The following is a 57,142-nucleotide window of genomic DNA, read 5'->3' as shown; positions in this document are numbered from 1 at the left end:
GGCGAGTCGGAGCGCGTGGCGCCCCGCCGTTTCCCGTCCGCCGGCATCGGGCATCTCAAGCCCGACGCGCGAGACATGCGTGCGAGGCAGGCGTGTGAGTGCACTAAGGAGGCCGGGGGTGGCAATGGTCGTGGCCCGTGGGGTGCCCGATTCCGCGGCGGTGTTGGTACCGCACGCTCCGGTCGGTGTGTCCGCGGCTCGGCACCGCCTGGCCACCGATCTCGACAAACGCGGCATCGCCGGGGACGTCGTGGACGACGCGGTGCTGATCCTGTCCGAACTGTTGAGCAACGCGCTACGCCACGCCCGCGCCCTGCCGTCCGGGAACGTCCGCGCCGCCTGGTGGGTGCGTCCCGACGGTCTGCTGGCGATCGAGGTCACCGACGGCGGCAGTTCCACCCGTCCCCGACAGGCCAGCCCGTCACTGAGCGCGCACGGCGGTCGTGGCCTGTCCATCATCGGCACGCTCGCGGCCGACTGGGGCGTGCGCGGCACACCGGACGAGGTCACCGTGTGGGCGCTGGTCCCGATCCGGGCCCGCACCGCCGACCGCCTGTGGGACGAATTCGATGTGGACGCAGTGGAGCCGCTCGACTGAACCCGGGCTCTGACCCAGGCCCTGGCTCCGGGCCTTGACTCCGGGACCTGACCCCAAGCTCCGACCCCCGGGCCCTGATCCCGAACTCTGACCCCGGCCCTCGTCCGCACACCGCACACCGGCGACACCCCCACCCTGGGCAACGCCCGACAGAACCGAACCCGCACCGCATTCCCGCCCACCCGCGGCCCGACCCGTCGCGCACGCATTGCCGACCCGCCCACCCGGCCGACCACCGCGTCGCACCCCCGGCACACCCCGCCACGCCCCGACGCATCCCCTCACACCCCGCCGCACCCCCATCGCGCACGCGTTCGAGCGTCAACCCATGCCCGCGGAACTCAGTACCCTCGGACCTGGTGAGTCGTCGACCACCATCCCCCCGACACCGAGGCGGAGAGACCGCAGCATGGGCAAGAAGGCCGCGCTGAAGGGCCACACCGGCAACAAGACCCAGACCGCAGCCGCCACGGGATCCGTCCCGGTCGTCGGCGGTCGTGAACCGTGCCCGTGCAATTCGGGCCGCCGGTACAAGGCATGTCACGGGCGCGAGGCGGCCTCCGCCGCCGAGACGCTCGTCCTGCGTCCCTTCCAGGGGCTGCCGAACGAGTGCGACTGGATCGCGCTGCGCGAACTGGTCCCGGCCGCGACCGCGCGGTTGACCCTGACCGGCGAGCACGCCGACCAGGTGGTCACCCTCGCGACCGTGTTGCCGATGGCCTGGCCCGCACTGCGGCGCGCCGACGGTGCGATCCTGGTGGGCCTGCAGACCCACACCAGCTCGGGCGACGTCAGCCGGGACCTCGCGCACGCCCTGGAGCGCGCGCTCGCCCAGGAGGACGGCACGTCGGTCGCCCCCGGCCCGCTGCCCGAGTCCGGTGACCGGCTGCAGGACCTGCTCGACCTGTCCAAGCCGCTGGAGATCACCGTGCACCCGGGCTTCGACTTCTGGGTGGACGATCCGGCCGCGATGAACGCCGAGGTGAGCGCGTCGCTGGAGCGGGCGAACGCGGCGGCCATGCCGACCGTCCGGCTGTCCTCGGTGGATGCCGCGTACTGGTGCGGCACCACCGAGAAGAACCACCTGCGCTGGGTCATGCCGCACGCGGAGGAGGAGCTGCTCGACGCCATCGCGCGGCTGCACGCGGCCGGCGAGTCGAGCCTGGGTGAGGGCACCCGCTTCGTCGGCTCGTTCCGCGCGCACGGGCTGCTCGTCCCGGTGTGGGATCTGCCGACCACGATGACCGCCGAGGACGTGGAGAAGCCGGCCCGCGAATTCGGTGAGCGCCTCGCCACCGCGATGGCGGACACCAGCCCGCTGACGCCGCGTCAGCGCAGCGCCCGCAACGGTCTGCTGAACCGTCAGATCACGCTGAACTGACCGTCGGTCACCCTGAACCGACCGTCGGGTCACGTTGAACCGACCGTCGGATCACACCGAACCGACCGTCGGTCCCCCCGAACCGACCGTCGGATCACGCTGACCTGACGGTCGGGATCACCCCGAACCAGGGCCCGACCCCGTCCGGTGGACCATGGCCGGTCCGCCGGACGGGACCCGGTGGGATTCCGCGGCCGGCGACACGAGTGCCGACGGCCGTGGCCCGGAAGCCCGGCTCTTCGCTCCGTCCGCCGCACCGTCCTGCCGACGCGCGTCGGCATCCTCGGCCCCGGCCGGCAACGCCGCGCCGTCGTGCCGAGGCGCGTCGGCATCCTCAGCTGCGGCCGGCAGTTCGACGATGACGGTCAGGCCCGCCCCCGGTGCGGTCTCGACCCGCACGGTGCCCCGGTTCGCGGCCACTCCCGCCCACACGATGGCCATGCCAAGCCCGCTCCCCGAGTCGGCGCCCGCCGTACCGTTCCCGCCGCGTTCGCGCGCGGCCCGGAAGAAGCGGTCGAAGATGCGCTCGGCATCCTGCGGTCGCATGCCCGGGCCCTCGTCGCGCACGCGCAGCACGACCCGCCGCTCCCCGTCGTCGCCCGCAGCCTCGGACACCGACACGTGCACATCCGCGGACACCGGCGTGTGCGCCCGCACATTGGTCAGCAGATTGCCGACGATCTGACTCAGCGTCGCCCCGTCGGCCAGCGCCACGCAGGTATCCGGCACGTCCGTATGCACCCGCCGAGCCGGCTGCTGGGCACGCAGGTCGGCAACCGCCCCGCGCACCACGCACACCAGGTCGATGGGGCGCGGCCGCAACTGCGGACGCTGGTCCAGCCGCGCCAGCGCCAACAACTCGTCGACCAGCCGGTCCATCCGCTCGGCCTCGACCCCCATCCGGTCCAGCGCTCGGATGCGCTCGTCCTCCGACGCCAGCATTCCCTTCTCGTACAACTGCAGATAGCCGCGAATCGCCGCCAATGGCGTCCGCAACTCGTGCGACGCGTCGGCCACGAACCGCTTGAGGTGGGTCGCCGCGTGTTCGCGGATCTCGAACGCCGACTCGACCTGCTGCAACATCGCGTTCAACGCGGTCCGCAACTGCTCGACCTCGCTGAACGATCGCTTGCGCGGCGCCACCCGCGCGGACAGATCGGGCCGGTCCGGACCGCCCTCGGCGATGCCCGACGCCGTCTCGACCATGTCCTCCAAGGGCCGCAACCGCCACCATGCGACGAAGTAGATGGACCCGCCCAGCAGCACCAGCAGGGCCCCGCCGACCAACAGTTCGAAGTGCACGACCCGGTCGACCACACCGGCGATGTCCTCGGTCGAGCGGGCGAGCAGGATGTAGTGGCCGTCGCCGAGGCGCACCGCCACCGCCCGGTAGTCCTCTCCCGCGAGGGAGATGCCACGCGGCTCGGCGTGCGGCGCCATGCCGCGTGGGTCCCGGAACTGCGCCGCCAGAGCGCGCTGCAGGGCGTCGGGTGCCCGGTCGGCGATCGGCAGGGCGGTGCCGTACTCGTCGACCAGCACGAAGACCTTGCCGTGCAGCCCGGCCGACATCAGCACGTCGCGCAGGCCCGCGGTCGGGCCGGGTTCGGACAACTGCGCCCGGGTGATGCCGGTCCGCTCGATGCCCGACCGGCCCGTGGCCAGGTCCTCGTCGACGCCCGACTCCAGATAGTGCCGAACCCCCATCATGCTGAACCAGATCAGCAGTGCCAGCCCGATCGCGAGCACCGCGATGCTGCTCAGTGCCAGCGTCGCCCGCATGGCGACGATGTGCGGACGCTTCCGCACCCGCCGCAGCACCATCCCCGGGCGGCCCCGCCCCGCCCGCGCGCTCTCGCCGCCGCCCCCGGACCGGCCCGCCTTCCCGCCCCGGCGCAGGCGCAGGCGCAGTGGCCCACCCGGTCGTCCGCCCGGTCGCCCGTCCACCCCGTCATCCATGTCACCGCGCTCCTCGAACTCGCCGGTCATGCGCCGAAGTCCGCCGGTCGCAGTCCGTAACCCACGCCGCGCCGTGTGGTGATCAGCGGCGGCCCGTCCGGCGCCAGCGGATCGAGCTTGCGGCGCAGGTAGCTGATGTACGTCTCGACCACCGTCGACTCCACGACGTGCTCGTACTTCCACACCTCGCGCAGCAGTTGCTCCTTCGGCACGATCCGGTCGCCGTGTCGGATCAGGTGGCGCAGGAGCGCGAACTCGGTCGGGGTCAGTTCCACGCCGCGCCCGCCCCGGCGCGCGGTGTACGTCGCCTCGTCCAACTCCAGGTCGCCGTGCCGCAGTACGGGCGGGCGCGGGACCGGCTGCGCGCTCTCGTCCGGCGTCGGCCGGGTGCGCCGCAACACCGCGCGGGTACGCGCGACCAACTCGTCCACATTGAACGGCTTGGTGATGTAGTCGTCGCCGCCGAGGGTGAGTCCCTTGACGACGTCCGCGGGGGCATCGCGGGCGGTGAGGAACACGACCGCGATGTCCGGCCGTTCGGCGCGCAGCACCCGGCACACCTGGCGTCCGTCACCGTCCGGGAGCGTGATGTCCAGGAGCACCACGTCCGGCCGCTCCCTGCGCGCGACGGCGAGCGCCGCATGCACCCCGTCCGCCGTGACCACCTCGAAGCCGTGGAAGCGCAGGGTGATGGCGAGGACGTCGGTGATGCTCGGCTCGTCCTCGACAACCAGGACCTTGGCGCCCGCGCGCGGCTGACTGCTGCTCATGCCCCCAGTATCCGGCTGAAGTTTGCGGAACTTCGGGGGACTGATTGTGAGCTTCCTGTGAGTCCGCCGCCGGCCGGCCGTGCCGCCCCCGGATCGACCGAATCTGGCCCGAGCAAGCACAACCGGGCCGCGAGGCCCGCACGAGGAAGGAAACGGCTATGGCGGCCTGGGCGCGCTGGTGTCTCGATCATCGGTTGGCGGTGCTCCTGCTCTGGGTGGCCGCGCTGTTCGGAACCGTCGCCGCGAGCGTGACGCTGGGCAGTGCGTACTCCAATGTGTTCAAGATCCCCGGAACCGAGTCGTCGACCGCGTACGAGCGCCTGGAGAAGGCCTTCCCCGACGCGGCCGGCGATGTGGACAACGTCGTGTGGCGGACCGAGCACGGCACCGTGCACGACCCCGCGGTACGCGACCGGATGGCCGCGCTGCTCGCCGACATCGCGCGCATGCCCGACGTCGGCCGCGTGGTCGGCCCGTACGACCCGGACGGCGCCGCGCAGGTCAGCGCGGACGGCCGCATCGCGTTCGCCCAGGTGACCTTCGTCAAGCAGCAGTTCGAGCTGGACACCGAGAATCTCAAGGACCTGATCGAGCGCGCCGAGGAGGCACGTGCGCCCGGGCTGCACGTCGAACTCGGCGGACCCGCGATCGAGGCCGCCCAGGAACCCCCGGCGGGCCTCGCCGAGGGCGTGGGCATCGTCGCGGCGGGCATCATCCTCTTCCTGGCCTTCGGATCGTTGTTCGCGATGCTGCTCCCGCTGGTCAGCGGGGTGTTCGCGGTCGGCACCGGCATCTCGACGGTCATCCTGCTCAGCCACGTCACCGACATCCCCGAGACCGCGACGCTGCTGGGCAGCCTGATCGGACTCGGCGTGGGCATCGACTACGCCCTGTTCATCGTGACGCGGCACCGCAACGGCCTCAGGGCCGGGCTCACCCCCGAAGAGGCCGCCGTACGGGCCCTGAACACCTCCGGCCGGGCCGTCGTGTTCGCGGGCGGCACGGTGTGCGTCGCGCTGCTCGCGCTGTTCACCGTGGACATCGCCCTGTTCGACGGAATCGCGATCAGCACCACACTCGTCGTGGTGCTGAGCGTGTTGGCCTCCGCCACCCTGCTGCCCGCGCTGCTCGGCATGCTCGGCATGCGCGCGCTCAGCCGTCGCGAACGCCGGGCACTGGCCGCGCAGTCCGCCGCGGGCGCCGCCCCGCAGAGCGAGGAGGCCGGGCGCGCCGCCATGCGCTGGGCCCGCCTGGTGCAACGCCGGCCCCGAACCCTCGGCCTGGTCGCGCTGGTCGTGATGGCGGCCCTGTCCGTGCCGACCCTCTCGCTTCGCCTGGGCGCCAACGACCAGGGCAATCAGCCGACTTCGCAGACCGTCCGGCAGGCGTACGACCTGCTCGCCGAGGGCTTCGGCCCAGGCTTCAACGGCCCGTTGCTCATGGTCGCCGAGCTCGACGGTCCGCAGGACCGGCAGGCGCTGGACACCCTGATCACCGAATTGCGCCGCACTCCCGGCGTCGTGCGCGTGGTCGAGGCCCCGGTGCCCGCCGACGCCCGCGGACTCGCCGCCGGCACCCGGGTCGTACAGGTCGTACCCACGACGTCACCGCAGGCCGCGGCCACCGACAGGCTGATCGACACGCTGCGCGACGAGATCGTGCCCGCCGCCGCCAAGGGCAGCACGCTGAAGGTCCACATCGGCGGCGAGACCGCGCTGCAGAAGGACTTCGCGGCCGTGGTCGGCGATCGTATGCCGGGCTTCATCGCCCTCATCGTGGGGCTGGGCGCGCTGCTCATGCTGGTCGCGTTCCGCAGCCTGCTGGTACCGCTGACCGCCGCGCTGATGAACCTGATCGCCGCGTGCGCGTCGTTCGGCATGCTGGTCGCGATCTTCCAGTGGGGCTGGGGCATGGACCTGTTGGGCCTGGGCAAGGAGGGGCCGATCATCTCCTTCCTGCCGGTCATCATGCTGCCGCTGCTGTTCGGGCTCTCGATGGACTACCAGGTCTTCCTGGTCAGCCGCATGCACGAGGAATGGCTGCGCACCGGCGACAACGCCCGTGCGGTACGCGTGGGACAGGCCGGGACCGGGCGGGTGATCAACTCGGCCGCGCTCATCATGATCTTCGTGTTCGCCTCGTTCGTCCTCAGCGGCGACCGCGGCGCGATGATGGCCGGCCTCGGCCTGGCGGGCGCGGTCGCGCTGGACGCGTTCATCCTGCGCATGCTGCTCGTCCCCGCCCTGATGCACGTCCTCGGACGCGCCAACTGGTGGTTGCCCGCATGGCTCGACAGGGTGCTGCCGCACCTGGCGGTGGACCCGCCCGACCGGCCCGCCGACGACCCGGCCGGCCCCGCCGAGGGCAACCCGGAGAAGGTGCTGACGCCCAGCCGATAGGGATACCGGGACACGAGGTCGCACGGACGACGATCGCCCGCACGCCCGGCAACGGGCGTGCGGGAGCGGTCGTGAACGGTCGTGATCGGTCGACAACCGGCCCCGGATTGGAGATCCGCCGGCTTGTTGTTACCTTTGACCCAGCTCGGTCGCTGATGCATCCCCCGTCTTCAGCGGCCGGGCCCTTCACTTTTCCGGGGTCTTTTCCCGAATTTGTCCCGTGCTCTTTCCGGGTCCGCCGACACTGCATTCCTCGACGGGTTCGACGGAAATTCGCCGCATTCGCCGGCCGATGTGTCGACCCGGATTGGTGAGCGCCTCGGGTGGTGCGGGCTCAGCGCTGAGCGGTCGCCGACCCCGACCGGAGCAGCTTGGTCAGACCGTCCTTGGAGGCCAACTCGGCCACCGCGGACCAGCCGTCGAGACCCTTGGGCGCCCGCACCCGCGGGGTGTCGCAGCGGCCCTCGGCCTCCTTGGGCTCGACCGAGCAGCTCACCCGCAGTGTGCCGCCGCCGGGCTGCAGGACGCTCATCACCAGCAACAGCGGCTCGGGCGTGGGGTTTCGGTAGTAGACCCGGCCCCAGACCTCCGAACCGTCGCGCTCGACACAGGTCTGCGCCCGGACCCCCTTGGGGCCGTCGATCGCCTTGCCGCACACGCTCTCCGTGCCCGCGGCCGGCGAAGTGGTGCTCCCCGCCGTGGACTTCGCGGTGGGCTTGCCGCCGATCAGTTCGAGCAGCTTGGCCGAACCGGCCCGATCGCCGTCGCTTACGCCGTTACCGAACTCGGCCGCCTTGGCGGCGCTCGGGCGGGTGGTCGGCCCCGAGTCGGCGGTGTGGCGGCCCTTGTCCGAACCCGCCGAGTCCGCGGAGGCGGCGGCGAGCGGAACGATCAGGCACAGACCCACGACCGCGCCCAGAGCCACCGTGCGGACGTGACCCGTGCGTGGGCGCTGCATGGTGTCTCCTAGCGCGCGAAGCCCCCTTCCACACGCGTCCCGACGAGCGGGATTCGGGTGCGAAACGGGGCCGGAATGATCGGCTCGCCGAGCCTATCGCGCCGCCACTACGTGCAGCGATCACCACATGTTGCGGTTACGCCACAACGATCACCGCATCGCGTGACGGCGCGCCTCGATCAGGCTCTGGGCTCGGCGTGTTGGCAGGTGTCCACGAGCGTGCGGACCAGGTCGGCCACGCCCGGCAACCACGGCCCGCCGGCCGTCGGATCCCCGGAGGGCGCCGGTGGCCTGGCCCAGCGCAACAGGCCACCCTGCACCCGGGACGGCGGCAGCGCGAGATAGCCGCCGTCGCCGTGGAAGCGCAGGGTCGAGGGCACCGTGCCGTACCGATCGAGGCCGTATCGGTCCAGCAACTCACCCAGTTCGCCCAACTCGTATGGCTCAACCAGGAACGCGTAGCGGCCCGGCGCGGCGACGACCGGACCGGTACGCACACCGAGCCGGGCGAGTTGGTCGAGCGAGCGGGCACCGGCTTCCGACGGCACGCTCAACGCCGCCACCCGCCCACCCGTCGCCAGGATCAACGACGCGTCGGGGGTTTGTTGCCACCACCAGCGCGCCATGCGTTCATCACATGTGGCCGCGAGCAGGGGAGGTTCACCCGGATGGGCGCCCGGCACGCGACATTCGGTAGCACCACAACGACACACGCCCGACCAGCGGTCGTATCCGACGCCGGGAACCACCGGCCAGCGCCATCTCGCACACGTCAGCACGGCCGACATCAATGCGGTGCGTTCCCTCCGTCGTCTTCCGAGGATCTCGCGCAGCATGCGCTCGTTCCTTTCCGTGAACGTGGAAGCACTATGCGTGATACTCAGGTACTCCGCAGCCGACCATGACGAGGCCGCTTGGCGGCACATGGCGCGAGGTGGCGCAGGGGTGGCGAATTACGGCGCCCGGTACGGGTGTTGCCCTCGCGAATCGGGCCTCGGGCGGGAGATGGGGGCTCCCGAGCGGACCGTCGTGCCATCCATTGCTGCGGTTTGCGCTGCGGTTGGGTCTGTTGGTCTCTGCCTGGGGCGACACCGCGTCCGATGCGACGCCGCGCCTATTCCAGCACTCCTCACCGAGGACGACGAACGGCCGGCCCTCGGAGGTTCCGCAGATCTCACGAGACCGCGATCACAGGATCCTGGAGCATACCCGCGATGTGGCTCCCTTCCGTTGTACCCCCAACGCCGGTGACCTTCACGCCGCCGCGCCGCGCCGTTGGGCAGGACGGGTGGAACCGGCGGCATTCGAGGCACCTCGATCGGCTCGTAGGATCACGCCATGGCGGAGCACACGACCGGCACACCGACCGGCGACACGGCCGTGGTGATCCCGGCATACGACGAGGCACAACGAATTTCGGCCACGGTCGAGGCGGCGCGATCGATCGCCGGCGTGGACCTCGTGGTGGTGGTGGACGACGGTTCGCGGGACGACACCGCTGCCGCGGCACGGGCGGCGGGTGCGGTGCCGGTGCGCCACGGGCGCAATCGCGGCAAGGCCGGCGCGATGGAGACCGGCGCCGCCGTGGTCGCCGCGATCGACCTGCGCGAGGGCCGGGAACGACCGCGCCACCTGCTGTTCCTGGACGCCGACCTGGAGCACACGGCCGCCGCCGCGGCGCCGCTGATCGACCCGGTGCGGTCCGGGACGGCGGCGATGACCATCGCGGTGTTGCCGCCCCAACTGCGTGCCGGTGGCGGACACGGGTTCGTCGTCCGGGCCGCCCGCGACGGCATCGCCCGGGCCTCCGGCTTCACCGCGACGCAGCCGCTTTCCGGCCAGCGCTGTCTGACCCGGGCCGCGTTCGAGGCGGCACTGCCGCTCGCGGCCGGCTTCGGCGTCGAGACCGGGCTGACCATCGACCTGGTCCGCCAGGGTTTCCCGGTCGAGGAGGTCGAGGTCGCATTGCACCACCGGGTGACCGGCACGGACTTCGCCGCGCAGCGCCATCGGGCCCGGCAGTACGCGCACGTGGCCCGAGCCCTGGCCGAACGAGGCGCGGCTGGGGCGCTGCCCGGGGCGATCCGCGGTCGTGGCTGAACCGGTGGCGGTCCGGCCCGCCGCGGCGCGTCGCCCGTCGATGTTTCACGTGGAACATCCGTTTGGGACGCTCGCGCTCGGCCTGTGCGCGCTGGCGATCGCCCTGGTCGTGCTGACCGGCCTGCTCGGGCCCTCGGCCGCGCAGCCGCCGTTGCCGGGCGGGCCGTCCTGGTTGCCGCCGTACCACTGCACGGCCCACCCCGCCGCGGGGTTGGTGACCGGCCTGCTGCTCGCGGCGGCCCTGGTGGGTGCGATCGGCCTCGCGCTGGCGCTGCGCGAACTGGGCCGAGGCTGGGCCCCGGACCCGGGTCGGCTCACCCTCGGCGGCGCGCTCGCCGCGCTCGCGGTGGTGTGCGTGCCGCCGATGGGCTCGGCCGACCACCTCGTGTACGCCGCCTACGGGCGCCTGGCGGCCACCGGCGGCGACCCCTACCGGGACACCGCCGCGACACTGGTGCGGGACGGGGATCCGGTCGGCATCGCGGTCGAGGCGCCGTGGACCGACGTACCGTCGGTGTACGGGCCGGTGGCCACCGCGGAGCAGTGGCTCGCGGCCCGGATCGGCGGCACCTCGGTGCACCAGATCGTGCTGGTGCTGACCCTGCTCGGAGCGGCCGCGTTCGTGCTCACCGGGCTGCTGCTCCAGCGTGCGGCCGGCCCGGATCGGGTCGCCCGGGCCCGGGTGGCGATCCTGTGGTCGCTCAATCCGCTGCTGCTGTTCGTGGCGGTGGGCGCCGGCCATCTGGACGCGTTCGCGCTGGTGTTCGCGGTGGGCGCACTGGTCGCGGTGCGCCGCTCCCCCGTGCTCGCGGGTGTCCTGATCGGTCTGGCCTGCGCGGCGAAGGTCTCCCTCGGGCTGTACGTCCTGGCCCTGGCATGGGGCCTGCGCGGGCGGCCGCGCGCGCTCGGCGCGATGCTCGGGTCGGCGCTCGTGGTCGGCGTCGCGGCCTATCTGCCGGTCGGCTTCGGTGCGTTCGATCAACTCCGGGAGAACGCCAAGCTGGTCTCGCTCGCGGTGCCGCTGCGACTGGTGCTGGGGCCGCTGGAGTCGGCCGTCGGGCACGACGGGGCACGCTCGCTGATCGGCCTGCTCGGCTGGCTGCTGGCCGCGCTGGTGGTGTGGCTGCTGGCCCGGACCGCCGCCCGGGCCCGGCCCGCGGCGATGGCACACGTACTGCGCGACAGCGCCGCGGCGGCCGCGCTGTTGTCCCTGGCCTGGCTGCTGACCACGCCGTACAGCCTGCCCTGGTACGACGTCGCGGCCTGGGCACCGCTCGTGCTGCTCGCGCCGTCCGCGCTCGACGGGCTGCTGCTGGCCCGCAGCACGCTCCTGGTGTGCGCGTACGTCCCCGGCCGGGTGATCCCGCTGCCGGACGCGGTGGACACCCTCCAGCGCACCCTGCGCGGCACGGTCGGCCCGTGGGCCGGCGCGGCGATCCTGGTCGCGGTGGTGCTGGTCGGTCGGCGCGCGGGCGGGCCGCCCGTGGCGGGTTCTCGAACCCCCGCCGGGTCCGCGACGCCCGGCACCGCACCTCGCCGCACCGGAGAAACAGCCGAATAGAACCACTGGGCGGCTGCTTCTCCGGCACGCCGAGGCACGGCACCGAACGCCGCGGCCTATCCGACGGGGGTTCGAGAACCCGCCACGGCTGCGATCACCGCGATCGCCAGCGGCGCCGCAAGCGTGAGCGCGACCGCCGGGATCTGGATGCCGGAGTCGTTCACCGCGTAGCCGACCACCGCGGTCAGCCAGCACGCGATCAGCGTCGAGCGCAGCCACGGCACCGCCTCGAAGGAGCGGGCCAGGGCCGGCGCCCGCCACTTCGACGGATCGCGCACGGCGAGGATGAGCAGCACGAACACGACCGGGATGATCAGCGTGAACGGCGTGGTGAACGAGTGCAGGTTGCCCATGATCTTGCGGTGCAGCGTGTCGCCCGCGTCGCCGTCGACGATCTCCTGGACGAACCGGCCCAGGTGCGAGCGGCTCGCCGCCGGGCGGCGCCAGTCCAGGACGGCGATGGTGCCGATCACCACGACCGCGCCCAGGCCGACCAGGCCGACCTTGGCCCACGAGATCCGGGTGCCGGTCAGGAGCAGGCCGAGCACCGCCAGGCCCGGGATCAGCGCCAGTACGCCACCGAAGTCGCTGCCGAAGGCCGGCCATCCGTCGGCCACCACCGCGACCGCGCCCACCGCGGAGAGCACCACGATCGCCGCCCGCCGGCGATCGGCGGCGAGCAGCCGGCCCACCGGCCACCCGACGGCGAGCAGCACGGCCATCGCGAAGATCGTCCAGGCGACGTTGCCGAAGCCGTAGAACCGGCCCGCGACCAGCGGGGACAGGCCGAACAGGGTGTTCAGCTGGAGCGGTGAGCCGACCATCACGTCGCCGGCCAGGATCACCGCGGTGGCCGCGGCGACCACGCCCGCCGGGCCGTACGGGTGCCTGCGCCAGGGGCCGAGCAGGGCGAGGGCCGCGAGCACGGCGGCGAACGCGACGGTGAGTCCGAGCAGCGTCCAGGCCGGGTCGCCGGCCTGCTCCCACGGCACCAGGCCGACCAGGAAGGATCCGCCGGGGACCGCGCCGAAGAACACCCCGATCACGGTCGCGGTGCGTATCACCGTGCGCCGGGCCCGGGTCCGGCCGCTGCGCGCGAACCGCACGGCGAGCCACAGCGCGATCGCCGCGCAGACGATCGGCAACAGGGTGAGCCAGGTGAAGAAGTACCAAACCTCGCGCACCGTGCGCGACGCCTGGGCACCCGCGTCGAACAGGCGCAGTTCGTCGATCGCGGCGCCGCCGGACGGGCCCGCCGCCCGGGTGTACACCGCGCCGACCAGCGCGCTCGGCGCGTCGATGCCCAGCGGCGCCAGCAGGCTCGGGGCCAGGTCGGTGAGCTGGACCAGGCCGTCGTTGCGGGTCGAGGTGGCGGTCAGGTAGCCGGAGCCGAAGGTCGTGCCGGACGCGGTGCCGGGGCCGCTCACCAGGAGCGCGCGCAGGTGCGGGGTGCCGGTGTCGTCGGCGAGGCCGGCCACCACGAGCTGGGTGCGCGGCGGCAGCGCGGCCGCGATCCGGGCCACCTGCGCGTCCACCGCCCGCAGCCGGTCGGCGCGGTCGACGCCGGGGCCGGTCAGCCCGCCGAGATCGACCAGGGTCAGGGCGGAGCGCTCGATCAGCGCGGTGTCCACGGCGGCCGGATCCGGCAGGTAGGTGCCGCGCACCCGACCGCTCGGGTCGGCGCTCGCATAGGCCGCGCCGGGGCCGACCGAGGTGACCGCCCCGCCGTGCTCGGCGACCGAGCCGGCCAGTTGCCCGTACCGGGGGTTGTAGCCGAACTCCTCGTTGCGCTCGACGATCGCGCGCATGTTCGGCACCGTCGCCGAGCCGTCCGGGGCCAGGGTCGGCGGCACCGGCTCGGCGCACGGCTCGGCGCTCCTCGCACCGGTCCGGGCATCCGTCGAGCGGGCACCCGCACCCGTGGTGAGCCACCCGTCGACGGGACACGCACGCGGATGCACGGTGCGCACCGACATCGCGGCCGAGGTCGCGCGCCCGGCCAGCGCGGCCAGGCCCGGAGTGCCTCCGGCATCGATGTCGGCCCAGGTCAGGCCCGGGATCCCGAGCAGCACGACATGGTCGGCGGCGGCGGCGCGGGCAGGCGCGGCGCCGGCCGACCCGGGCAGCGCCGCCACCGCGACCACGGCCGTGAGCAGCGCGAGCAGCAACCGGAGGGGACGAGCGATCACGGGTGCCTGCTCCTCGACGTACGCGGCCAACACGGGGACGAATGATCGCCCCAGGCTATGCGGCGCGCCGCGCTGCCATGTTCAGGGCAGCAGTCCGGCCGCGTACGCCGCCGCGGTCGCCGCGCCCATCACCACCTTCACCGGTCGGCCCAGCGACGTGGCCACGGCGGCCACGTCCTCGTACTCCGGCTGGGCGTTGACCACCCTGCCGTCGAACATCGCGGTCTTGACCCGCACCGGCAGGCCCTCCACCCGTACCGTGCCGAACTCGCGGGCCAGCGCGCGTTTGGCCACCGGCACGATCCGCGCCCCTATCGTCGAGGTCTCCACGAACACCGTGTGCAGCGCGGCGTCCACCCGGTCCGCCGGGACCAGCACGCACAGCGTGTGGGCGGGGCGGCCCTTCTTCATCAGGATCGGCACCAACCACGCGTCGCCCGCGCCGATCGCGAGCAGTTTGCCCAGTACCGCCGGCCACAGACGCGGGTCGAGGTCGTCCACGTTGGTCTCGATCAGCACGTCCTCGCCGGTCGGTTGGAACCGCTGCGCCTCGCACCGCTCGCCGAGCACGACCCGCAGGATGTTGGGCACCTCCTCGACCCGACGGCTGCCCGCACCGGTCCCGTCCGCGGTGATCCGCAGGGCCGGCATCGGCCCCCAGGTCCGGCACACCGAGGCGAGCAGGGCCGCACCGGTGGGCGTGCACATCTCGTACGGGGCCGGGCCCGCGTACACCGGGGCGGCGGCCACCCGCATCAGTTCGAGCACGGCCGGCACCGGCACCGGCAACACGCCGTGCGCGGCCCGGACGCTGCCGCTGCCCAGCGCGACCGGCGAGCCGACCGCCTCCTCGATGCCCAGTGCGTGCAGCGCCGTGCAGGTGCCGACCACGTCGGCGATCGCGTCCAGCGCGCCGACCTCGTGGAAGTGCACCTCCTCGGGCAGACATCCGTGCGCGCGGGCCTCGGCGTGCGCGAGTCGGCCGAACACGTCGTGCGCCCGGGCATGCACGGGTTCGGGCAGATCGGCCCGGTCGAGCAGGTCGCGGACGTCGTTCCAGGTGCGATGCACATGGCTGGGTACGGTCTTGACCATGGCACGGGTCGCGGCGATCCCGTGTCGGTCGGTGCGTTCGACGGTGATCAGAATCGGTTCGACGCCCACCGCGTCGACGGCTTGCTGGACGGCCTCCAGCGGGGCGCCGGCGTCGATCAGGGCCCCGAGCAGCATGTCGCCGCTCGCACCGGCCTGGCACTGGAACCATGCGATGGCCAAGCGGACACCTCCCGTCGCGGCCACTGTCGCAGCCGACGGGGGGTCCTGCCGGGAAACCGACGAAGCGACCGAAACCGACCGCATTCTTGCGTTTGGCTGTTCCCGTGCTTCGGCGCTCGGTCGGTTGCGGCGTTACGGAGTCGGGCGTTACGGCATCGGGCGTTACGGCGTCGGCGTCGCGTCGGGCCGGTCCGACCGGGCGCGCCGCGCCACCCGGGCCGCGAACACGCCCGCCCCGAAGCCGTTGTCGATGTTGCACACCGCGACCCCGGGCGCACACGAGTTGAGCATCGCCAGCAGCGCCGCGAGGCCGCCGAAGGACGCGCCGTAGCCCACGCTGGTGGGCACCGCGAGCACGGGCACCGACACCAGGCCCGCCACCACACTGGGCAGTGCGCCCTCCATGCCGGCGACCACGATCAGACAGTCCGCCGCGTCGAGTTCGGCGTGCACCGCGAGCAGCCGATGGATGCCGGCCACGCCCACGTCCTCGATCCGCTCCACCCGGGCGCCGAACAGGCGCGCGGTGAACGCCGCCTCGCCCGCCACCGCCACGTCCGAGGTGCCCGCGGAAACCACCCGGACCAGGCCGCGGGTCGCCGGCGGCGCGCCCACCGCAACGCACGTGCCACCGTCGTCGGTGTAGGCCTCGCCGGGAAACGCCGCGTACACCGCCTCGACCACGGCCGCCGAGGCCCGGGTGGCGAGTGCGGGCCGGCGACTCGTCTCGCGCAATCGGCGAAAGAGCGCAACGGTCTGCTCGGGGGTCTTGCCGGCCGCGAAGACCACCTCGGGATCTCCGGTGCGCAGTTCCCGATGGGTGTCCACCCGGGCGAATCCCAGGTCCGCGAAGCCCGCCGTGGGCCCGCGGACGAGGGCGTCGAGTGCCTCGGCCACGTCCGCCTCGCCGGCGGCCACGCGGTCGAGCAATTCCCGTACCTCGGCCCGGTCCACTGCCCCGATCGTAGCCTTACGCCGGAACGAGCCCGTCCGGCACGGCCGTTCGGGTCGGGTCCGGGCCCGGCCGGCACCCCGGCCGGGACACTCGCACCCCGGCTACGACACCGGGACCAGCGCGTCCTTGCGCCAGCGCAGCGTCTTCTCGAAGCGCAGCACCGCACCGCGCCTGGGGTGGTTGCTGAGCTGCACGTGGTCGGTCATCGCCCGGATCAACATCAATCCTCGGCCGTTCTCCGCACCCGGGCCGACCGCGACCGCCGATCCGCGCAGCCGATCGGGTGGAAAACCCGGGCCGCCGTCGATGATCTCGACCCGACAACAATCACCGGTAATGCCCGCACGAATCTGATATTCCGAATACGGCCCGCCCCGGGCGTGCTCCACCACATTCGCGCAGGCCTCGGACAGCGCGAGGCCGATCTCCATCGCGATCTCTCGATCCACCCCCGCGGTCTCCATGGCGCCGACCAAAAGTCTGCGCGCCATCGGTACGCTCGCCGTATCCCGTGGCAGGTGGACAGTCCACCTCATGTCCATGAGCGGCCTTTCGACTTCTCTGGGAGTCCGGCTCTATCCGGCGATCTCTCCCCATTGGCGGGGAGACACACCTGTTTTTATTGCCGCCGCTCGGTCCCGGTATGCGCACATCACTTGATCGGTCGTCAATAGTCCGTGAAGACGATTCGTTCGGCCGCATCCCGGGGACACCCGCCTGCCCGCCCCGCGGCGTCGGAACGCCGGCGGGCGGCGACGACGGACGGCGGGCGGGCATTGCCGGCCCCGGACACGGGGGGCCGTCGTGCGATGAGACGATGGGGCGTCATGCAGGCCGTGTCCGTACCTTTCCGCGCTGTGCGCGCCGCCGTGTTCGCGGCGGTCTGCGCCGCGCTCGCGGCATGCGGTCACGCGTGGATGTCGAGCGCGCCGCTGCCGCTGTGGGCGCCCGTCGCCGGTTTCGGTGTGGTGTTCGTCTCGGCCTTCGCCGGCGCCGGTCGGCAGCGCTCCCTCGGCTCGATCACCGCGCTGCTCGCGGTGGGCCAACTCGCGCTGCACTCCCTGTTCGCCACGGCCGCGAGCGCCGCCGTGTCCACCGGCGCGACCCGCCCCGCCGGTTCGGGGGCGAGCGCCCTGCTGGACCGGCTGCTGTGCGGCCCGCGCGACTCGGCCGGGCACATCCTGCTGCCTCCGGGCTGGACGTCCGAGCAGATCGTCCGCAGCGCGCGGGTGGACCCCGCGCTGTTCCCGGCTCCGGCGCCGAGCGGGCACCACCACATGTCCGGCTCCGGGCCGATGCTGCTGGACGGCGGCATCGCGATGGTGGGCGCGCACCTGGTGGCGGCCCTGCTCACCGGCTGGTGGCTGCGGCGCGGCGAAGCCGCGCTGTTCGCCCTGATCGCACTGGCCTCGGCACCGCTGCGCGTGGTGCTCGCGGTGTTGTGCGGCGTGGTGGTCCCGGTCACCGAGCCGGCGGGCCGGGCCCGGCGGACCGGCGCGGAGCCGGACCTGACCACCCATCAGACGCTGCTTCGGCATGCGGTGACCCGGCGCGGCCCGCCGGCGGAGTACGCGCTCGCCTGCTGATCCCGGATGATCCCGCTCGATCGGGTGCCGGATCGGCGGTGGCGCGCGTCCGCCCTCCTGCCGTCCCCTCCCGGACCGAGGCCGACCCCGTGTGCCCTCGGCCGGATCACCCATGGAGCAGACACCCCATGACCCTGTCCACCACGCGCCGCCGGCTGTCCGTGGCAGCCGCCTCGGCCGGCGCCGGCATCCTCTTCTTCGCGGGCTCGGCCTCCGCGCACGTGAGCGTGCAGCCGGGCACCGCCGACCAGGGCTCCTACGCCAAGGTCGCCTTCCGGGTCCCCAACGAGCGCGACGACGCGGGGACCACCAAGCTCGAGATCACCCTGCCCGCCGACAAGCCGCTCACGTCGGTGCAGACCCGGGCGATGCCGGGCTGGAAGGCCGAGGTCGAGAAGACCAAGCTGGCCACGCCGATCGACAACCACGGCAAGCCGCTCACCGAGGTGGTCTCCAAGATCACCTGGACCGCGGACGCCGGCACCCGGGTGAACCCGGGCACGTTCGAGGACTTCGAGGTGTCCATGGGCAAGCTGCCCACCGACACCGACAAGCTCGTCTTCAAGGCCGTGCAGACCTACGACAGCGGCGAGGTCGTGCGCTGGATCGACCTGGCCGGTCCGGACGGCAAGGAGCCGCAGTACCCGGCGCCGACCCTCAAGCTCACCGCCAAGGCGGGCGCCGGCACGACGCCGACCACCGCGTCGGCCAAGCCCTCGACCGACGCCAAGGCGTCCGTCGCCGCGGTCGCCGAGGACAAGAGCGACGACTCGACCGCCCGCACGCTCGGCGTGGTCGGCATCGTGGTCGGCGTACTGGGCCTGGGCGTCGGCGTGTTCGCCGTCCTGCGCGCCTCGCGTCGGGGCACCACCTCCGGCTGATCCTCGCGTCCCGCTTCGGGCCGGGGTCCCTCACCCCGGCTCCGGGCGCGAACTTCCCGGCCCGGGTGCGCGCACCGATCCCATCGGTGCCCGCACCCGGGCCACCGGGCCCGCGCCGACGCCGAACGCGTCGGGGACGAGCCCTCGGCAGCAACGACCTGGAGAACGATGAGCAACGCAACGCAGTCCCTCGGCCGGACCCGCCGCACCGGCCTTCGCCTCGCCGCGCTGGTCGCGGCCGGGCTGCTCGTGGCCACGGGGTGCGGTGACTCCGACAAGTCCGACAACGGCTCGCCGGTGAAGGTGCGCGAGGCGAACTCCAAGTACAAGGGCATCGCCGTCGACCCGCCGTGGAGCAAGCCGGAAATGACCCTGACCGACACCTCCGGGCAGCCGTACGACTTCCGGGCCAAGACGGCCGGGCGCACCACGCTGTTGTACTTCGGCTACACCCACTGCCCGGACGCGTGCCCCACGGTCATGGGCGACATCGTCCGGGCGCTCGGCAAGCTGCCCGCGCAGGACCGGGCCACCGTGGACGTGGTCTTCGTGACCACCGACCCCGAGCGCGACACCCAGGCGGCGCTGCGCGAGTGGCTCGACTCACTGGACAAGTCCTTCGTCGGCCTGACCGGCCCGTTCGACCGGATCCAGGCCGCCGCACGCCAGGTCGGGGTCTCCATCGAGCCGCCCACCACCGGCCCGGACGGCAAGGTCGTGAGCACCCACGGCACCCAGGTGATCGCCTTCGCCCCCAACAACGAGGGACCGGTCATGTACAGCGCGAGCAGCGGACTGCTGCCGGACGGCACCCCGAACGGGAACTCCTCCGACGACTTCGCCCATGACCTGCCGCTGCTGATCCACCCCGAGGACGCCAAGAAGTGAAGCTCTTCCCCCTCCCCCGCAAGGCCGTACCGCTCGCCGTCGGCGGCGTGCTGGCGCTCGGGATCGGCGGCGTGCTGGTGGCATGCGCCGACTCCGGCTCCTCCGACGCCGGCGACCGCAAGGCCGCCGCGCCGGCGAACGCGGGCGCCGCCCAGGGTGCCCCGCAACTGCGCATCGTCGACCCGTACATCCCGCAGCCCTCCTCGGCGGACGTCGCGGCGGGCTACCTGATCGTGCAGAACGACGGCGACACCGCCGACCGGCTGCTCTCGGTGACCAGCCCGCTGTCCGGCGAGGTGATGCTGCACCGGACCGCCGGCAACTCGATGCAGCACATCCCGGGTCTGGACGTGCCCGCACACGGCAAGGGCGTGCTGGCCCGCGGCGGCAACCACATCATGTTCATGAACCCGAACAAGGCCGTGAAGAAGGGGGACACCGTGCCGCTGACGCTGACCTTCCAGCACACCGGGCCGGTCACCGTGCAGGTGCCCGTGCTCGGGGTGACCGAACGCCCCGGCGACGCGCCGACCGCGGGCGCGCCCGCGGCGACCGCGCCGGGCGGGGCCGCGCCGGGCACAGCCGCGCCGGCCTCGGAAACCTCGTCGGCCGCCCCCGCCGCGGACCACACGGGCCATGCGGGTCACTGACCCGGCGGCCGCCTCGGCGCCGCCCCCGGCCGCGGCCCGCGCCGCTCGCGGGGCCGGCCGCCGTGCGCTCGCGTGGCTGCTCGCGCTGCCCCTGCTGCTCGCCGCGCTCGTGCTCGGCGGGGCCGGGGCGGCGTCGGCGCATGCCGTCCTGGAGTCGTCCAACCCGGCGTCCGGTTCGACCCTGTCCACCGCGCCCGCGACGGTCACGCTGAGGTTCAGCGAAAGCGTGGAGATCGGCCTCGGCGGGGTGAAGGTCTTCGACCCGGCCGGCACCCGGGTGGACAACAACCAGACCAAGCACGGGCCGGACGGCGACACCAGCGTGGTCACCCCGCTGCGCGGCGGCCTGCCCACCGGCACCTACACGGTCGCCTGGCGGGCGGTCTCGGCCGACTCGCACCCGATCTCGGGCGCGTTCACCTTCAACATCGGCCAGGCCTCCGGCGGTGTGCGGGTCTCCGACCTGACCGACCAGGGTTCCACCGCGACGGACGTGTCGGAGCGCGCCGCCGGCGGGGTCGCCTACCTGTCCTTCGCGGTGCTCGGCGGCGCGGTGCTGTTCCTGCTGATCGCCCGGCCGGCCGCGGTCGGCCGATTCCGGGTCTGGCTGCTGCTGTCCGGTGCGTGGGGCGGGCTACTGCTGGCCTCGCTCGCGGTGCTGATGCTGCACGGTCCGAACGCCTCCGGCCTGGGCCTGTCCTCGGCGTTCGACGCGGAAGTGTTGCGCGCGACGCTGGACACCAAGCTGGGCAAGGCGATCGCGGTGCGGGTGCTGCTGCTCGGCGCGGCCGGCGCACTGCTCGGCTGGCTGATCGCCTCGCTCGCCCACGCGGCCGACCGTACCCGGCACATCCTGGCCGGCGTCTGGGCAGTGCTGTGCACCGCGATCGCCGTCACCTGGCCGATCGCCGACCATGCGTCGGTGGGCCGTCAGGTGGAACTGGCGATGGCCGCGGACACGCTGCACCTGCTCGCGATGTCCACGTGGCTCGGCGGGCTCGCGATCGTGGTCACGCTGATCCTGCGCCCGGGCGACCCGGCGCCGGAGGCGGGCCTGGACGTGCCGACGGTGCGGATCTTCTCCCGGACCGCGTTCGCCTCGGTGTGCGTGCTGGTGGCGACCGGGTCGTACGCGGCCTGGCGGCAGGTGGGTTCCTTCGCCGCGCTGTTCGACACCACGTTCGGCCTGTTGCTGGTCTTCAAGGTCGACCTGGTGCTGCTGATGCTGGCCGGTGCGTGGGTCTCCCGACGCTGGCTGATGCGGCAGTTGGCGGCGGCCGGCAAGGCCCCGCTCGGAAAGGGCGCGGTCGGCAAGAGCACGGCGGGCGGCCCGAGATGGGCCGTGCTGCGCAAGACGGTCGCGATCGAGGCCGCCCTGGCGATCGCGGTGTTGGGGGTCACCACGGTACTCACCGACACCGAACCCGGCCGCACCGCGCACGAGCGCAAGCAGGCCGAGGCGGCGGGCCCGGTCAGTCGCACCGTCCCGTTCGACGCCGGTGGCGCGGCGGGCAGGGGCAGGCTCGACGTCACGGTCGACCCGGCCCGGGTGGGGCCCAACGAACTGCACCTCTACTTCTCCGATCCGATCGGGCAGATCCGTGAGGTGGAAGAGCTGACCGTGTCGATGGCGCTCCCGGGCAAGGGCATCGACGGCGCGGACGTGCAGGTGCGCCGGGGTGGTCCCGGACACTGGCTCGGCGATCTGTCGATGCCGATGGCGGGGCGCTGGGAGTTGTCCTTCGCGATCCGTACCTCCGACGTCGATCGCGTCACCGTGACGGTGCCCGTGGAGGTCAAGTGAGGCACGTACGTCGCCTCGTGGTGCTGTTCGTCGCGGTGCTGGCCTGCCTGACCCCGACGAGCAGCGCGTTCGCGCAGGAGTTGTCCGGTCAGGGGCCGAGCAACTTCCACACCGTGATGACCTCGCCGAGCAGGCTCGACCCGGGCCTGACGGTCAAGGTGATCGAAAACGGCGCGCGGATGGAGCTGCGCAACACCGGCCCGCAGGACGTGATCGTGCTCGGGTACATGAGCGAGCCGTTCCTGCGGATCGGCCGGGGCGGGGTGTTCGAGAACCGTCAGTCGCCCGCCGTGCAACTCAGCAGCGAGCGATGGGGCTCGGTCGACGAGAAGTCGAACCTGCAACCGACCGGCGCCCCGCAGTGGCACCGGATCTCCACCGAACCGGTGGCCCGCTGGTACGACCAGCGGGTGCACTGGATCGTGCAACAGCGGCTGCCACCGCGGGTGATGGCCGATCCCGACCGTGCGCAGCGGATCTCCACCTGGACCGTGCCGATGCGCGTCGGCGACCGTGAACTGGCCGCCACCGGCGAACTGCGCTGGGTGCCCGGGCCCAGCCCGTGGCCGGGCATCGCCGGGTCGATCGCGCTCGCGCTGGTGGTGCTCGCCGCGGTGTGGTTGCCGCCGGTCCGCCGTCGGGCCCTGCGCGGGTACGGCGCACTCGCGGGCGTGGTCGCGGCGGCGAGCGTGCTGCACCTGGCCCTGGTCGCGGCGGCCCGGGCCGGCGGTCTCGGTGCCTGGGCGGGCGCGTTCCTGGCCGGCAATCTGCTGCAACTGTTGTCCGCGGCGGTGGCGTTCGCGGGTGCGGCGCTGCTGGTCCGGGGTCGGGTGGGCGGCGCGTGGTTGGCCGCGCCGGCGCTCGGCGTGCTGGCGCTGCGGGTGGCCGGCTACGACCTGCCGGTGTTGTGGCGCTCGTCGTCGCCGTTCGTGGGTGGGCTGGTGCCGGACCGGGCGCTGACGGTGCTGGTGCTCGGCGCCGGCCTGGGTACGGCGCTCGCGCTGGTCGTGGTGGTGCGCCGGGGGCCGTCGCCGGCGGCGGCGGCCGACGTGGTGGACACGGTCGACGTGGTGAATGTGATGGACGGTGAGCGCGGCGCCGAGGGCACCCGCGAGCCGCTGGAACCTGCGAAGGACGACGTGATGAGCAGCCCGGAATCCTCCGATCGAGCGAGCAGCGGTTCGGCCGTCTCGCGCCGCCGCTTCGTCGGTGTCGCGGGCGCGGCCGGCGCGGGCGGCCTGGTGGTCGGTGCCACCGGCGGCGCGGTCGCGTTCGCGGGCGAGTCCGACGGCGAGGGCGGCCCGGCGCTGACCCGCGTCGGCGCGACCAGCGTGCCGTTTCACGGGAAACATCAGGCCGGCATCACCACGCCGGCCCAGGCCAAGGGTGTCTTCCTGGGCTGGGACCTGGAACCGGGTGCGGACCGGGCCGCGGTCGCCGCGCTGATGAGGCGCTGGTCGGACGCGGCCGCGCAGCTGACCTCGGGCCGACCGGTGGCGGGCGACGACCAGGTCGCGGCGGACGCCGGGCCCTGCTCGTTGACGGTCACCTTCGGCTTCGGCGCCGCCCTGTTCGACAAGGTGGGGCTCGCCGCGAAGCGGCCCGCCGCACTCAAGCCGCTTCCGCCGTTCCCGGACGACGCACTGGACCCGGCCCGCAGCGACGGCGACCTGTTCGTCCAGGTGTGCGCGGACGACGGTCTGGTCGCCTTCGGCGCGGTCCGCGCGCTGCAGAAGCTGGCCAAGGGGGTGGCCCGGATCCGCTGGCAGATGAACGGCTTCGCCCGCTCGCCGGGCGCCACGGCCAAGCCGATGACGCATCGGAACCTGATGGGCCAGATCGACGGCAGCAACAACCCGAAGCCGGCCGACCCCAAGTTCGACGAGAAGATCTTCGTCACCACGGCCGCGGGCCCCGAACAGGGCTGGACGACCGGCGGCACGTACGTGGTCTTCCGCCGGATCCGGATGTTGCTCGACGCCTGGGACGGCCTCGACAAGGGCCACCAGGAGCGGGTGATCGGCCGGAGCAAGGACACCGGCGCCCCGCTGACCGGCGGCGGAGAGCACAGCGCCGCCGACTTCGGCAAGCGCGGTCCCGACGGCCAACTGGTGATCACCGCGAACGCCCACATCCGGGTCGCGGCACCGGAGTTCAACCGGGGGGCGACGATGTTGCGGCGCGGCTACTCCTACCACGACGGGTTCGGCACGGACGGCGCGCCGGACGCCGGGCTGCTGTTCGTCGCGTGGCAGCACGATCCCGACGACGGCTTCGTGCCGATCCAGCGCAAGCTGGCCCGCGGCGATGCGCTCTCCCCGTTCCTGCGGCACGAGGCGAGCGCGCTGTTCGTGATCCCGCCGGGGTGCGCCCCGGGCGGGTATGTCGGTCAATCCCTGCTGGAGGGCTGAGTCCGATGCGGCGTCGATGGTTGGTCGGGGCACTGGCCCTGCCGCTGCTGCTCACCGGCTGCGGGAGTTGGGGGGCGGAGGGCGGCCCCGGTTCGTACATGGCCGAGGCCGAGGCGACCGCCGCGGCGTCCGAGGGCGTCGCGGCACTGGGCACCGACGGGGTGCAGCGGATCGAGTTGCGGGTGGACGACAAGCTGCGCTTCTCGCCGTCGGTGATCCGCGCCCGGACCGGCCCGCTGGTGATCACGCTGGCGGACACCGGGATCACCCCGCACCAGATGATCCTGCCCGGCGGTGCGCCGGTCGCGCCGTCCGAGGGCGGCAAGTCCCAGGACATCAAGCTGAGTTTCGGCCGGCCGGGCTCGTACACGTTCAACTGCATGTACCACGTGGGCACCGGGATGGCGGGCACGATCGAGATCACCGAGTAGGGCGGCGTGGGCTGGGTGCCGTGGGGCGGGGTGGCCTCGGGCGCGGTGCCGTCGGGTGGGCGCGACCGGGCAGGACGCGTGCGGTCGAAGCCCGGCACTCCGGCCGGCTGCGGCGGGAGTGCCGGGCTTCGTTGGACCCGGACCGCACGTTTCGGTGCGTGCGGTGCGGGTGGTGCGTGCGTGCGGTGCCTGCGGACCGGGCTTGGGGCTTCCTCGCCGGGCTCAGGGGATCAGCACGATCTTGCCGGTGGTGCGATTCGCCTCGGCCGTCTCGTGTGCCTTGACCACCTCGGCCAGCGGGAAGGTCTCGCTGACGATCGGGCGCAGCTCGCCGGCGTCCGCCAACTCGCCGATCAGGGCCAGGCGCTCGGGATTGGGGTCCAGGTCGAACGTGAGCCCGCGCCGGCCCGCCGCCTCGGCCTTGGCCGCGGTGGCGTCGGCGGCGGGCGGGTTGGTGATGTTGAGCAGGATGCCGCCGGGGCGGAGCGTGGGCAGCGAGCGATCCTCGTAGTCGCCGCCGATCAGGTCGAGGACGACGTCCACGTCGCGGACCGCCGTGCCGAAGTCGGTGGTCGTGTAGTCCACGACCTCGTCCGCTCCCAGCTCGCGCAGCAGTTCGTGCTTGGCCGCGCTCGCCGTGCCGATCACGTACGCGCCCCGGGACTTGGCGATCTGCACCGCCAGGTGTCCGACGCCGCCCGCCGCCGCGTGGATCAGCACCCGTTGGCCGGGCCCCACCCCGGCGCCCTCGACCAGGGCCTGCCATGCGATGGACGCGGACAGCGGCAGCGCCGCGGCCTGCACGTGGTCGAGCGAGGTCGGCTTCGGCGCGAACGACGACTCCGAGGCCACCACGAACTCCGCGTAGCCACCCGCCAGGTGCGGGAAGTCCGGGATGCCGTACACCTCGTCGCCGACCGCGAAGCGCCGCACCCCCTCGCCGACCCCGGCCACGACGCCGGAGACGTCCCAGCCGAGGGTGAACGGCGGCACCAGCCACATCCCGCCGGCCCGGATCTTGGTGTCGATCGGGTTGACCCCCGCGGCGCGCACTTCGACCAGTACCTCGCCGGGTCCTGGTGTGGGTATCGCGGTCTCGATCAGCCGGAGAACCTCCGGGCCGCCGAGCCTGTCCTGATGCACGGTGATCATGTTCGTGTGCGTGTCCGTCTGCGGGTTCGTCTGCGTGTTCGTCGTCATGCGGGCAAGCTTCGGCGTTCCGGTATGTATTTGTGAAGAAGGCACTTTCCTGGTACCTGGGTACCTCATGCATACCCCTCCCGACCTGCGTCCTTTCGGCGGCGCCGACGTATACCTCAGCGACTGCGCGTCCCGGGCCGTGCTGCACCTGATCGCGAACAAGTGGGTGGCCCTCGTCGTCGGGGCCCTGCACCCGGGCACGCTGCGGTACGCGGAACTGCGCCGCCGACTGGGTGGCATCACCAAGAAGATGCTCACCCAGACCCTGCGCGACCTGGAACGCAACGGCCTGGTCCGGCGCACGGTCCATCCGACCGTGCCGCCACAGGTCGAGTACTCGCTGACCGAACTCGGCGACAGCGTGAGCGGCCTGATGGAGGCGATCCGGGTGTGGTCGGAAAGCCACATCGAGGAGATCGCAGCAGCACAACTGGCCTACGAGGAAGCAGCGGCGACCCGAACGGCCGCGGTCTGACCGCCGCAGGTGCGGGTGGGCCGCGGGGATCTTCGGGAGCGGCGGGGGCACAGGCGGCCCCGGTGCGATGTAGCCGGGGTTGCGGAGCAGCCGGGGTTGCGGGCGAACGCCGAAGACCCCCGCCGCAGGTGCGACAAGGGCCTCGGGGCGGTTGACGGTCAGAGGGCGTGGACCGGCAACTCGGCCGCCGCCTCGGTGTCTTCCTCCGTGTTCTCCGCAATCACGGTCGACTCCCCGTCCCGGTTCGGGGAGCGCAGCACCAGCAGGGTGAGGGCGATCGCGGCGGCGATCAGACCGGCGCCGATGCCGAAGGCGAGGGTGTAGCCGCCGGTCAGCGCGTCGGCAGTGGACCTGCCCTCGGCGAGCAGCCGTTCCGCCTTCGCGCCGGCGAGCGTGTTCAGGACGGCCAGCCCGAGTGCGCCGCCGACCTGCTGGGTGGTGTTGAACAGACCGCCGACCACCCCGGCGTCCTCGGCGGTGGCCCCGGACATGCCCAGTGTGGTGAGCGCCGGGATGGCCAGACCGAAGCCGGCCAGCAGCAACATCGCGGGCAGCACGTCGGTGACGTAGTCGCCGTCGGCCGGCACCCGGGCCAGGAACAGCAGCCCGACCAGGAGCAGGGCCAGGCCCGCGACCACGACGTTGCGCTCGCCGAAGCGGGCGTTGATCCGGGCCGAGAAGCCGAGCGTGACGATGCCGATGACGACCGCCGACGGCAACATCGCAACACCCGTGCGGGCCGCGCCGTAACCGAGCACGTGCTGGAGGTACAGCGCGATCATCAACTGGAAGGCGAACAGCGCACCGACCATCAGCATCTGGATCGCGTTGGCTCCCGACACCCGCGCCGACCGGAACACCCGCAGCGGCAACAACGGCGTTCGCGCCCTGGCCTGGCGGACCACGAAGCCGAGGATCAGCAGCAGCGAGACCGCACCCGTGCCGAGCGTGCGCACCGAGGCCCACCCTTGCGCGTCGGCCTCCACGATCGTGTAGACGAGCACCATCAGACCGGACGTGATCAGCAACGCACCCCACAGATCCGCGCCCGCGGACCGCCCGAGCCCCCGGTCGGCGACCAGCAGGCGGAAGGCGAGCACGGTGGCCGCGACGCCGATCGGCACGTTGACGAAGAAGATCCAGTGCCACGTGAAGGCCTCGGTGAGCAGCCCGCCGAGCACGAGACCGATCGAGGCACCCGCCGCACCCACGAAGCTGAACGCGCCTATCGCCCTGGCCCGCTCGCGCGGGTCCGGGAACAGCGTGACGATCATCCCGATCGCCACCGCCGACGACATGGCGCCGCCGATGCCCTGGAGGAAGCGGGCGGCGATCAGCAGTTCGGGCCCGGTCGCCACACCGCACAGCAGCGACGCGGCGGTGAAGACGACCATGCCGGCGATGAACATCCGGCGCCGCCCGATCAGGTCGCCGAGCCGACCGGCCAGGAGCAGCAGGCCGCCGAAGGCGATCCCGTACGCGTTGACCACCCAGGCCAGGCCCGACTGGGAGAAGCCCAGGTCACTCTGAATGGCGGGCAGCGCCACGGTGACGATCGTGCCGTCGAGGACCACCATCAACACCCCGGCACACAGCACCGCGAGCGCCGACCAGCGCGACCTGTCCGTCGATACAGCCATGCGTGACATATCTGCTCATCTCCCCTGGACGACCGGTCGGCGGACGACCGACTCACAGGAGAGACATTAGCAGATAGTTTTGTTGTAGACGATCTCTTTCAGACTCTTCTTCTACAGACCATTCTTCTATGGTCTCTTCTTCGCCGGAGCCTCCCGTGCCTCGCGGGCACGCCCGGCCCGCGCGCCCGGCCGCCTGATGGGCGATGGGCCTACCGCTTCGGCGTCCTGGCCCGCCGTACCGTCACCTCGGACTCGACCGGCTTCGCGAGCACTCCGCCGACCAGGCGGGTCAGCGCGGACATGAACACCGTGCGCTCGTCCTCGGGCAGCGCCTCCAACACCTCGCGATGCACGCCGTCGACGATCCCGCGTCCGGCTCGGATCAGGTCGCGCCCGGCGTCGGTCACCACGATGATCCGCGCCCGCCGGTCGGTCGGTGCGGGCCGCCGCTCGGCCAGCCCGGCCTGCTCCAACTCGTCCATGGTGACCACCATCGTGGTCTTGTCCAGATCGGCCAGCTCGGCCACCTGGGCCTGGGTCAGGTCCTGATCGACCGCGTGCGCGAGCACGCAGAAGCTGCGCGGCGTGATGTCGATCGCCGCGAGTGCGGCCGCCATCCGGGTGTTCATCACGTGCCCGGCGTGCACGAACATGCCGGTCATGTCCAGGACGGTCGGGGCCAGGCTCTCGGTAGTCATACCGGCAGCGTAACAAGATAGGTAAGCCAATAGATTGTTCCGTAGCGGATATATGGCCCCCGGCCGCCGCCTCGGCATCATCTGTGACCGGTCGAGCACCGATCAGCGGCCGAGTGCCCGGAAGCGCCGCACCGCGAGCGGCAGGAAGATCGCGGTGATCAGCACCGGCCAAACCATCGCCATCACCAACGCGTGCTCCTCGATCCAGCCGTCCCCGTGCGGAGCCGGATTGCCGAACAGGTCGCGGATCGCGTTCGCGGTGGACGAGACCGGATTCCACATCGCCACCGCGCCCAGCCACTGCGGCATCATCGACGGCGGCGTGAAGACGCTGGAGACGATGCCGAACGGGAAGGCCACGGCGAACAGGCTGCCCGCCGCCTCCGCGTCGGGCACCAGCAGACCCAGGTACACGCCGACCCAGGTGAGCGAGAAGCGCAACAGCAGCAACAACCCGAAGGCGGCCAGGGCTTCGGGCAGGGTGCCGTCCGGGCGCCATCCGACGACGAGCGCGATCGCCGCGAGCACGGCGAGGTCGACGCTCGCGCCGAGCACATCGGCGACCCCGCGCCCGGTGACCACCGCCGAGGGCGCCATCGGCATCGAGCGGTAGCGGTCCATCACGCCGAGTCCGCGGGTGAACGCGACGATCGTCGCGGTGTTCATGAACCCCTGCGCCATGGTCATCGCGAACATCCCGGGCAGCGCGTAGTCCCGGTAATCGACCGAGCCGCCCACATCCATCGCACTGCCGAAGACGTACACGAACAGCAGTACGGACACGATCGGGAAGCCCAACTGCCAAGCCAGAGCGCTCGGTTGTCGGGCGATGTGCACCAGTTCGTTGCGCACGACGGTCAGACAGTCCGCGATCGCCCAGTACAACCGGCGTTCGGGCATCTCGGCCGGGGGCACGGTGGTCGCGCTCACGGACGGATCCCCTCCTCGACGGGTGCGGCCGACGGCCGGCTCGACGGGTGCGGGCGGTCGGACCCGGCCCCCGGTCGGTTCGGCTCCCGGGCACTTCGGCCGGTCAGCCGCAGGAAGACCTCGTCCAGGGTCGGCCGGCGCACCCCGATGTCCTCGATCGCGATCCCCTCGTCCTGACAGGTCCGTGCGACGTTGGTCAGCGCCGCGACCCGATCGCCGACCGGTGCGGTCACCCGTCGCTCCTCGCGGTCGAGCACCGGCTCGCCGGCCGAGTGGGCCACCCGGGCCATCACCTCGACCACGCGCGGCAGGTCGGCCACATCGCGTACGACGATCTCGATGCGATCGCCGCCCAGTTCGCGCTTGAGCCGATCCGGAGTGTCGTCGGCGATCTTGCGGCCACGATCGAGCACCGCGACCCGGTCCGCCAACTTGTCCGCCTCGTCCAGGTATTGCGTGGTCAGCAGCACCGCGGTGCCACCCGCGAGCAACGAACGCACCGCCGCCCAGACCTCGTTGCGCCCGCGCGGATCGAGGCCGGTGGTCGGCTCGTCCAGGAAGAGCACGTCCGGAGCGAGGATCATGCTCACGGCCAGGTCGAGCCGCCGGCGCATGCCGCCGCTGTACTGCCGGACCCCCCGGTCCGCGACCTCGACCAGGCCGAATTGCTCCAGCAGTTCGTCGGCCCGGCGTACCGCCTGGCGTCGGTCCAGATGGAACAGGCGTCCGAACAGGATCAGATTGCGCCGACCCGTCACCACTTCGTCGACGGCCGGGTGTTGGCCGACCAGTCCGATGTGTCGGCGCACCCGCCGGGGATCTCCGGTCACGTCGTGGCCGGCGACCAGGGCCCGGCCGCCGTCCGGGCGCAGCAGCGTGGACAGGATCCGGACCGCCGTGGTCTTGCCCGCCCCATTGGGGCCGAGCAGTCCCTGTACGGTGCCGCGAGGCACGGTCAGGTCGAAATCGTCGAGTGCGTGGGTGGTGCCGTAGCGCTTGGTCAGGCCCTGCGCGAGGACCGCGTGGCTCGTGGTTTCCGGTGACGTTTCCATCGGCGCTCGCATCGACGTTCCCATCGGTCTCCTTCTCGACCTCCGCCAGACCGGGTACACCGTACCCGATTGCGCGTACGGCGTACTCGGTTTGTCTCGACGGGTTTGCGTCGGTGCGCCGGGGCCGCGAGGCGTCGCGCACCGTCCTCGGGCGACCGAACCGGGCTCATACGATGGGGACACCATGACGAGCACCGACCACACCGGCAGCGGTGACCTCGCCCGCAGCCTCGAACTGCTGTGGGGCGTGGACCGGAAACCGGCCCGAGGCCCCAAGCCGGCGCTGACCCTGGACGGGATCGTCACGGCCGCGATCGCCGTCGCCGACGCCGAGGGACTGGATGCGGTCTCGATGCGTCGCGTGGCCGCCGAGATCGGCTCCGGCACGATGTCGCTCTATCGCTACGTCCCGGGCAAGGCCGAGTTGATCGACCTGATGGTCGACAGGGTCAATGCGCCCGGCGACGGCGCCGAATTTTCCCCCGGCCTCGGCTGGCGGGGCGCGCTGGAGCAGGTCGCTCGCGGTATCTGGCGGATGTACAACCGCCACCCGTGGTTGCTCGGCGTCGATCAGGCCCGGCCGGTCCTGGGCCCCAACTCGTTGCAGGCCCTGGAGTTCACGCTGGCCGCGATCGGGGACGCGAGGTTGTCGGACCGGGAGAAGCTGACGGTCCTGTCGATCATCGACGGCGGTTACGTCAGCGGGATGGCGCGCACCCACTTCAACAGCGTGCGCGCGGCGCAGCGCACCGGCGTCAGCGACGAGCAGTTCTGGGCCGCCCAAGCCCCGCTGCTGAACGCGGCGATGGCGAGCGGGCGCTACCCGAAACTGGCCGCGCTCGCCGAGGACAGCTTCACCCAGGACGGCGAGGCGGCGTTCGAGTTCGGCCTGCAACGCCTGCTCGACGGCCTGGAGACGTTCATCGACCGCCGAACCTGACGCTCGGTCACGACGGATGTCGGATTCGACGGACGAGGCCCCCGGAAGCGGAACCGGCCGGCATCATCTTCGGTGCTCGGCTACGGGGAACGGGGACCATGTACGGAAAACTGCTGCGGACGCGGACGCGGACGCGGACACGGACGCAGACGCGGGTGCGGACGTCGGCACGGACGCAGACGCGGGTGCGGGTCGCGTTCGCGGCGGGGATCTGGGCGGTGGCGCTCACGCCGGCGCCCATCGCTCTCGCGGCCCCGGCGACCGGGGCCACCGGTCCCTCGGTGACCGTGACGCCCGGAGCGGCAAAGCCCGGGGACGTGGTGGCGATCCGGGGCTCCGGGCTGACCGGCTGCGCGTCGAACAAGGTGGACGTGTACCTGCTGTCGGCCAACGGGGGCAGTTCCGGGGAGTACCAGGATCTGCTCGCGGCCGACCTGCCGGTGGACCCCGCGCACGGCAACTCGATCGCGTTCCGGCACGAGATTCCGGCCCCGGTCTACAGCTCGAACGCGGAGGGCAACATCCCCGGGCCGGTGAACCGGATCGCCGTGCGATGCAACGGTGAGGAGGAACGCGCCCTCGCGCAGGCCCCGATCGAGATCGACTCGTTTCGACCCGAGGAGACCCGGAAGCAGCCGGCCGACCTGTCCGCGAAGCGGCTGATCCTGGAGCCGGCCGCCGGAGCGCCGGGCACCGAGGTCACGCTGTGGACCGACCTGCACTGCGGAGACGCGAATGCGAGCGACGACGCGCGGGTGACCTGGGGTGGGCGGGACCTGACCAAGCTCAGCGTGCAGAGCACCGGGAGCAAGGGCGAGTCCTACCGCTTCACCGTGCCGGACGGACCGAATCGCGGCCCACAGCCGGTCACCGTGAGCTGCTTCGCGCAGGGGGCGGGGATGCCCGACAACGGGGTCACGCTGCGCACCGACTTCCGGGTTGCCCAACCGGAGTTGACGCTGACACCCACCCGGCCGACCGCCGGGCAACCGTTGCGGATCGCGGGCAGCGGATTCGTCGCATGCGGCCGACCGGTCGACGGCGGGGCCGGTTCGCTGACGGTACGTCATGGCACCACTGTGCTGGGGAGCGTGCCGGTGGCCGGCGACGGGCGGTTCGCGGGCGAACTCCGAGTCCCGCGTGGACTTCCGGGCGGGGATGGGACGTTGACGGTCGTGTGCGCGACGGGCGCGGGGTACGACGGCGACTTCGCGGTACGGGTCGCGGTGCTCGGCGCGGCCGCGTCGCCGGCGACGGACCGGTCCGAGGCGGCGGTGAACCTGCCGAGCCCGGACGCGCTGTTCGACGAGCCCCGGCCGGTGCTGCTGGCCGGCGCGACGGCGGTGGTGGCACTGCCCGTACTGGGCTTCTCGGCCGAACTGTTCAACAAGACCTGGGAGCAGAACCACCTGCGGATCCGGCGCCGGCTGCGCCCGGGAGCGGCGCGGCCTCGATCGCAACCCCGGCTACCCGAGTTGCAGGTGCTGACCTTCGTGCTGCTCTCGGCCGCGTTCTGCGTCGCGGTCGAACCGGGTACCGGCTGGAACGCGGGCACGGCCGCACTCGCCCTGGCCCTGGTGGCGGCGGTCCCGCTGGGCGTGCTGGTGTACGAGGGCTCGGCGGAGGCCTACCGACGCCGCGTCTCGCGCATCCGCGCGCTGCCTCGACTGCTTCCTGGGGCCCTCGGCGTCGCCCTGGTCCTGGCCGCGGCCTCGCGCATGCTGCATCTGACGCCCGGCTACGTGTACGGCCTGTTCCTGGCTTTCACCTCGGCCGGGCTGCGGCGGATGTCGCCGGCCGACGAGGGCCGCGCGATCGCCCTCGGCTCGTGGTCCCTGGCGGGCCTCGCGGTGGTCGCGTGGGTGTGGCGCATCCCGGTGACCCACGTCCTGAACGAGTCCGACGGCGCCCCCTTCGGCTGGGTCTTCGCCGAGGACGTGCTCACCCAGTGCTTCGTGGCCGCGGTGGTGGGCCTGGTCTTCGGCCTGCTGCCGATGCGGTTCATGGACGGCCACGCCCTGTGGCAATGGAACCGCTGGGCCTGGGCGGCCATCTACGCCCTGGCCGTGTTCCTGTTCATCCTGGCCCTCCTCGACCCGACGGGCGCCGCCGACGGCATCACCCGAGCCATGTGGCTCCGCTCCACCCTCCTCTTCACCACCGCCGCACTCGCGTCCCTGACCTTCTGGGCCATCTTCCGCCTCCGGCCCCCTAGGACAACCTGACGCAAGGAGAGGAAACCTGCACCGCGACGCGGTTGAGTCCATCGATGCCTTTGGCCCAAACGACATATCCGTCGCGGGGATTGGTAGCGCTGATCGAGGCGGACGGGGTGGCCGGCGGCAAGGTGTAGGTCGAGATCTCCCACCCCTCAGCCAGGAGGTAGCCGTGCAGACGCTCAACGGCCTGGGTCAACTGAGGAGGCTCGACGCCTTCGAGTTGCCAATAGTGGTTCATCCCATAGACATGTGACCCCCAGCAAGCCTTTTCCAATTTTTGATCCTTTTCAATCCGACGACCCCCAAGGGCAATGGCATCAAGAACGCGACTTGAGTAGGCATCGATTTGCGATTGCACGGATTCACGTCGCATCGCTGGAGAGACATTAATTTTCGCATCACCTCCGCACGATGAAAGCGCCGCCAGAACAGTAAATAGAACAGCACAGCAGCGCCAAGAGTTCATGGGGCCACCCCCCACACCAGCGAGACTTCTCGATAACGTCCGGCCACGATTGCTGCCTGATTATCCAGGCTTACCGGATCATCCGTTTCCCAGTACTCACTATGCCCGTGCGCACCATCAGTTCGAATCCTATTTGCCCCAAAAGCTCGCGAATCTGGCGTGACCCTCTGGTGTGACTTCGGGCCCACAGGGGCATGCGCCCCGGAGCCCAGAGCCGGAACAACGTCACCACGAGCAGAAGCTGCCCAGAAATGGTTCGGATTTATGTTGAGGTCCGCCGCCCGCTCGACGCGCATGCCCGGGCTACCTGCAACCACGATGTCCTTAACTGGCAACCCATTTCCAGAACTGGCCGCCTCACCAACGACGACCGACCCGTAGCTATGAGCAATCACTGTCATATGACGATTTGAGTCGATCCCCTGAGCCACACCGACGCCACGAATAAAAGACTTAAGTTTGGGTGCAGCCAGCTCCGCGCCCGAAGAATCCATCGCGTGCAACAATGTATCCGGGGCGTCGTATCCAATCCATGCGATGACAGACACCTCATCTTTGCTCAGGTAGCGCTGAGTTGCTGCCGCAAGGTTCTGCATTCGCACCACATAATCCTGCGTCTCCGCGAGGCTCGCCCCCGTCCCCGGTACATAGACCGCCGTGTGGGCGGCCCTGTCCGGGTTGCCGATGGCGACGATTGCGCGGCCGTCGTCCTTGGCGCTGAAGCCCATCAGGTACAGGTCGTCGCCGGAGCGCAGTGTCGCCTCCAGGCCCTCGATCGCCGCCAGGCGTTCCTTGAGCGCCGTGACGCGGAATCGCCACTTCGCGTCGTCGGTGCGCCCCGCCGCATCCCGCTTGGCCCGCGCGGCGGCCAGCTCCGCAAGCAGCGCGACCTTCGTCTCGGCCAGCGCGACCCGATTGGCGCGGTCCCGGACGTCCGTCGGCAACCCGTCCATCGCCCCCAGCACCGCCGGATACCCGGCCAGATACATCGCCTGCTCCGACGGATTCAGCCCCGCCCACCACTTGGCCGCCGCGACCGGATCGCCCTTCGGGATGGTGGCGAGGTCCAGGCCCGCCAACGCCATCACGCACGCGCCGTCGGCGGCGGTGTCCGCCCAGTCGGCCGCCGCCGTCGGATACAGCCGGGCCAGCGCCTCCGCACAGTGCGTGTCGACCTCGGTCGCCTTCCGGACCGGCACGGCCAACCGCTGCTCCAACTCGTGTCGCCGCGAGACCATCGCCGCGTCGACGCCGCGCGTCGGATCGGCCGGCTCCATCCGCCCGTCCTCGAACACGGTGAACCCCGCGGCCGCGGCCTCCGCCAATCCCGCCAGCAAATCGTGCCGGGCATTGCGGAGTTGGTCGGCCGCCGTATCCAGCACGGTCAGCACGCACCGGGCCTCCTGCGCCGCGACCCTGACCTGCTCACCCCGAGCGGCCAAAGCCCGCTCCGCCGCATCCGCATCCGCGCCGTCCCAGTGCGAGGCCCGCAGCGGCCCGCCCACACCGGTCGTCGCCCGCCCGACCAACCCGTCCAGCGCGCCCGCCAGGTCGGTCCACTCGGCCACCGCCCGATCCAGCCCACCCAACGCGGCGTCGCGCAGCTGCGTCAGCGTCACCATCAGGGCCGAGCCCCGGCGAACGCCCCCGCCGCCGCCTGATCGGTGCGGTCGTGCGCGTCGGCGTTCGTCCACAGCACATCGCCTGCCGCGTCGTACCCGTCCCCGAGCGCCCGCAGTTGATCCGCCCACGCCGCCGCCACCGCGCCGGCCGCCGCCGCAACCGCGAACCCCGGACACCCGATGACCGCGGCACTCGGCTTCCCCGCCGCCTGCCGCAGCGCCCCCGCCACCTCACGGGCCGCCGCCGCCCCCTGCCGCAACGCCCCCGTCTCGACCCGAACCCCCGCCGAGCCACCCCCACCGGCACCGCCACCACCAGCCAAGATCCCTCCCAGTGGCCGTTTGTTCACGCAATGGAGTCAAACGATACCCACCGAAAACCAGCCCATGGCCGCCCGACCCCGCGAATCCCCCAAGGGCGAACAGACCCACCAACCGGGGCGTAACCCGGCCGCCCCACGCTCGTTCACACGTATGGGCGAACGCGATAAGCCGTTCGGGGGACACGCGGGCCCCTCGAAGCAGTGGCACCGCAGCGACTGGCAGCGCATCGCCGGGGTCACCAATCGTCCGCAAAACCGCAGGTCAGGCGAATACCGTGTCAATTCGACACGGAATTATTCGGGCAATTCGGATGATGCGATCAAGATGCACAAGGGGTGGGGATGAGCACCGACGACTCCGTTGAGATTTTCACGTTCGCCGGCAGCAGCCAGGTGCGCGTCGTGATGGTCGCCGGCGATCCATGGTTCTGCGCGATCGACGTGTGTGAGGTCTTGGAGCACAGCAACTCGCGCGCAGCGGTCAGCGTGCTCGACCCGGACGAGAAGATGACGGTTGTTGTCAGCAAAACCGCAGGTCAGGCGAATAGCGTAAGAAAACCTTACGGAATTAATCGGGGCAATCCGAACATGACCTTCGTCAGTGAGTCAGGCCTCTACACACTGATCCTGCGCAGCAACAAGCCTGAGGCCAAACCCTTCCGCCGCTGGGTCACCCACGACGTCCTCCCCACCATCCGCCGCACCGGCCGCTACACCCCCGCCACCAGCGAAAACATGGATGCGCTGCTGTCGCGTGCGATCGGGTCGATCACCGATCTCGCCGCCCGCACCGGCGACCTCACCAAGGCCGTCGAGATCAACACCATGGCCGTCGCCCGTCTCACCGGCCGGTTCGAGTCGGCGGGCGGCGCGTTGTCCACAGATACTCCTCACACAACCCCTCCCACCTCGGAAACCCACAGCCCCGACCAAGTTCTCCACAGCGATTTCCACAGGGTTATCCACAGGCCGGTGGATCAACCCACAGCCGGTGATCGACGTCGGCTCACCCCCGAGGTCGTGGCCGCGTGTCGGCGTCGGGCCCGGGACGGGGTGTCCGTGTACCGGCTCGCCCGCGAGCACGGCGTGAGCGACTCGACCATGCGCTCGGCGGTGCGCGGCCAGACCTACCGCTACGTGCCCGAGCCGCCCGTGCGCCCCTGACCCGGCTCCGTCCGCACCAGCCGCCCCCGCGCCGCCAACTCGATGGTCAGGGCGACCGCAACCGCCTGGACCTGAAGCAGCGCGATCAGCACGAACAGCTGCACCGCCCCCGCCTGCAGCGGTGTCGCCCCGCCGAGCAGCATGCCCACGAAGGCCCCCGGCAGGGTCACCAACCCCACCGTCCTGGTCTGGTCCAGGGCCGGGATCATCGCCCCGGACGCGACCGGCCGGCAGATCTCCATCGCCGCGTCGCGATCGGTGAAACCCAAGGTCAGAGCGGCTTCGACCTCACCGCGGCGCTGTGCCAACTCCTCCAGCGCCCGCCGTCCCGCCAGCACCGTCGCGGTCATCGCGCCGCCGATCAGGATGCCCGCGATCGGGATCAGCACGATGCCCCTGGCCGGCAGCAGACCCGTCGCCCACAGCAGCACCAGGGTCGGCCCAGTGGCCGTCACGATCGGAACCGCGGGCCAGAACAACCGTCGGTTCGCGGTCACCCGCCCGGCCGCCGTCAGGGCCGCGACGGTGTACATCATCACCACGAACAGGGCCGCGAAGCCGAGCCGATCCACCACGTGTGTGATGACGAACGACACGGCGAGCAACTGCCCCGCCGCCCGGAGCCCGGACACCACGACCGCCCGGCCGTGGCCCAGTCTCGCCGCGCCCGCGACCGCCGTCGCGGCAAGCAGGAGCAGCACGGCGACAATCCCCAGGGTGGGGGTCACCGGCAGCAGCGTCGCGGCGTTTTCCACAGGCCCAGCCTCACCCTCCCGGCGGTACCGCGCACCGCGACCGTCCACAGCACGGAACACGACCGAAGCACGCCGGCCGGCTCAGTACAGTGACGACATGTCCGACGCCCGCACGCCCGCCGCCGCGCCCCGCTGGACCTACCTCGGCCCCGCGGGCACCTTTACCGAGGCCGCCCTGCGCATGCTGCCGGGCGCGGAGCACGCCGAGGTCACCCCGATGGAGTCGGTGCCCGTCGCCTTGGACGCGGTCCGCCGCGGCGACGCCGACGGCGCGGTGGTCGCGCTGGAGAACTCGGTCGAAGGTGCCGTGTCCATCACGCTGGACGAACTGGCCACGGGTGCCCCGCTCGTGATCACCGCCGAGGTCCTGCTGCCGATCGCGTTCGCGCTGCTGGTGCGTCCCGGGGTGACCCTGGCGGACATCAAGACCATCTCCAGTCACTCGCACGCGCAGCCGCAGGTGCGCAATTGGCTCTCGACCAACCTGCCCGACGCGCACTGGTTCTCGTCCGCGTCCAACGCCGACGCCGCCCGCCTGGTCCAGGAGGGCCGCTACGACGCGGCCCTGGCCGGCGAGTTCGCGGCCGGGCCGTACGGCCTGGTGCCGCTGGTCACCGACATCCACGACGTCGAGGGCGCGGTCACCCGCTTCGTCCTGGTCGAGCGCCCGGACCGCCCCACCGCACCCACCGGCGCCGACCGCACCACCGTGGTGGCGTACATCGTGGACGACCACCCGGGCGCGCTTCTGGAGATCCTCCAGGAGTTCGCGGTTCGCGGCGTCAACCTGACCCGGATCGAGTCGCGGCCGACCGGGGACGGGCTCGGGCACTACTTCTTCTCGATCGACGCCGAGGGCCATGTCGCCGACGCCCGGGTCGGCGAGGCGCTGATGGGGCTGCGGCGGGTGTGCGCGGCGGTGCGCTTCCTGGGGTCCTATCCGCGCGCCGACCGGGTCCGCCCGCAACTGCGCCGCGGCACCTCGGACGCCGAATTCGCCAACGCGAGCGAATGGCTGGCCCGCGCGCGCGGCGGCGGCATCTGAGTCGGTACGGCGCCGACAACTCCCGAGGGCACCCGCACCACGAGCCTTCGGCACCCACCCGCCGGCAGCCCCCGGCCCAACCCACCGTGAGCCCCCGGGGCACGCCCCCCGCGGGCCTTCAGGGCACACGCACCGTGAGCGAGCCCGGCCGGATCCGCACCGCGAGCCGCGTGCCGGGCCCGATCGGATCGCCGTCCAACTCGCGCGGCTCCGGCCGATCGGTCTCGATCAGCACCCGTCGGCCGGTGAAGTGCTCGATCGGGCGCAGCCGTTGCTGCTTGACCGGCACCACGGCCGGCTCCTGATCGCGGCGCCGGCCTATCACCCGGACCGTGGCGTGCGCCCAACCGGTCATCCCGTACGGCGCGAACACCACCACGTCCAGCAGCCCGTCGTCCGGCACCGCTCCCGGCAACAACTGCATGCCGGCCTGGAGCGCGCCGACGTTGCCCACCAGCACCATCCGAGCCCGGCGCCGGATCGGCTCGCCGTCGTCCACGGTCAGCGTCACCCGCATCCGCCGATCACGCAGGTGTCGGGCAGCGGAGACCACGTACGCCGGCCATCCGACCTTCTTCTTGAGCGCGTCCGGCGCGTCCGCGACCATCGCCGCGTCCAGGCCGATGCCGGCCATCGCGGTGAAGCAGCGCGGTTCGGCGCCCGCCGTGCCGGCGAGTTCGTCGTCCGGGTCCACCGTGCCCAGGTCGATCCGGCGGTCCTGCCCGTGCATCGCCACGTGCAACGCGTCGGCGATGTCGATCGGCAGACCGAGGTTGCGCGCGAGCAGGTTGCCGGTGCCCGCCGGGATCACCGCGAGCGGGGTGTCCGTACCGGCCAGCGCGCCCGCGCACTCGCGGATCGTGCCGTCGCCGCCCGCCGCGATGACCAGGTCCACCCCCTCGGCCAGTGCCTTCGCGGTCACCCCGGCGCCCGGATCGAGCACCGTCGTCTCCAGCCACAGCGGCGGGGCCCACCCGGCGTCGTGCATGATCCGGTCGATCCGGGTGCGCGACTCGGCGATGTCGAGCTTGATCGGGTTGACCACCAGTGCCGCGCGCGGCAACCCGCCGTCGGCCCCCTGCGGCGCCTCGCGCCGCCGGGACCCGTACCCCCAGACCGACTTCGGGGACAGCAGTGCGCGGTTCATCACCACCAGCACGACGCTCGCGTACAACATCGACATCAGCACGTCGCTGGGGTGGTGCATGCCGCGGTACATCCGGCTCCCGGCCACCGCGAGCGGTATCGCGCCGAGCAGCACCCACACCAGGACGGTGGGCCAGCGCCCGCGCAGCCGGCTCGCGAGCAGCACCGCCAGCCCGCCGTACAGCGCGAACGCGGCGCCGGTATGCCCGGACGGGAAGCTCGACGTCGCGGCCGCCGCGTCCAGGCGCGGGACGTCCGGGCGATCGCGCGAGACGAAGAGTTGCACGACGAAGAACACCAGTGCCTGACCGGCCACCGCGCAGGCCAGGAACATCGGGCCGCGCCAGGAGTGGCCGACGATCCGGGCCACCACGGCCGCGAGCAGCGTGGTGGCGATGATCACACCGGTGTCGGCCAGCGTGGAGAACACGTCGGTGAGGTCGTTCCAGCCGTCCGAGCGATGGTCGGCGAAGGTGCGGTCGAGGTCGTCCTCGATCGTGAACGGCCAGACACCGTCGAGGGACTTGGTGATCAGCAGACCGAGGCCGATCATGACGAAGGTCAATATGGCAAGGGGCAGGACGATACGGCGCAGGAACCGTCCTGCTTCGGTCAGCATGACCGACATTCTTACCCGGCCGCCGATCCTTCAGTTCCGCCGATCCGAGGAGTCCCCGTCGGTTGCGGGTCGAATGTGCGAAATCTCCGGATCCTGATCGTGCCCTTCGATCTCCGGTTCGAGGCCCTCCTCGGTCGCGTCCACGTCCCGCAGTCCGGCGTCACGGCGCCACCATTCGAAGACCGCCGAGGTCGCGGCGAGCACTATCAGGCCGAGCACCCAGCCGCCGACCACGTCCGTGACGTAATGCACGCCGAGCGCGACCCGGGTGAACCCGACACCGACCGCCGAGGCGATCGCGACCACCCAGGCGAGCGGCCGCCACACCCGCGGAATCAGCGGCAACAGCGCCAGCAGCAGCACACCCGGGCCGATCACGCCCATCAGCGCGTGCCCGGACGGGAAGGACCAGCCGCCGGCATGGTCGACCGGATTGGGCAGATTCGGCCGGGCCCGGGTGAACACGAGCTTGAACCCCGCGCCGAGCAGGCCGCCGACCACCACGGTGACCACCGCCCACACCACCAGTCGGCGGGCACCGCGCCACCAGAGCCATCCGCACATGATCGCCACCAGGAGGCGGTACATGTTCGGATCCCAGATCCAGTCGCTGAGAATCCGCAGCGCGTGTTGCCAGCCGGGGTGCTCGCGGACCCAGTCGTTGAGTCCGGTCGCCACGTCCTTGTCCAGGTCGAGCAGCGGCGACCACTTGGTCTCCACCAACAGCGCAAGCAATCCGAACGGGAGGGCGCCCACCAGCAGCGCAAGCGCGACCAGGGTCATCCTGAGGCCGAATCGCCGGTCCGGGTCGAGGCGCTTCCTGGTCCAGGTGGGAGTGGAGGTCATCTCTCATTCTTAGCCCGGATTCCGGCCGACACATCCGTTTGGGCGCCGTCGGGTTCGCCGGACTCGCGAAATCCGTTGGCGGGGCCCCGGTAGTCTTTGGACGTGATCGACCTGCGACTGCTCCGTGAGGATCCCGACCGTGTCCGCGCTTCGCAGCGCGCCCGCGGCGAGGACGAGACCATCGTCGATGCGCTGCTCGCGGCGGACGAGCTCCGCCGCTCGTCCGGCTCCCGGTTCGACGCGCTGCGCAACGAGCAGAAGTCGATCGGCAAGCAGGTCTCCAAGGCCAAGGGCGACGAGCGGCAGGAACTGCTGACCCGGGCCCAGACGCTGGCCGCCGAGGTCAAGACCGCCGACGCCGAGCAGGCCGAGGCCAAGGCCGAGACCGATCGGCTGCTCAAGGCGCTGGCCAACCTGATCGACCCGGACGCGCCGGTCGGTGGCGAAGAGGACTTCGTCACACTCGAGGAGATCGGCACCCCGCGCGACTTCGCGGCCGAGGGCTTCGAGCCGCGCGACCACGTCGAGTTGGGCCGGATGCTCAAGGCGATCGACGTCGAGCGGGCCGCGAAGGTGTCCGGGTCGCGCTTCTACTACCTGACCGGCATCGGTGCGCTGCTCGAACTCGCGCTGGTCAACATGGCGATCGCGCAGGCGACCGAGGCCGGCTTCACGCCGATGTTGACGCCCGCGCTGGTGCGTCCGCACGCGATGGAGGGCACCGGCTTCCTCGGCCAGGCCGCGGAGAACGTGTTCCACCTCGAAGCGGACGACTACTACCTCGTGGGCACGGCCGAGGTCCCGCTCGCCGCCTACCACATGGACGAGATCATCCCGGCCGCCGAACTGCCGCTGCGCTACGCCGGCTTCTCGCCGTGCTTCCGCCGCGAGGCCGGCACGTACGGCAAGGACACGCGCGGCATCATCCGCGTGCACCAGTTCGACAAGGTGGAGATGTTCTGCTTCGTCGCGCCGGAGGAGGCCGAGGCCGAGCACCGGCGCCTGGTGGCGTGGGAGAAGGAGTTCCTGAACCGGCTCGAACTTCCCTACCGGGTGATCGACGTCGCCTCCGGCGACCTGGGCGCCTCGGCCGCGCGCAAGTTCGACATCGAGGCGTGGATCCCGACGCAGGGCAAGTACCGCGAGGTCACCTCGACCTCGAACTGCACCGAGTTCCAGGCCCGCCGGCTCCACGTGCGGATGCGCGACGAGCAGGGCACCCGTCCGCTGGCCACGCTCAACGGCACGCTGTGCGCGGTGCCACGCACGATCGTGGCGATCCTGGAGAACCACCAGCAGTCGGACGGCTCGGTGGTCGTCCCGCAGGCGCTGCGTCCCTTCCTCGGCGGCCGTGAGGTGCTGGAACCGGTGCAGGCGTGACCTTCTCCCTGGTCGCCACCGACCTGGACGGCACGCTCCTGCGCGCGGACCACACCATCTCGGCACGCAACCGCGCGGCGCTGGCCCGGGTCACCGCGGCCGGTGCGAAGCACGTGATAGTGACCGGTCGCGCGGTGGCCTGGACGCGTCCGGTGTTCGAGGCGCTCGGCTACCGGGGGCTCGCGGTGTGCGGCCAGGGCGCGCAGGTCTACCACGCGGGCGAGCAACGGCTGCTCACGTCGGTCACGCTGGACCGAAGGCTGGCCAGACTGGCCACCGAGCGGCTGACCGAGGAACTGGGCGACGTACGGTTCGCGGTCAGCCGGGACGGGTTGGCCGGCGAGGTCGTCGTGGAGCGCGGCTACCGGTACGAGTCGGTGTTGCCGGTACACGTGGTCCAAGACCGCGACGAGCTGTGGACGGAGCCGATCCTCAAGCTCTACCTGTACCACGCCGACTACGACGACGACCGGCTGACCGCGTGCGCGCGCAAGATCTGCACCGGTCTGGTGGACGTCACGCACGCCGGGACGGGCATCGTCGAGCTGCTGCCGCTGGGCCTGAGCAAGGCGATCGGCCTGTCCCTGGCCGCGCGCAAGCTGGGCGTCAAGGCCGCCGACACCATCGCGTTCGGCGACATGCCCAACGACGTCACCATGTTCAAGTGGGCCGCCCACGGCGTGGCCATGGCCAACGCGCACGCCGAACTGCTCGCCGTCGCGGACGAGGTGACCCTGTCCAACATGGACGACGGCGTCGCGGTGGTCCTGGAACGCCTGTTCCCCGACATCTGAACCGGAGATCCGAACCGGATGTCGGCGCCGGCCGCACAACCCGTGCCCGTCGCCTGGCCGCGAGGCCGCGATCACCCGCCCCGATGCCCGAATCCGCAGCAACCCCACCTCACGTAACGGGTGGGCGGCCGGGCGCAACAACCTCCCGCGCCACGCGTACGTGCACCGGCCGCGACGCGCCCACCCCACAGGCGAGCGCACAGGCGGACAACACGAGCATCAGCACGATCGGCACCGTCCACCCGTCCGTGGCCTGATGGAGCGCACCGGCGGCCAACGGCCCGAACGCGGCGAACACATAGCCGACCGCCTGCGCCATCCCGGGCAACTGCGCGGCCGTGTTCGGATCCGGCGAGCGCAGCACGATCAGGGTCAGCGCGAGCGACACCGCGCCGCCCTGTCCGAGCCCCAGGAGCACCGCCCACACCCACGCCCCGCCCGTGGGCGCGACCATCAGCCCCGCGTAGCCGGCCGCGATCAGGCCGACCGAGCCGAACACCAGCGGGCTCTGGTTCCGCATCCGGCCGGCGATGATCGATCCCGCGAGCGAGGCCGGAATCTGGACGAACGTGTTGAACGCGAAGATCGTCGCCGCGGTGCCCTTGCTCATCCCGTTGTCGGTGAGGATGGTCGGCATCCAGGCCAGCAGTACGTAGAACAGCAGCGACTGCAGGCCCATGAACCCGGTGACCAGCCAGGCCAACGACGACTTCCACAGGCCGGGCACGTGCGGCATCGCCGCCGCGAAGGTCCCGCGCCGACGGCGCACGTGCGGCAGCCAGACCGCCACCGCCGCGAAGGCGAGCAGCGCCCAGATGCCGAGTGCCGGCTGCCAGCCGTGCCCCATCGCGTTCTCCAGCGGCACCGTCGCGCCCGCCGAGACCGCGGCGCCGAACACCATGGCGGCGCTGTACACGCCGATCATCGCCGCCGCCCGGTGCGGGAACTCGCGCTTGACCACGCCCGGCATCAGCACGTTCAGCACCGCGATCCCGGCGCCGACCAGGGCGCCGCCCGCGAACAGCGCGGTCAGGTCCGGAATCGTCCGCAGCAGGATCCCGACGCCGATCACGATCAGCGCGCCGAGCAGCACGAGTTCGGTGCCGTGCCGGCGTGCCGCGATCGGCGCGAGCGGCGAGATCAGGCCCAGGAACAGCACCGGTATCGCGGTGATCAGGCTGCCGGTGGTCGCGGACAGGTGGAACACGTCGCGCAGTTCGCCCACGAGCGGGGACACGCTGGAGAGTCCGGCCCGCATGTTGAGCGCGATCAGCACGATGCCGGCGAGCAGCAGTGCGCCGCCGGTCGCCCGCGCGGTGCCGCGGGCCGTCCCGCCGGTCGGGGGTATGCGCAGCTCGGTCGTGCTCATGCGTCGTGCTCCATCGGGTCGTGCTCCGTCGGGTGGTGCTCCGTCGGCCGGTGCTTCGTGGGCCCGTGCCCCGTCGGCCCGTGCCCCGTCGGGTCGTGCAGCAGTGCGTCGAGGGCGATCACGGCGGGTTCGAGGATTCGTCGCACGGCCTGCTCGGCCGCGTCCGGATCGCTCGCCTCGATCGCGTCGGCCAGCGCCACGTGCAGGGCGTGCGACGCGTCCGGGAGGGTGCCGTCGCCGACCACCGTGCGGATGCTGCGCCACAACGAGTCGCTGAACCAGCGGTAGGTGGAGACCATCGCCGCGTTGTGCGACGCGATCGCGATCGCGGTGTGGAAGGCCACGTCCTGTTCGACCAGGTCGTCCAACTCGCCCTCGGCCGGCTCGCCCCGGTCGAAGTGGTGCGGCTCGGGGCTGTCCGCACTGCCGTCGGCCGCGCCGCGGCGGGTCAGCGCGCGGCGGATCCGGTCCAGGTCCTCGGCGTTGCGGCGCTGGGCGGCGAGCCGGGCGGCCTCCACGTCCAGTGCGCGGCGCATCTCGAAGATGTCCCGCAGGTCGGCGTGCTCGATCCGGCGGACCAGGTCACCGGGGTCGGTGATGGAGCGTACGTAGGTCCCGTCGCCCTGGCGCGACTCCAGCATCCCGGCGTGCACGAGCACGCGGATGGCCTCGCGCACGGTGTTCCGGCCGACCCGGAGCCGTTCGGCGATCACGCTCTCACTGGGAATGCGGGCGCCGATCGGCCAGGTGCCGGCGGTCAGTTGGGCGCGGAGCTGGTCGATCGCATCGTCGACGAGGGAACGTCTACCGGCTGCCTGGAGCGACATGGACTCTCCCGAATTCATAGGGTTGCCCAGTCATCCTACAAGTAGCTGCACAGTGCACGCGATCGCTGTCGGAGAACGCCGGCGCCCACGACCCCTCGGGCCGGTGTGTTCACCGTGCTCACGGCCGCGGGGCCGTCGTGGCCGGAACGATCCGGAAGTCCCGCAGGAACACCAGGTTGTGCAGGTCGGCCGCGGCGATCGCGCGCAGCGTGGGCAATTCCTCGGCGGCCTGTTCGGGGGTGAACACGTTCAGCGGCCATTCGCCCACCGTTCCGCCGCGCAGGTGCGGGTGGTGGAAGCCCGTGCCGTAGGTCGCCCGCAGGATGATCGGCGCGAGGCCGGCCGCCCGCTGCTGTGGCCAGGACAGCGCCCAGACCGCCTCCAGACCGCCGTCCCGAGCGCGTCGCACGCCGGTGGCGGTGTACTCGCCGGTGCCCATCAGCAGGTCGGTGTCCAGGTCCGCGAGCGCCCGGTGGGCGTACGGGTCGAGCAGCACGACGGCCGCGCGGAACAGCTCTTCCCGGTCCGTTCGGGAGACCGCGTCGCCGTGGGTGCCGTCGCGCAGGTCGGCGAAGTGCCGAAGCAGGGCGGTGTTGCTCATCGCATCCTCCGGGTGGGTCGGGCGCCGCGGTGGGCCGCCGCGTACGCGGTGCCCAGCCGGTGCCGGAAGGTCGGGTCGGTCAGGAAGGCGCCGTGCCCGGTGCCGGCGGGTTCGTGCCAGTCGACCGGGACACCGGCGGCCCGCAGCCGCCCGGCGTAGGCGCGGACGTCGTCCACGACCGGGTCGAGCGAGCCGACCGCGAGGATCGCGGGGGCGGCTCCGGCGAGGTCGGCGGCCTCATGCGGGGTGCTGTACAGGGGGCGCGCACCGACGGCGGCCGGGTGGATCGACGCCTGCCCCCGGTACGCCCGCCAGGCCGAGCCCAGCGCGGCCCGGGACGGGAAGGCCCCCGGTCGGCTGTGGTAGGACTCGGCCCGGCGGCCGGGATCGATCGGCGGATAGGCGAGCACCTGCGCGGTGAGCGGGCGGTCCGGGGCGCGCCGGGCCAGGGCGGCGGACGCGGCGATCGTGGCGCCCGCGCTGTCCCCGCCGACCGAGATCGGCTCGGCGCCCGCCCGGTCCCGGGCCCAGTCCAGCACGGTGAGCACGTCGAGCAGGGCGGCGGGGTGCGGGTGTTCGGGGGCCAACCGGTAGTCGACGCCGACCACCGTGGTCGAGCCGATCCGGGCCAGCTGGGTCAGCGCCGGCGCCCAGCCCGCGGTGGCCCCCGAGCGCCAACTCCCGCCGTGCGCCCAGACCAGGAGGCCGGCCGAGCCGGGGCCGCCGGGGAAGATCCGGACCGGGACGTCGTGGTCGGCACCGGGAATGGTGATCGCCGGCGGCAGGGTGTCGAAGGTGGTGTCGGTCGCGGTCATGACGGATCTCCTCGGTCTGCTCGTCGTCGGTCGATCGCGGCGGCTCGGGCTGCTTGTGCCGGCTCGGCACGGCCCGGGTGACTCGGTGACTCGGCGCGGCCCGGGCGGCTCGCGGTGGCTCGGCGCGGCCCGGCCGGCTCGGGCAACTCCGGCGCGAGCAAGGCAGGCTGGGGATCGAGGCGGCCGGGCCGTCGACCGTCGGGCTGTCGGCGGCCCGCCGGTGGCCACCGTCGGGCGGCGCTCAGCTCGTCGTCCGCCCGGTCCGCCGCGGGGCCAGGAACAGGCCCGCCAGCAGCGCGCCGAGCAGGACCAGGGCCGAGTCGACCAGGATCGCCACGGCGACTCCGGACAGGACAGCGTCGGGCCCGGTGCTGCCGAGCGAGCTCATCCGCGCGGTGGCGATCGCGCTCATGATCGGGATGCCCATCGTGATGCCCACCTGCTGGGTCATCGTGGCCAGACCGGTGGCCAGCCCCTGCTCGGCGTCCGGCAGGCCGGAGGTCGCGGTGACCATGAAGCCCACGATCATCAGCATGTTGCCCACACCGCCGACGAAGGTCGCCGCGAGCAACAGCCAGATCCAGCCGCCGGAGCTGCCGAGGGCGACCAGCGACAGGGTGGCCAGGGCCTGGACGACACCGCCCGCGACGATCGTGGTGCGGGTGCCGAACCGGCTCACCGCCCGGCCGCCGAGGGTGCCGCCGAGGACCGTGCCGATGCCCAGCACGCCGAACGCCAGCCCCGTGGCCAGCGGCGAGTAGTCCAGGACCTCCTGGAGGTAGAGCGTGAGCAGGAAGACCAGCGAGGTCTCGGTGACGAACGCGATCAGGCCGGACACGTTGCCCCAGAGCACCGAGCGGCGCTTCATGATGCCGACCGGGACCAGCGGCGAGGCGGAGCGCTGCTCGATGAACCAGAAGGCGACCAGGAGCACGGCGCCGGCGACCAGCGCCCCGAGGGTGGCGGGTTCGCCCCAGCCCTCGGCGCCGGCCCGGGTCAGGCCGAAGACCAGGGCCAGCAGGCCGCCGGTGACCGCGACCGCACCGGGCACGTCGAGCCGGGGCCGGTGGGCCGGCCGGGCGTCGGTGATCACGGACGGCGCCAGGATCAGCACCAGCGCGGCCACGGGCACGTTGACGAAGAAGGCCCAGCGCCACGACAACATGTCGGTGAGCAGGCCGCCCAGCACCGCGCCCGCGGTGAAGCCGGCCGACATCAGCGCGCCGTTCAGGCCCAGCGCCCTGTCCCGCAGCGGGCCCTCCTTGAACGCGGTGGTCAGCAGCGACAGGCCGGCCGGGGTCACCGCCGCGGTGGCCAGCCCCTGGAGCACCCGGGCGGTCAGCAACATCTCGGGCGATGTGGCGAAGCCGCCGAGCGCGGAGGACGCGCCGAGCAGGGCCATGCCGCCCAGGAACAGTCGCTTGCGGCCGAACAGGTCCGCGATCCGGCCGAAGAGCAGGGTGAAGCCGGCGGCGGTGAGCGCGAAGGCGGTGGCCACCCACTGCAGGTTGTTCAGCGAGAAGCCGAGGCCCTCGCCGACCACGGGCAGTGCGACGTTCAGAATCGAGAAGTCCACCGCGATCATGAACTGGGCGCCCAGGAGGAGGGTGAGGATCAGCTTCTGCCGACCGGTCATCCGATCCCCGGTCGGTACGGACGGGGCGGCGGGCGGAGCAGCAGGCGGAGCGGCGGGTGGGGACGCGAGGGGACGGGTGCCGTGCTCGAGCGTGGACATCTGAATCTCCCGAGATGCTCTAACGGGTCTGATTTCCCGTTAAGATGCTCGAAGGTAACACGCTGGATCGACTTAATGGAACAGGAGTCCCGTTATGAATCCGGACGGTCTCGCCGGCGATCCCCCTCCCGGCCCTGCCGAGCACATCGCGGAGCACACCCCCGAGCACGGCCCGGAGCCGGTCGACGGCCCGGCCGACCCCGGCACGGTCCGCCCCGGCGGGCGCACCGCCCGGGTCCGCGAGGCGGTGCTGCGCGCGGCCGGGGACGCGCTCGCCCGGCACGGCTTCGCCGGCCTGGACCTGGCCGACGTCGCGCAGCGCGCCGAGGTCGGCAAGACCACCGTCTACCGGCGCTGGGGCAGCACCACCGCACTCGTCGCAGACCTGCTGGCGGACATGGCCGAGAGCTCGGTGTCGCGCACCGAGACCGGATCGCTGCTCGGCGATCTGCGCGCCAACGCACACCTGGTGCGCCGCACGCTCACCGACGAGCGGCAGGGCGCACTGTTCAAGGCGGTGATCGCGGCCGCGACCTGCGACCCCCGTACCTCCGCCGCGTTGCACGCGTTCTACGCGACCCGGATCAAGGAGTGGGCGCCGTGCGTGGAGGCCGCGATCGCCCGCGGCGAGGTGCCGGCGGGAACGGACCCGCACGAGGTGATCCGGGCGGTGTCGGCGCCGCTGTACTACCGACTGCTGGCGAGCGGCGATCCGCTGGACGAGGCGAGCGCGGAGTGCGCCGCGGCGGCCGCCGCGGCGGCGGCCCGGGCCGGGGCGTACGTGCGCTGACCGAGAGCCGTGCCGGACCGTCCGCGGGAGCGCCATGCCCGGGCACGTATGGTCGACTGATGCGTTTGAGCACTGTGATCCTCCCGATCCACCGCTGGACCGAGGGCCGGAAGGTGTGGCGTCGCGCCGAAGACCTCGGCTTTCACGCCGCGTACACCTACGACCACCTGTCCTGGCGCAGCTTCCGCGAACGTCCGTGGTTCGGCGCGGTGCCCACCCTCACCGCGGCCGCCACGGCCACCGAGCGGCTGCGCCTGGGCACGATGGTCACTTCGCCCAACTTCCGGCACCCGGTCACCCTCGCCAAGGACCTCGCGGCCATCGACGACATCTCCAGTGGTCGGTTGATCGCCGGCATCGGCGCCGGCGGCACCGGCTTCGACGCCACCGCCCTGGGCGGGCAGCCGTGGTCCCCGCGCGAGCGGGCCGACCGGCTCGCCGAGTTCGTCCCGCTGCTGGACCGGTTGCTCAGCGAACCGGCGGTGACCCAGGAGGGCACCTACTACACCGCGAACGACGTGCGGATGATCCCGAGCAGCCGGCAGCGGCCCCGGGTGCCGATGTACATCGCGGCCACCGGTCCCCGAGGCATGCGGCTGACCGCGCGGCACGGCGAGGGCTGGATCACCTACGGCGACCCCCGCGATGCCGGGACCACCGCGGCCCGGGACTGCCCGGCCGTGATCGCCGAACAGCTCGAACGGCTCTCCGACGCCTGCGCGGCCGAGGGCCGCAAGCCCGAGGACTTGGCGAAGGTCCTGCTCCAGGGCTCGACCCAGGAGCGACCGCTGGATTCGGTGGACGCGTTCGTCGACTACGCGGGCCGCTACCGCGAGTTGGGCATCACCGAACTGGTGCTGCACTGGCCGGTGCCCGATTCGGTCTTCGCCGCCGACCAGGCTGTCTTCGAACGCATCGCGACCGACGGGCTGCGCCAACTCGACTGAGCGATCCGACCCGGCCCGCCGGCCGCCCGAGCGCTCGGCCCGGCCCCGCGGACTCGACGGATCGTTTCTGAGCGAGGATGTACCCGTGACGATCACGAATCGCCCACGCCTAGTGGCCACCGACCTCGACGGCACCATCGTGCGCGACGACGGGTCCATCTCCGCACGCACCCTCGCCGCACTGGAACTCGTCGAGGCGGCGGGCGCGGAGGTGGTCTTCGTGACCGGCCGGCCGCCGCGCTGGATGAGCCGTGTCGCCGAGGTCACCGGCCACCACGGCCTGGCCATCTGCGGCAACGGCGCGGTCGTGTACGACCTGCGGGCCGAGCGTGTGGTGGGCACCCACACGATGGATGTGACCGCGGCCCGCAAGGTCACCCGGCTGCTCCGCGAGGCGGTGCCGGACGTGTCCTTCGCGGTGGAGACCGAGACCGGCTTCATGCACGAGCCGGACTACCCCGCGCTGGAGCGCGACGTGTCGATCGTGCACGCGGTCGGTCCGGTCGAGGAACTGCTCACCGGTCCGGTGCTCAAGCTGCTCGCCCGGCACCACAGCCTGGACCCGGACGTCTTCCTCGCGCTGGCCCGCGACCGGGCCGGCGCGTACGCGGAGTTCACCCACTCGTCCGCGATCGCCCTGGTGGAGATCAGCGCGCTGGGGATCAGCAAGGCCAGCACCCTGGCCTGGTTCTGCGCGCAGCGCGGCATCCGCACCGAGGACGTGGTGGCGTTCGGCGACATGCCCAACGATCTGCCACTGTTGGCCTGGGCCGGACAGGCGTACGCGGTGGCCAACGCGCACCCCGACGTGCTGGCCGCGGTGGCCCGGCATACCGGGAGCAATCAGGAGGACGGCGTCGCCCAGGTGCTGGAAAAGTTGTTCGGTTGAGCCGGGCCGACTCCTGCCGGTATCGGTGTACGCACCAGCCGCCTCCCCGAACGCGTGACATCAAAGACACGCTTACGCGTGAAGGTTGCACAGAGTAGTCACTCTATTGCTTTCCGTGACATAGATTGACGCCGTGTACTCCCCCTCTCGGCCAGGGTCCCCACTGGCTGTGACGATCGACCGCTACCGGGTCGGCAAGGCTCTCTCGTTCCGGCCCATCGCCGAGGGCCTCCTCAACCGAGGCTACGAGGTCGTCACCACCAGGGGACGCTGGTTTCTCAAGCACTATCTGGACCAACGACCCGACACCATCCGCTTCCAGCACCGCATCACCCAACGGCTCGCCGGCTGCGGGATACCCGCGATCCCGCCGGTGGCGGACCGGCGCGGGCGCACCGTGTTCACCTCGCGCGGCCGCTGGTTCGCGCTGTATCCCTGGGTGGACGGCATCCACCGACGCGGCACCGATCTCGACGCCCGCGGCTGTGCCCGGGTGGGCGCGCTGCTCGGCGGCGTGCACGTGATGTTGCCCAAGCTGCTCCCGCCCGTGCAGCAGCCGCTGCTGGTGCCCACGGCCGACCCGCACGAATCGTTGGCCACCGTCGAACGCCTGCTCACCCGGATCCGGGCCCGAGCCGCGACCGACGCGTTCGACCGGCTCGCCGAATTGCGCCTGATCGAACGACGCGCGATGCTCCTACGGCACGCGCACCGGCGACCACGCGACCACGAGGCGCCGCGGACCGGCTACGTGCACGGCGATTTCCACCCGCTGAACCTGCTGTACCGGGGCAACGAGCCGGTGGCGATCATCGATTGGGACCGGCTCGCCGCACTGCCCGACACCGAGGAACTGGTCCGGGCCGCCCTGATCTTCTTCACCGACCCGATCTCGGGCACCCTCGACCTCGATCGGGTGCGCGGCTTCGTGGCCGGGTACCGCGGTGTGGTCGATCCGGGACCCACCCAACTCGCCGCCGCCGTGCACCGACTGTGGTGGGAACGGCTGAACGACTTCTGGATGCTCACCCGGCACTACCTCGAACACGACCCGCGGTGCGCCCCGCTGTTCCCCGCCTCCGCCGCGCTGATCGTGTGGTGGACGATGGCCTACGACGAGGTCCTGAAGGCGTTCCTGGGCTGAACCCGGCCCCGGTACGCGGAAACCCGCGTGCGCCACGGAGCGTGGCGCACGCGGGTTTCTCGCATCCTCGGATCAGGGGGTCGTGCCGCTGCCGCCGCCCGGATTGCCCGCGCCGCCGCCGACCGGGTCCGCCGGCTTCGTCTCGCCGCCGCCCTTGGTCGTACCCGGCTGCGTGGTCGCCGGATTGGTCGCTCGCGACGTCTCGGACGGCTTGGTCGGCGGGGGCGAGGTCGGCGCGTGCGACTGGCCCGAACTCGTCCCGCCCGGGTCCCGCGTGTTGTTGGCGGTCGCCGATGACCCACCACGCCACGTCGGCGTCGAGTTGGACGGGATCGTAGTCGCCGTCGCCTTGCCGCTCGGAATGGGCTGGTTGCTCATCCCGGGTTGTGCGCCACCGTCGTTGGTCACCGGCGCAACGGGCTTCTTGTCCGTCGTCGTCGGACTGTCGTCGTCCTTCTGCATCCCCTTGACCAGGAACACCGCCCCGACCACGACCAGGATCACCGCGATCGCGGCCATCAGGTAGAGCGGCACTCGGCGCTTGTGCGGCGGCTCCTGCGGCAGGATCGGCAGCGGGCCGGTGCCGCCGTCGTTGGCGCCCTGCCCGGGCACCGCCGCCCCGGTGGCGGTGCCTCCCGCGAGCGGCGGCATCGCCGCGGTGGCCTCGGCCGAGCCGGTGTGCGCCGAGGCCGCGGCCGCACCGGTGGCGACCTGGCTCCACGAACCGAACTCGGGTCGCTGACCCTGCTGGGTCGGCACCCGCGGCGGGACCACGACCGAGACCTGCTGACCGGCCAGCGCACGGCGGATGTCCATCCGCATCTCGTCGGCGGTCTGGTACCGGTCGTCGGGGTTCTTCGCCAGCGCCTTCAACGCGATCGCGTCCAGGTGCGGGGGCACCCGCGGATCCATCATCGACGGCGGCCGCGGGTCGTCCTGGACGTGCTGGTACACCACCGACAGCGGCGTGTCACCGTTGAACGGCGGACGCAGCGCGAGCAGTTCGTAGAGCAGACAACCGCTGGAGTACAGGTCGCTGCGCGCGTCCACGGTCCGGCCCAGGGCCTGCTCCGGCGACAGGTACTGCGGCGTGCCCATGACCATGCCGGTCTGGGTCATCGTGGTTGCCGCGCTGTGCATCGCGCGGGCGATGCCGAAGTCCATCACCTTGACCGCGCCCGAGTTGGTGATGATCACGTTCGCGGGCTTGATGTCGCGGTGGATGATGCCGTGCCGGTGGCTGTACTCCAGCGCCTCCAGGATCCCCTCGGTGACCCGAAGCGCCTGCTCCAGCGGTATGGGGTTGCCCTCGCCGAGCAGTTCCCGCACCGTCCGACCCTCGACGCACTCCATCACGATGAACGGCACCAGCTCGTCGCCGACCCGGTCCTCGCCCGTGTCGTAGACCGACACGATCGCGGGGTGGTTGAGCGATGCCGCGTTCTGCGCCTCGCGGCCGAACCGGGAGCGGGCCACCGGGTCCTGCGCGAGGTCCGGGCGCAGCGTCTTGACCGCGACGGTACGGCCCAGCCGTACGTCGTGGGCCATCAACACCTCGGCCATGCCGCCACGACCGAGCTGGCGACCGAGCTCGTAGCGGCCGGATCCGACCGTCTTCACCTGTGTGCCGGACGCCTCACGGTCGTCCGGTCCCTTCGGCGGGGTCATCGCTCCTCGCCCTGCACGTCGGGGCGGCCCGCCCGGGGCCGCCGAACTGGGGCGATGGAGTCCGCCGCGAGCAGGTCGGAGCGGAAAACACCACGGGAGCGGGGGAGCACGACGGTTCCAACGATCAGCCGGCCACAAAGGCACGCCGATTCGGGCGTCAGGGTTGTGGCCGGGGACTCGGCGATCATCCTCGACAGTCCCCTCACGTGGCGTCCGGGCGTGAGCCCGCGCCGAAGTGCAGATGAAATGTGGTGCATCCTCGCTTCAAGTCCCGAAACGATACCGGGATCAGCGGTACTCCCGGGTGAAGAGCCCATCGTAACGGGATTCCGGATCCCCGGCCGATGCCTTCCCCGGGTGCGCCGGCACACACCGCGAGATCCGGCCGGCCCGTCCGCGCGGATCCGGTTCAGCGCAACATCAGGAGCGATGCGAGCACGGCCAGGACGCCCAGTACGGTCGCCGCGAACGCCGCGCCCGCGCCGCTCCTGCGGCCGTACGCGCCCGGTGCGCTGTGTGCGCCCGCCGAGCGGGCCCTGGGCCCGAACCCGGACATCACCCGCGCCCACGGCGGACCACCACCGGGCGGACGCTGCGGACGCCGGCCCACCGGTCCCGGCTGTCCCATCGGCCCCACCGCCATCGCCGGACCCGGCGGTCCGGCCGGCGATGCCGGGACGCCGGCGCCGTACAGGACCGAGTCCCACACGTCCTCGGGCAGGATCCGGCGCACCGCCTCGCGCATCCGCCCGGCGGTGTCGAAGCGCAGATGCGGATCCTTGCGCAGCGCGTGCAGCACCAGATCGTCCACCGCGGCGGGCACGTCGGGCCGGTACGCGGACGGCGGGGTCGGCTCCTCGCGCATGTGCCGGTAGGCGATGTGCACGGCCGTACCGCCGTCGAACGGCGGCACGCCGACCAGCAGTTCGTGCAGCAGGCAGCCCACCGAGTACAGGTCGCTGCGGGTGGACGCGGGGTGTCCGAACGCCTGCTCGGGCGAGAAGTACTGCGGGGTGCCCATGATCCGACCGGGGTCGGTGAGCGCACCGTCGGTGATGAACAGCGCGCGGGCGATGCCGAAGTCCATCACCTTGACCGCGCCGCTCGGCGTGATCATCACGTTGACCGGCTTGATGTCGCGGTGCACCAGGCCGCGGTCGTGGCTGTACTCCAGCGCGTCCAACACCTTCGCGGTGATCGCCAGGGCACGCGGCCACGGCACCGGACCGTGTGCCTCCAGCAGATCACGCAGGGTCAGCCCCCGGATCAGCTCCATCACGATCCACGGCACCAGCACGCCGTCCTCGCCCGGGTCGGCACCGGTGTCGAACACGGAGACGATCGTGGGGTGGTTCAGCGCGGCGGCGTGCTCGGCCTCGCGGGCGAACCGCGAACGCGCGATGGTGTCCTCGGCCAGGTCGCTGCGCAGCCGCTTGACCGCGACGATGCGATCGAGCATCAGGTCGTGCGCCTCGTGCACCACGGCCATGCCACCGCCGCCGATCCGGCGCCCGGTGCGATACCGCCCGCCGCCGAAGACACGCCCGTTCGCCCGAGCCGGGTCCCCCGAAACGGTCACCCTCAGGCCGCCCTCCACGCTGCACCACTCGCGCACGACCTCGGTGCGCGTCGACCTACCCGAAAGCGCTCCCGTCGCATCGCCGACAGCCTGTCAGAGACGCGACGAGAGCGCAGCGGGTCGGCGCCAACCGGCACCGCCCCTACCGGAACGCTAGAGGTAGGGACCCGACTGGGTGTGCGGCGGCTCACCCTGCCCGCCGGGGACCACGCCGGGCGGAAGGGCCCGACGCATCGTCTCCAGCTGTGCGCGCGCCGCCATCTGCTGTGCGAACAACGCGGTCTGGATGCCGTGGAACAGGCCCTCCAGCCAACCCACGAGCTGCGCCTGCGCGATCCGCAGTTCGGATTCGCTGGGCACCGAGTCGTGCGTGAACGGGAGCGAGAGCCGCTCCAGTTCCTCGACCAGTTCCGGGGCGAGCCCCTTCTCCAGTTCCTTGATCGAGCTGGCGTGGATCTCCTTGAGTCGCACCCGGCTCGCCTCGTCGAGAGGAGCCGCGCGCACCTCCTCCAGCAGCTGCTTGATCATGCTGCCGATGCGCATGACCTTCGCGGGCTGTTCGACCATGTCGGTCACCGCGAGTTCACCGCCCTCTTCACCGAGGCCGCCACCGAGCGCCATGCCATCCGGCCCGACGATCACCACCTGCGGGTTCTCACCATTCGCTTCGT

At 72.0% G+C, this 57,142-nt stretch carries 50 protein-coding genes (1 of these 50 running past the window's edge); 23 read left to right on the top strand and 27 right to left on the bottom strand.

Going from position 1 to position 57,142, the window contains the following annotated elements:
- Nucleotides 1-124 precede the first annotated feature (124 nt).
- A complete protein-coding gene (locus ACZOOI_RS14650; protein WP_465281196.1) occupies nt 125-598 on the top strand; it encodes an ATP-binding protein in 474 nt (157 codons plus the stop codon).
- A 409-nt stretch (nt 599-1,007) separates the two neighbouring features.
- Nucleotides 1,008-1,979 carry a DUF5926 family protein gene (locus ACZOOI_RS14645; RefSeq protein WP_465281050.1) on the top strand — a complete coding sequence of 324 codons (972 nt, stop codon included), beginning with the start codon at nt 1,008-1,010 and terminating at the stop codon, nt 1,977-1,979.
- Nucleotides 1,980-2,096: 117 nt separating this feature from the next.
- On the opposite strand, the gene ACZOOI_RS14640 is transcribed toward ACZOOI_RS14645, so the two are convergent.
- Entirely contained in the window at nt 2,097-3,965 is a 1,869-nt protein-coding gene (locus ACZOOI_RS14640) for a sensor histidine kinase (protein WP_465281049.1), read from the bottom strand.
- Nucleotides 3,962-4,705, bottom strand: a complete 744-nt coding sequence (locus ACZOOI_RS14635; RefSeq protein ID WP_391587342.1) for a response regulator transcription factor — start codon at nt 4,703-4,705, stop codon at nt 3,962-3,964. The genes ACZOOI_RS14640 and ACZOOI_RS14635 overlap by 4 nt, the downstream gene beginning before the upstream one ends.
- Nucleotides 4,706-4,863: 158 nt before the next feature.
- Between ACZOOI_RS14635 and ACZOOI_RS14630 the strand changes: the two genes are divergently transcribed.
- Complete coding sequence (locus ACZOOI_RS14630; RefSeq protein WP_465281048.1) at nt 4,864-7,104, top strand: MMPL family transporter; 2,241 nt, start codon at nt 4,864-4,866, stop codon at nt 7,102-7,104.
- 334 nt (nt 7,105-7,438) lie between these two features.
- Here the strand turns inward: ACZOOI_RS14630 and ACZOOI_RS14625 are convergent, their stop codons facing one another.
- On the bottom strand, nt 7,439-8,062 hold the full coding sequence (locus tag ACZOOI_RS14625) for a hypothetical protein (protein WP_465281047.1): 624 nt from the start codon (nt 8,060-8,062) through the stop codon (nt 7,439-7,441).
- Between the two features lie 179 nt (nt 8,063-8,241).
- Nucleotides 8,242-8,850: a bifunctional DNA primase/polymerase gene (locus ACZOOI_RS14620; protein ID WP_465281195.1), complete on the bottom strand. Its 609-nt coding sequence runs from the start codon at nt 8,848-8,850 to the stop codon at nt 8,242-8,244.
- Nucleotides 8,851-9,400: 550 nt separating this feature from the next.
- Here ACZOOI_RS14620 and ACZOOI_RS14615 point away from each other — a divergent pair.
- Both ACZOOI_RS14615 and ACZOOI_RS14610 read left to right on the top strand, forming a co-directional pair.
- The gene (locus ACZOOI_RS14615; protein ID WP_465281046.1) at nt 9,401-10,162 is read left to right on the top strand and encodes a glycosyltransferase family 2 protein; all 762 of its coding nucleotides are present in this window, start codon (nt 9,401-9,403) and stop codon (nt 10,160-10,162) included.
- Nucleotides 10,163-10,211: 49 nt separating this feature from the next.
- The gene (locus tag ACZOOI_RS14610) at nt 10,212-11,723 is read left to right on the top strand and encodes an MptA/MptB family glycosyltransferase (protein WP_465281045.1); all 1,512 of its coding nucleotides are present in this window, start codon (nt 10,212-10,214) and stop codon (nt 11,721-11,723) included.
- 56 nt (nt 11,724-11,779) lie between these two features.
- Here the strand turns inward: ACZOOI_RS14610 and ACZOOI_RS14605 are convergent, their stop codons facing one another.
- The 4 genes from ACZOOI_RS14605 to ACZOOI_RS14590 form a co-directional block, all read right to left on the bottom strand.
- Nucleotides 11,780-13,912: a hypothetical protein gene (locus ACZOOI_RS14605; protein ID WP_465281044.1), complete on the bottom strand. Its 2,133-nt coding sequence runs from the start codon at nt 13,910-13,912 to the stop codon at nt 11,780-11,782.
- Between the two features lie 81 nt (nt 13,913-13,993).
- Nucleotides 13,994-15,187: a nickel pincer cofactor biosynthesis protein LarC gene (gene larC, locus ACZOOI_RS14600; protein WP_465281043.1), complete on the bottom strand. Its 1,194-nt coding sequence runs from the start codon at nt 15,185-15,187 to the stop codon at nt 13,994-13,996.
- 162 nt (nt 15,188-15,349) lie between these two features.
- Entirely contained in the window at nt 15,350-16,141 is a 792-nt protein-coding gene (gene larB / locus ACZOOI_RS14595) for a nickel pincer cofactor biosynthesis protein LarB (protein WP_465281042.1), read from the bottom strand.
- Between the two features lie 102 nt (nt 16,142-16,243).
- Nucleotides 16,244-16,684: an ATP-binding protein gene (locus tag ACZOOI_RS14590; protein ID WP_391587335.1), complete on the bottom strand. Its 441-nt coding sequence runs from the start codon at nt 16,682-16,684 to the stop codon at nt 16,244-16,246.
- A 315-nt stretch (nt 16,685-16,999) separates the two neighbouring features.
- Between ACZOOI_RS14590 and ACZOOI_RS14585 the strand changes: the two genes are divergently transcribed.
- The 7 genes from ACZOOI_RS14585 to ACZOOI_RS14555 all read left to right on the top strand — a co-directional run bounded on the left by ACZOOI_RS14585 (nt 17,000) and on the right by ACZOOI_RS14555 (nt 24,793).
- The gene (locus tag ACZOOI_RS14585; RefSeq protein ID WP_465281041.1) at nt 17,000-17,728 is read left to right on the top strand and encodes a hypothetical protein; all 729 of its coding nucleotides are present in this window, start codon (nt 17,000-17,002) and stop codon (nt 17,726-17,728) included.
- Between the two features lie 128 nt (nt 17,729-17,856).
- Nucleotides 17,857-18,609 carry a YcnI family copper-binding membrane protein gene (locus ACZOOI_RS14580; protein WP_465281040.1) on the top strand — a complete coding sequence of 251 codons (753 nt, stop codon included), beginning with the start codon at nt 17,857-17,859 and terminating at the stop codon, nt 18,607-18,609.
- A 168-nt stretch (nt 18,610-18,777) separates the two neighbouring features.
- Nucleotides 18,778-19,497, top strand: a complete 720-nt coding sequence (locus ACZOOI_RS14575; protein WP_465281039.1) for an SCO family protein — start codon at nt 18,778-18,780, stop codon at nt 19,495-19,497.
- Nucleotides 19,494-20,147 carry a copper chaperone PCu(A)C gene (locus ACZOOI_RS14570; RefSeq protein WP_465281038.1) on the top strand — a complete coding sequence of 218 codons (654 nt, stop codon included), beginning with the start codon at nt 19,494-19,496 and terminating at the stop codon, nt 20,145-20,147. The genes ACZOOI_RS14575 and ACZOOI_RS14570 overlap by 4 nt, the downstream gene beginning before the upstream one ends.
- The gene (locus ACZOOI_RS14565) at nt 20,134-21,951 is read left to right on the top strand and encodes a copper resistance CopC/CopD family protein (RefSeq protein WP_465281037.1); all 1,818 of its coding nucleotides are present in this window, start codon (nt 20,134-20,136) and stop codon (nt 21,949-21,951) included. Before ACZOOI_RS14570 ends, ACZOOI_RS14565 begins: the two co-directional genes overlap by 14 nt.
- Entirely contained in the window at nt 21,948-24,362 is a 2,415-nt protein-coding gene (efeB, locus tag ACZOOI_RS14560) for an iron uptake transporter deferrochelatase/peroxidase subunit (RefSeq protein WP_465281036.1), read from the top strand. Before ACZOOI_RS14565 ends, efeB begins: the two co-directional genes overlap by 4 nt.
- Nucleotides 24,363-24,367: 5 nt before the next feature.
- Nucleotides 24,368-24,793: a cupredoxin domain-containing protein gene (locus tag ACZOOI_RS14555; protein ID WP_465281035.1), complete on the top strand. Its 426-nt coding sequence runs from the start codon at nt 24,368-24,370 to the stop codon at nt 24,791-24,793.
- 222 nt (nt 24,794-25,015) lie between these two features.
- On the opposite strand, the gene ACZOOI_RS14550 is transcribed toward ACZOOI_RS14555, so the two are convergent.
- Nucleotides 25,016-25,993, bottom strand: a complete 978-nt coding sequence (locus ACZOOI_RS14550) for an NADP-dependent oxidoreductase (protein ID WP_465281034.1) — start codon at nt 25,991-25,993, stop codon at nt 25,016-25,018.
- Nucleotides 25,994-26,060: 67 nt separating this feature from the next.
- Between ACZOOI_RS14550 and ACZOOI_RS14545 the strand changes: the two genes are divergently transcribed.
- The gene (locus ACZOOI_RS14545) at nt 26,061-26,468 is read left to right on the top strand and encodes a winged helix-turn-helix transcriptional regulator (RefSeq protein ID WP_396008089.1); all 408 of its coding nucleotides are present in this window, start codon (nt 26,061-26,063) and stop codon (nt 26,466-26,468) included.
- A 158-nt stretch (nt 26,469-26,626) separates the two neighbouring features.
- Here the strand turns inward: ACZOOI_RS14545 and ACZOOI_RS14540 are convergent, their stop codons facing one another.
- The 4 genes from ACZOOI_RS14540 to ACZOOI_RS14525 all read right to left on the bottom strand — a co-directional run bounded on the left by ACZOOI_RS14540 (nt 26,627) and on the right by ACZOOI_RS14525 (nt 30,812).
- Nucleotides 26,627-28,108: a DHA2 family efflux MFS transporter permease subunit gene (locus ACZOOI_RS14540; protein ID WP_465281033.1), complete on the bottom strand. Its 1,482-nt coding sequence runs from the start codon at nt 28,106-28,108 to the stop codon at nt 26,627-26,629.
- 209 nt (nt 28,109-28,317) lie between these two features.
- A complete protein-coding gene (locus tag ACZOOI_RS14535) occupies nt 28,318-28,806 on the bottom strand; it encodes a MarR family winged helix-turn-helix transcriptional regulator (protein WP_465281032.1) in 489 nt (162 codons plus the stop codon).
- A gap of 102 nt (nt 28,807-28,908) precedes the next feature.
- Nucleotides 28,909-29,706, bottom strand: a complete 798-nt coding sequence (locus tag ACZOOI_RS14530) for an ABC transporter permease (RefSeq protein ID WP_465281194.1) — start codon at nt 29,704-29,706, stop codon at nt 28,909-28,911.
- Nucleotides 29,707-29,732: 26 nt separating this feature from the next.
- A complete protein-coding gene (locus tag ACZOOI_RS14525) occupies nt 29,733-30,812 on the bottom strand; it encodes an ATP-binding cassette domain-containing protein (RefSeq protein ID WP_465281031.1) in 1,080 nt (359 codons plus the stop codon).
- A 160-nt stretch (nt 30,813-30,972) separates the two neighbouring features.
- On the opposite strand from ACZOOI_RS14525, the gene ACZOOI_RS14520 reads away from it, so the two are divergent.
- Nucleotides 30,973-31,728: a TetR/AcrR family transcriptional regulator gene (locus ACZOOI_RS14520; protein ID WP_465281030.1), complete on the top strand. Its 756-nt coding sequence runs from the start codon at nt 30,973-30,975 to the stop codon at nt 31,726-31,728.
- Between the two features lie 185 nt (nt 31,729-31,913).
- Nucleotides 31,914-33,953 (top strand): FGLLP motif-containing membrane protein, encoded by a 2,040-nt coding sequence (locus tag ACZOOI_RS14515; protein ID WP_465281029.1) that lies wholly within the window; start codon nt 31,914-31,916, stop codon nt 33,951-33,953.
- On the opposite strand, the gene ACZOOI_RS14510 is transcribed toward ACZOOI_RS14515, so the two are convergent.
- The 3 genes from ACZOOI_RS14510 to ACZOOI_RS14500 are packed head-to-tail and all read right to left on the bottom strand — an operon-like array spanning nt 33,940 to nt 36,358.
- Nucleotides 33,940-34,413, bottom strand: a complete 474-nt coding sequence (locus ACZOOI_RS14510) for a hypothetical protein (RefSeq protein ID WP_465281028.1) — start codon at nt 34,411-34,413, stop codon at nt 33,940-33,942. The two genes, ACZOOI_RS14515 and ACZOOI_RS14510, sit on opposite strands and share 14 nt — an antisense overlap.
- Entirely contained in the window at nt 34,410-36,035 is a 1,626-nt protein-coding gene (locus ACZOOI_RS14505) for an alpha/beta hydrolase (RefSeq protein ID WP_465281027.1), read from the bottom strand. The genes ACZOOI_RS14510 and ACZOOI_RS14505 overlap by 4 nt, the downstream gene beginning before the upstream one ends.
- A complete protein-coding gene (locus ACZOOI_RS14500; protein WP_465281026.1) occupies nt 36,035-36,358 on the bottom strand; it encodes a hypothetical protein in 324 nt (107 codons plus the stop codon). Before ACZOOI_RS14500 ends, ACZOOI_RS14505 begins: the two co-directional genes overlap by 1 nt.
- Before the next feature lie 342 nt (nt 36,359-36,700).
- Between ACZOOI_RS14500 and ACZOOI_RS14495 the strand changes: the two genes are divergently transcribed.
- Nucleotides 36,701-37,522: a BRO family protein gene (locus ACZOOI_RS14495; RefSeq protein WP_465281025.1), complete on the top strand. Its 822-nt coding sequence runs from the start codon at nt 36,701-36,703 to the stop codon at nt 37,520-37,522.
- Here ACZOOI_RS14495 and ACZOOI_RS14490 read toward each other — a convergent pair.
- On the bottom strand, nt 37,492-38,277 hold the full coding sequence (locus tag ACZOOI_RS14490; protein WP_465281024.1) for an ABC transporter permease: 786 nt from the start codon (nt 38,275-38,277) through the stop codon (nt 37,492-37,494). The genes ACZOOI_RS14495 and ACZOOI_RS14490 overlap by 31 nt on opposite strands.
- Nucleotides 38,278-38,374: 97 nt before the next feature.
- Here ACZOOI_RS14490 and pheA point away from each other — a divergent pair, with 97 nt between their 5' ends.
- The gene (gene pheA, locus ACZOOI_RS14485) at nt 38,375-39,322 is read left to right on the top strand and encodes a prephenate dehydratase (protein ID WP_465281023.1); all 948 of its coding nucleotides are present in this window, start codon (nt 38,375-38,377) and stop codon (nt 39,320-39,322) included.
- A 118-nt stretch (nt 39,323-39,440) separates the two neighbouring features.
- On the opposite strand, the gene ACZOOI_RS14480 is transcribed toward pheA, so the two are convergent.
- Both ACZOOI_RS14480 and ACZOOI_RS14475 read right to left on the bottom strand, forming a co-directional pair.
- Entirely contained in the window at nt 39,441-41,087 is a 1,647-nt protein-coding gene (locus tag ACZOOI_RS14480) for a bifunctional phosphatase PAP2/diacylglycerol kinase family protein (RefSeq protein WP_465281022.1), read from the bottom strand.
- A 30-nt stretch (nt 41,088-41,117) separates the two neighbouring features.
- Complete coding sequence (locus ACZOOI_RS14475) at nt 41,118-41,933, bottom strand: phosphatase PAP2 family protein (RefSeq protein ID WP_465281021.1); 816 nt, start codon at nt 41,931-41,933, stop codon at nt 41,118-41,120.
- Between the two features lie 102 nt (nt 41,934-42,035).
- Between ACZOOI_RS14475 and serS the strand changes: the two genes are divergently transcribed.
- Nucleotides 42,036-43,313 carry a serine--tRNA ligase gene (gene serS, locus ACZOOI_RS14470; RefSeq protein ID WP_396008074.1) on the top strand — a complete coding sequence of 426 codons (1,278 nt, stop codon included), beginning with the start codon at nt 42,036-42,038 and terminating at the stop codon, nt 43,311-43,313.
- Nucleotides 43,310-44,107 carry a Cof-type HAD-IIB family hydrolase gene (locus tag ACZOOI_RS14465; RefSeq protein ID WP_465281020.1) on the top strand — a complete coding sequence of 266 codons (798 nt, stop codon included), beginning with the start codon at nt 43,310-43,312 and terminating at the stop codon, nt 44,105-44,107. Before serS ends, ACZOOI_RS14465 begins: the two co-directional genes overlap by 4 nt.
- Before the next feature lie 109 nt (nt 44,108-44,216).
- On the opposite strand, the gene ACZOOI_RS14460 is transcribed toward ACZOOI_RS14465, so the two are convergent.
- The 5 genes from ACZOOI_RS14460 to ACZOOI_RS14440 form a co-directional block, all read right to left on the bottom strand.
- The gene (locus ACZOOI_RS14460) at nt 44,217-45,476 is read right to left on the bottom strand and encodes a CynX/NimT family MFS transporter (RefSeq protein ID WP_465281019.1); all 1,260 of its coding nucleotides are present in this window, start codon (nt 45,474-45,476) and stop codon (nt 44,217-44,219) included.
- Nucleotides 45,473-46,303 carry a FadR/GntR family transcriptional regulator gene (locus ACZOOI_RS14455; RefSeq protein WP_465281018.1) on the bottom strand — a complete coding sequence of 277 codons (831 nt, stop codon included), beginning with the start codon at nt 46,301-46,303 and terminating at the stop codon, nt 45,473-45,475. Before ACZOOI_RS14455 ends, ACZOOI_RS14460 begins: the two co-directional genes overlap by 4 nt.
- Nucleotides 46,304-46,421: 118 nt before the next feature.
- Nucleotides 46,422-46,904: a hypothetical protein gene (locus tag ACZOOI_RS14450; RefSeq protein ID WP_465281017.1), complete on the bottom strand. Its 483-nt coding sequence runs from the start codon at nt 46,902-46,904 to the stop codon at nt 46,422-46,424.
- A complete protein-coding gene (locus ACZOOI_RS14445; RefSeq protein ID WP_465281016.1) occupies nt 46,901-47,719 on the bottom strand; it encodes an alpha/beta hydrolase fold domain-containing protein in 819 nt (272 codons plus the stop codon). The genes ACZOOI_RS14450 and ACZOOI_RS14445 overlap by 4 nt, the downstream gene beginning before the upstream one ends.
- Before the next feature lie 241 nt (nt 47,720-47,960).
- Complete coding sequence (locus ACZOOI_RS14440) at nt 47,961-49,355, bottom strand: MFS transporter (protein WP_465281193.1); 1,395 nt, start codon at nt 49,353-49,355, stop codon at nt 47,961-47,963.
- Nucleotides 49,356-49,548: 193 nt separating this feature from the next.
- On the opposite strand from ACZOOI_RS14440, the gene ACZOOI_RS14435 reads away from it, so the two are divergent.
- The 4 genes from ACZOOI_RS14435 to ACZOOI_RS14420 all read left to right on the top strand — a co-directional run bounded on the left by ACZOOI_RS14435 (nt 49,549) and on the right by ACZOOI_RS14420 (nt 53,224).
- Entirely contained in the window at nt 49,549-50,244 is a 696-nt protein-coding gene (locus ACZOOI_RS14435) for a TetR/AcrR family transcriptional regulator (protein ID WP_465281015.1), read from the top strand.
- Nucleotides 50,245-50,303: 59 nt separating this feature from the next.
- Entirely contained in the window at nt 50,304-51,191 is an 888-nt protein-coding gene (locus ACZOOI_RS14430; RefSeq protein WP_465281014.1) for an LLM class flavin-dependent oxidoreductase, read from the top strand.
- Between the two features lie 85 nt (nt 51,192-51,276).
- Nucleotides 51,277-52,080 (top strand): HAD family hydrolase, encoded by an 804-nt coding sequence (locus ACZOOI_RS14425; RefSeq protein WP_391587304.1) that lies wholly within the window; start codon nt 51,277-51,279, stop codon nt 52,078-52,080.
- Nucleotides 52,081-52,249: 169 nt separating this feature from the next.
- Nucleotides 52,250-53,224 (top strand): phosphotransferase, encoded by a 975-nt coding sequence (locus tag ACZOOI_RS14420; protein WP_465281013.1) that lies wholly within the window; start codon nt 52,250-52,252, stop codon nt 53,222-53,224.
- 72 nt (nt 53,225-53,296) lie between these two features.
- Here ACZOOI_RS14420 and ACZOOI_RS14415 read toward each other — a convergent pair whose 3' ends face one another.
- The 3 genes from ACZOOI_RS14415 to ACZOOI_RS14405 all read right to left on the bottom strand — a co-directional run.
- Nucleotides 53,297-54,892, bottom strand: a complete 1,596-nt coding sequence (locus ACZOOI_RS14415; protein ID WP_465281012.1) for a protein kinase domain-containing protein — start codon at nt 54,890-54,892, stop codon at nt 53,297-53,299.
- 409 nt (nt 54,893-55,301) lie between these two features.
- A complete protein-coding gene (locus ACZOOI_RS14410) occupies nt 55,302-56,471 on the bottom strand; it encodes a protein kinase domain-containing protein (protein ID WP_465281011.1) in 1,170 nt (389 codons plus the stop codon).
- A 153-nt stretch (nt 56,472-56,624) separates the two neighbouring features.
- On the bottom strand, nt 56,625-57,142 hold the 3' portion of the coding sequence (locus tag ACZOOI_RS14405; protein WP_026219578.1) for a bacterial proteasome activator family protein. Its footprint extends 16 nt past the window's final position; the window shows 518 of its 534 coding nt (coding positions 17-534); the start codon falls outside the window, past its right edge; the stop codon is at nt 56,625-56,627.

This window comes from Embleya sp. L77 (assembly GCF_055557415.1).
The sequence above is the reverse complement of the archived record's forward strand: the minus strand, read 5'-3'. Positions and strand labels throughout refer to the sequence as shown.

Excerpts from the sequence above, each read along its gene's own strand:
- ACZOOI_RS14650 (WP_465281196.1), top strand. The coding sequence starts at position 125 with ATGGTCGTGGCCCGTGGGGTGCCCGATTCCGCGGCGGTGTTGGTACCG.
- ACZOOI_RS14645 (WP_465281050.1), top strand. The coding sequence starts at position 1,008 with ATGGGCAAGAAGGCCGCGCTGAAGGGCCACACCGGCAACAAGACCCAG.
- ACZOOI_RS14640 (WP_465281049.1), bottom strand. The coding sequence starts at position 3,965 with ATGACCGGCGAGTTCGAGGAGCGCGGTGACATGGATGACGGGGTGGAC.
- ACZOOI_RS14635 (WP_391587342.1), bottom strand. The coding sequence starts at position 4,705 with ATGAGCAGCAGTCAGCCGCGCGCGGGCGCCAAGGTCCTGGTTGTCGAG.
- ACZOOI_RS14630 (WP_465281048.1), top strand. The coding sequence starts at position 4,864 with ATGGCGGCCTGGGCGCGCTGGTGTCTCGATCATCGGTTGGCGGTGCTC.
- ACZOOI_RS14625 (WP_465281047.1), bottom strand. The coding sequence starts at position 8,062 with ATGCAGCGCCCACGCACGGGTCACGTCCGCACGGTGGCTCTGGGCGCG.
- ACZOOI_RS14620 (WP_465281195.1), bottom strand. The coding sequence starts at position 8,850 with ATGTCGGCCGTGCTGACGTGTGCGAGATGGCGCTGGCCGGTGGTTCCC.
- ACZOOI_RS14615 (WP_465281046.1), top strand. The coding sequence starts at position 9,401 with ATGGCGGAGCACACGACCGGCACACCGACCGGCGACACGGCCGTGGTG.
- ACZOOI_RS14590 (WP_391587335.1), bottom strand. The coding sequence starts at position 16,684 with ATGGACATGAGGTGGACTGTCCACCTGCCACGGGATACGGCGAGCGTA.
- ACZOOI_RS14580 (WP_465281040.1), top strand. The coding sequence starts at position 17,857 with ATGACCCTGTCCACCACGCGCCGCCGGCTGTCCGTGGCAGCCGCCTCG.
- ACZOOI_RS14575 (WP_465281039.1), top strand. The coding sequence starts at position 18,778 with ATGAGCAACGCAACGCAGTCCCTCGGCCGGACCCGCCGCACCGGCCTT.
- ACZOOI_RS14565 (WP_465281037.1), top strand. The coding sequence starts at position 20,134 with ATGCGGGTCACTGACCCGGCGGCCGCCTCGGCGCCGCCCCCGGCCGCG.
- ACZOOI_RS14555 (WP_465281035.1), top strand. The coding sequence starts at position 24,368 with ATGCGGCGTCGATGGTTGGTCGGGGCACTGGCCCTGCCGCTGCTGCTC.
- ACZOOI_RS14550 (WP_465281034.1), bottom strand. The coding sequence starts at position 25,993 with ATGACGACGAACACGCAGACGAACCCGCAGACGGACACGCACACGAAC.
- ACZOOI_RS14545 (WP_396008089.1), top strand. The coding sequence starts at position 26,061 with ATGCATACCCCTCCCGACCTGCGTCCTTTCGGCGGCGCCGACGTATAC.
- ACZOOI_RS14540 (WP_465281033.1), bottom strand. The coding sequence starts at position 28,108 with ATGGCTGTATCGACGGACAGGTCGCGCTGGTCGGCGCTCGCGGTGCTG.
- ACZOOI_RS14535 (WP_465281032.1), bottom strand. The coding sequence starts at position 28,806 with ATGACTACCGAGAGCCTGGCCCCGACCGTCCTGGACATGACCGGCATG.
- ACZOOI_RS14530 (WP_465281194.1), bottom strand. The coding sequence starts at position 29,706 with ATGCCCGAACGCCGGTTGTACTGGGCGATCGCGGACTGTCTGACCGTC.
- ACZOOI_RS14525 (WP_465281031.1), bottom strand. The coding sequence starts at position 30,812 with ATGGGAACGTCGATGCGAGCGCCGATGGAAACGTCACCGGAAACCACG.
- ACZOOI_RS14520 (WP_465281030.1), top strand. The coding sequence starts at position 30,973 with ATGACGAGCACCGACCACACCGGCAGCGGTGACCTCGCCCGCAGCCTC.
- ACZOOI_RS14510 (WP_465281028.1), bottom strand. The coding sequence starts at position 34,413 with ATGAACTCTTGGCGCTGCTGTGCTGTTCTATTTACTGTTCTGGCGGCG.
- ACZOOI_RS14505 (WP_465281027.1), bottom strand. The coding sequence starts at position 36,035 with ATGGTGACGCTGACGCAGCTGCGCGACGCCGCGTTGGGTGGGCTGGAT.
- ACZOOI_RS14495 (WP_465281025.1), top strand. The coding sequence starts at position 36,701 with ATGAGCACCGACGACTCCGTTGAGATTTTCACGTTCGCCGGCAGCAGC.
- pheA (WP_465281023.1), top strand. The coding sequence starts at position 38,375 with ATGTCCGACGCCCGCACGCCCGCCGCCGCGCCCCGCTGGACCTACCTC.
- ACZOOI_RS14480 (WP_465281022.1), bottom strand. The coding sequence starts at position 41,087 with ATGCTGACCGAAGCAGGACGGTTCCTGCGCCGTATCGTCCTGCCCCTT.
- ACZOOI_RS14475 (WP_465281021.1), bottom strand. The coding sequence starts at position 41,933 with ATGACCTCCACTCCCACCTGGACCAGGAAGCGCCTCGACCCGGACCGG.
- ACZOOI_RS14460 (WP_465281019.1), bottom strand. The coding sequence starts at position 45,476 with ATGAGCACGACCGAGCTGCGCATACCCCCGACCGGCGGGACGGCCCGC.
- ACZOOI_RS14455 (WP_465281018.1), bottom strand. The coding sequence starts at position 46,303 with ATGTCGCTCCAGGCAGCCGGTAGACGTTCCCTCGTCGACGATGCGATC.
- ACZOOI_RS14450 (WP_465281017.1), bottom strand. The coding sequence starts at position 46,904 with ATGAGCAACACCGCCCTGCTTCGGCACTTCGCCGACCTGCGCGACGGC.
- ACZOOI_RS14445 (WP_465281016.1), bottom strand. The coding sequence starts at position 47,719 with ATGACCGCGACCGACACCACCTTCGACACCCTGCCGCCGGCGATCACC.
- ACZOOI_RS14440 (WP_465281193.1), bottom strand. The coding sequence starts at position 49,355 with ATGACCGGTCGGCAGAAGCTGATCCTCACCCTCCTCCTGGGCGCCCAG.
- ACZOOI_RS14435 (WP_465281015.1), top strand. The coding sequence starts at position 49,549 with ATGAATCCGGACGGTCTCGCCGGCGATCCCCCTCCCGGCCCTGCCGAG.
- ACZOOI_RS14430 (WP_465281014.1), top strand. The coding sequence starts at position 50,304 with ATGCGTTTGAGCACTGTGATCCTCCCGATCCACCGCTGGACCGAGGGC.
- ACZOOI_RS14415 (WP_465281012.1), bottom strand. The coding sequence starts at position 54,892 with ATGACCCCGCCGAAGGGACCGGACGACCGTGAGGCGTCCGGCACACAG.